The 55,537-nt window shown below is 68.0% G+C and carries 61 protein-coding genes and 1 tRNA gene (1 of these 62 cut by a window edge); 19 read left to right on the forward strand and 43 right to left on the reverse strand.

Features of this window, described 5'->3' with window-relative positions:
* Window positions 1–26: 26 nt before the first annotated feature.
* The 6 genes from N416_RS0115815 to N416_RS0115840 form a co-directional block, all read right to left on the reverse strand.
* Window positions 27–257 carry a DUF2510 domain-containing protein gene (locus tag N416_RS0115815; protein ID WP_024443075.1) on the reverse strand — a complete coding sequence of 77 codons (231 nt, stop codon included), beginning with the start codon at window positions 255–257 and terminating at the stop codon, window positions 27–29.
* Window positions 254–1,201: a YafY family protein gene (locus N416_RS0115820; protein WP_024443076.1), complete on the reverse strand. Its 948-nt coding sequence runs from the start codon at window positions 1,199–1,201 to the stop codon at window positions 254–256. Before N416_RS0115820 ends, N416_RS0115815 begins: the two co-directional genes overlap by 4 nt.
* Window positions 1,198–2,193 (reverse strand): YafY family protein, encoded by a 996-nt coding sequence (locus N416_RS0115825; protein WP_024443077.1) that lies wholly within the window; start codon window positions 2,191–2,193, stop codon window positions 1,198–1,200. Before N416_RS0115825 ends, N416_RS0115820 begins: the two co-directional genes overlap by 4 nt.
* Window positions 2,194–2,230: 37 nt before the next feature.
* Window positions 2,231–2,722: a hypothetical protein gene (locus tag N416_RS0115830; protein ID WP_024443078.1), complete on the reverse strand. Its 492-nt coding sequence runs from the start codon at window positions 2,720–2,722 to the stop codon at window positions 2,231–2,233.
* A 10-nt stretch (window positions 2,723–2,732) separates the two neighbouring features.
* Complete coding sequence (pafA, locus tag N416_RS0115835; protein ID WP_024443079.1) at window positions 2,733–4,091, reverse strand: Pup--protein ligase; 1,359 nt, start codon at window positions 4,089–4,091, stop codon at window positions 2,733–2,735.
* Window positions 4,092–4,152: 61 nt separating this feature from the next.
* Window positions 4,153–4,776 (reverse strand): ANTAR domain-containing response regulator, encoded by a 624-nt coding sequence (locus N416_RS0115840; protein ID WP_024443080.1) that lies wholly within the window; start codon window positions 4,774–4,776, stop codon window positions 4,153–4,155.
* An 80-nt stretch (window positions 4,777–4,856) separates the two neighbouring features.
* Here N416_RS0115840 and N416_RS0115845 point away from each other — a divergent pair.
* A tRNA-Leu gene (locus N416_RS0115845) sits at window positions 4,857–4,933 on the forward strand.
* A 207-nt stretch (window positions 4,934–5,140) separates the two neighbouring features.
* Window positions 5,141–5,704: a hypothetical protein gene (locus tag N416_RS22210; RefSeq protein WP_155943390.1), complete on the forward strand. Its 564-nt coding sequence runs from the start codon at window positions 5,141–5,143 to the stop codon at window positions 5,702–5,704.
* Between the two features lie 7 nt (window positions 5,705–5,711).
* Here the strand turns inward: N416_RS22210 and N416_RS0115855 are convergent, their stop codons facing one another.
* Window positions 5,712–6,038 (reverse strand): YnfA family protein, encoded by a 327-nt coding sequence (locus N416_RS0115855; RefSeq protein ID WP_024443082.1) that lies wholly within the window; start codon window positions 6,036–6,038, stop codon window positions 5,712–5,714.
* Window positions 6,039–6,115: 77 nt separating this feature from the next.
* On the opposite strand from N416_RS0115855, the gene N416_RS0115860 reads away from it, so the two are divergent.
* The 4 genes from N416_RS0115860 (at window position 6,116) to N416_RS0115875 (ending at window position 10,103) form a co-directional block, all read left to right on the forward strand.
* Window positions 6,116–7,426 (forward strand): adenylate/guanylate cyclase domain-containing protein, encoded by a 1,311-nt coding sequence (locus N416_RS0115860; protein ID WP_024443083.1) that lies wholly within the window; start codon window positions 6,116–6,118, stop codon window positions 7,424–7,426.
* Between the two features lie 121 nt (window positions 7,427–7,547).
* Window positions 7,548–8,801, forward strand: coding sequence for an alpha/beta hydrolase (locus N416_RS0115865; protein WP_081654604.1), 1,254 nt, complete (start codon window positions 7,548–7,550; stop codon window positions 8,799–8,801).
* A gap of 30 nt (window positions 8,802–8,831) precedes the next feature.
* On the forward strand, window positions 8,832–9,440 hold the full coding sequence (locus N416_RS0115870; RefSeq protein ID WP_024443085.1) for an HdeD family acid-resistance protein: 609 nt from the start codon (window positions 8,832–8,834) through the stop codon (window positions 9,438–9,440).
* A 99-nt stretch (window positions 9,441–9,539) separates the two neighbouring features.
* Window positions 9,540–10,103, forward strand: a complete 564-nt coding sequence (locus N416_RS0115875) for a DUF4190 domain-containing protein (RefSeq protein ID WP_036458242.1) — start codon at window positions 9,540–9,542, stop codon at window positions 10,101–10,103.
* A gap of 52 nt (window positions 10,104–10,155) precedes the next feature.
* Here N416_RS0115875 and N416_RS0115880 read toward each other — a convergent pair whose 3' ends face one another.
* The 9 genes from N416_RS0115880 to N416_RS0115920 form a co-directional block, all read right to left on the reverse strand.
* Window positions 10,156–11,034, reverse strand: coding sequence for an acyl-CoA thioesterase II (locus N416_RS0115880; protein WP_024443087.1), 879 nt, complete (start codon window positions 11,032–11,034; stop codon window positions 10,156–10,158).
* Entirely contained in the window at window positions 11,034–12,452 is a 1,419-nt protein-coding gene (pyk, locus tag N416_RS0115885; RefSeq protein WP_024443088.1) for a pyruvate kinase, read from the reverse strand. Before pyk ends, N416_RS0115880 begins: the two co-directional genes overlap by 1 nt.
* A gap of 91 nt (window positions 12,453–12,543) precedes the next feature.
* Window positions 12,544–12,939: an NINE protein gene (locus N416_RS0115890; protein WP_024443089.1), complete on the reverse strand. Its 396-nt coding sequence runs from the start codon at window positions 12,937–12,939 to the stop codon at window positions 12,544–12,546.
* 45 nt (window positions 12,940–12,984) lie between these two features.
* On the reverse strand, window positions 12,985–14,457 hold the full coding sequence (gene lgt, locus N416_RS0115895) for a prolipoprotein diacylglyceryl transferase (protein WP_024443090.1): 1,473 nt from the start codon (window positions 14,455–14,457) through the stop codon (window positions 12,985–12,987).
* Complete coding sequence (trpA, locus tag N416_RS0115900) at window positions 14,454–15,227, reverse strand: tryptophan synthase subunit alpha (protein ID WP_036458263.1); 774 nt, start codon at window positions 15,225–15,227, stop codon at window positions 14,454–14,456. Before trpA ends, lgt begins: the two co-directional genes overlap by 4 nt.
* Before the next feature lie 29 nt (window positions 15,228–15,256).
* Window positions 15,257–16,525: a tryptophan synthase subunit beta gene (gene trpB, locus N416_RS0115905; protein ID WP_024443092.1), complete on the reverse strand. Its 1,269-nt coding sequence runs from the start codon at window positions 16,523–16,525 to the stop codon at window positions 15,257–15,259.
* On the reverse strand, window positions 16,526–17,344 hold the full coding sequence (gene trpC / locus N416_RS0115910) for an indole-3-glycerol phosphate synthase TrpC (RefSeq protein ID WP_024443093.1): 819 nt from the start codon (window positions 17,342–17,344) through the stop codon (window positions 16,526–16,528).
* A gap of 102 nt (window positions 17,345–17,446) precedes the next feature.
* Window positions 17,447–18,106: a TIGR02234 family membrane protein gene (locus N416_RS0115915; RefSeq protein ID WP_024443094.1), complete on the reverse strand. Its 660-nt coding sequence runs from the start codon at window positions 18,104–18,106 to the stop codon at window positions 17,447–17,449.
* Window positions 18,099–19,640, reverse strand: a complete 1,542-nt coding sequence (locus tag N416_RS0115920; RefSeq protein ID WP_024443095.1) for an anthranilate synthase component I — start codon at window positions 19,638–19,640, stop codon at window positions 18,099–18,101. Before N416_RS0115920 ends, N416_RS0115915 begins: the two co-directional genes overlap by 8 nt.
* Window positions 19,641–19,794: 154 nt before the next feature.
* Between N416_RS0115920 and N416_RS0115925 the strand changes: the two genes are divergently transcribed.
* Window positions 19,795–20,259 carry a peroxiredoxin gene (locus N416_RS0115925; protein ID WP_024443096.1) on the forward strand — a complete coding sequence of 155 codons (465 nt, stop codon included), beginning with the start codon at window positions 19,795–19,797 and terminating at the stop codon, window positions 20,257–20,259.
* A 40-nt stretch (window positions 20,260–20,299) separates the two neighbouring features.
* Here N416_RS0115925 and N416_RS0115930 read toward each other — a convergent pair whose 3' ends face one another.
* The 11 genes from N416_RS0115930 to hisD all read right to left on the reverse strand — a co-directional run bounded on the left by N416_RS0115930 (window position 20,300) and on the right by hisD (window position 30,089).
* A complete protein-coding gene (locus tag N416_RS0115930) occupies window positions 20,300–21,343 on the reverse strand; it encodes a hypothetical protein (RefSeq protein WP_024443097.1) in 1,044 nt (347 codons plus the stop codon).
* Window positions 21,344–21,609: 266 nt separating this feature from the next.
* On the reverse strand, window positions 21,610–22,563 hold the full coding sequence (locus N416_RS0115935) for a hypothetical protein (protein WP_024443098.1): 954 nt from the start codon (window positions 22,561–22,563) through the stop codon (window positions 21,610–21,612).
* Window positions 22,564–22,740: 177 nt separating this feature from the next.
* A complete protein-coding gene (locus N416_RS0115940) occupies window positions 22,741–23,520 on the reverse strand; it encodes a hypothetical protein (RefSeq protein ID WP_024443099.1) in 780 nt (259 codons plus the stop codon).
* A gap of 36 nt (window positions 23,521–23,556) precedes the next feature.
* Complete coding sequence (hisI, locus tag N416_RS0115945; protein ID WP_024443100.1) at window positions 23,557–23,904, reverse strand: phosphoribosyl-AMP cyclohydrolase; 348 nt, start codon at window positions 23,902–23,904, stop codon at window positions 23,557–23,559.
* A gap of 5 nt (window positions 23,905–23,909) precedes the next feature.
* Complete coding sequence (hisF, locus tag N416_RS0115950; protein ID WP_024443101.1) at window positions 23,910–24,695, reverse strand: imidazole glycerol phosphate synthase subunit HisF; 786 nt, start codon at window positions 24,693–24,695, stop codon at window positions 23,910–23,912.
* A gap of 115 nt (window positions 24,696–24,810) precedes the next feature.
* Window positions 24,811–25,626: an inositol monophosphatase family protein gene (locus N416_RS0115955; protein WP_024443102.1), complete on the reverse strand. Its 816-nt coding sequence runs from the start codon at window positions 25,624–25,626 to the stop codon at window positions 24,811–24,813.
* A gap of 6 nt (window positions 25,627–25,632) precedes the next feature.
* Window positions 25,633–26,373: a bifunctional 1-(5-phosphoribosyl)-5-((5-phosphoribosylamino)methylideneamino)imidazole-4-carboxamide isomerase/phosphoribosylanthranilate isomerase PriA gene (gene priA, locus N416_RS0115960; protein ID WP_024443103.1), complete on the reverse strand. Its 741-nt coding sequence runs from the start codon at window positions 26,371–26,373 to the stop codon at window positions 25,633–25,635.
* 20 nt (window positions 26,374–26,393) lie between these two features.
* Window positions 26,394–27,017, reverse strand: coding sequence for an imidazole glycerol phosphate synthase subunit HisH (hisH, locus tag N416_RS0115965; RefSeq protein WP_024443104.1), 624 nt, complete (start codon window positions 27,015–27,017; stop codon window positions 26,394–26,396).
* The gene (gene hisB / locus N416_RS0115970; RefSeq protein ID WP_024443105.1) at window positions 27,014–27,622 is read right to left on the reverse strand and encodes an imidazoleglycerol-phosphate dehydratase HisB; all 609 of its coding nucleotides are present in this window, start codon (window positions 27,620–27,622) and stop codon (window positions 27,014–27,016) included. The genes hisH and hisB overlap by 4 nt, the downstream gene beginning before the upstream one ends.
* Window positions 27,619–28,767 carry a histidinol-phosphate transaminase gene (locus tag N416_RS0115975; RefSeq protein WP_024443106.1) on the reverse strand — a complete coding sequence of 383 codons (1,149 nt, stop codon included), beginning with the start codon at window positions 28,765–28,767 and terminating at the stop codon, window positions 27,619–27,621. Before N416_RS0115975 ends, hisB begins: the two co-directional genes overlap by 4 nt.
* Window positions 28,764–30,089: a histidinol dehydrogenase gene (gene hisD / locus N416_RS0115980; protein WP_196805147.1), complete on the reverse strand. Its 1,326-nt coding sequence runs from the start codon at window positions 30,087–30,089 to the stop codon at window positions 28,764–28,766. The genes N416_RS0115975 and hisD overlap by 4 nt, the downstream gene beginning before the upstream one ends.
* Window positions 30,090–30,248: 159 nt before the next feature.
* Here hisD and N416_RS0115985 point away from each other — a divergent pair, with 159 nt between their 5' ends.
* The 4 genes from N416_RS0115985 (at window position 30,249) to N416_RS0116000 (ending at window position 32,058) form a co-directional block, all read left to right on the forward strand.
* The gene (locus tag N416_RS0115985) at window positions 30,249–30,653 is read left to right on the forward strand and encodes a nitroreductase family deazaflavin-dependent oxidoreductase (RefSeq protein ID WP_024443108.1); all 405 of its coding nucleotides are present in this window, start codon (window positions 30,249–30,251) and stop codon (window positions 30,651–30,653) included.
* 24 nt (window positions 30,654–30,677) lie between these two features.
* On the forward strand, window positions 30,678–31,088 hold the full coding sequence (locus N416_RS0115990) for a nitroreductase family deazaflavin-dependent oxidoreductase (protein ID WP_024443109.1): 411 nt from the start codon (window positions 30,678–30,680) through the stop codon (window positions 31,086–31,088).
* Window positions 31,089–31,403: 315 nt separating this feature from the next.
* Window positions 31,404–31,631, forward strand: a complete 228-nt coding sequence (locus N416_RS0115995) for an AbrB/MazE/SpoVT family DNA-binding domain-containing protein (RefSeq protein ID WP_024443110.1) — start codon at window positions 31,404–31,406, stop codon at window positions 31,629–31,631.
* Complete coding sequence (locus tag N416_RS0116000; protein ID WP_024443111.1) at window positions 31,624–32,058, forward strand: type II toxin-antitoxin system VapC family toxin; 435 nt, start codon at window positions 31,624–31,626, stop codon at window positions 32,056–32,058. The genes N416_RS0115995 and N416_RS0116000 overlap by 8 nt, the downstream gene beginning before the upstream one ends.
* Before the next feature lie 115 nt (window positions 32,059–32,173).
* Here the strand turns inward: N416_RS0116000 and nadC are convergent, their stop codons facing one another.
* From nadC to nadA, 3 genes are read right to left on the reverse strand one after another with little or no spacing between them, the layout of a single operon-like run.
* Window positions 32,174–33,031 carry a carboxylating nicotinate-nucleotide diphosphorylase gene (nadC, locus tag N416_RS0116005; protein ID WP_024443112.1) on the reverse strand — a complete coding sequence of 286 codons (858 nt, stop codon included), beginning with the start codon at window positions 33,029–33,031 and terminating at the stop codon, window positions 32,174–32,176.
* Window positions 33,028–34,617: an L-aspartate oxidase gene (locus tag N416_RS0116010; protein ID WP_024443113.1), complete on the reverse strand. Its 1,590-nt coding sequence runs from the start codon at window positions 34,615–34,617 to the stop codon at window positions 33,028–33,030. Before N416_RS0116010 ends, nadC begins: the two co-directional genes overlap by 4 nt.
* On the reverse strand, window positions 34,614–35,666 hold the full coding sequence (gene nadA, locus N416_RS0116015; RefSeq protein ID WP_024443114.1) for a quinolinate synthase NadA: 1,053 nt from the start codon (window positions 35,664–35,666) through the stop codon (window positions 34,614–34,616). Before nadA ends, N416_RS0116010 begins: the two co-directional genes overlap by 4 nt.
* Window positions 35,667–35,711: 45 nt before the next feature.
* Here nadA and N416_RS0116020 point away from each other — a divergent pair, with 45 nt between their 5' ends.
* Together N416_RS0116020 and N416_RS0116025 are read left to right on the forward strand one after the other, a co-directional pair.
* Window positions 35,712–36,404 (forward strand): NUDIX domain-containing protein, encoded by a 693-nt coding sequence (locus N416_RS0116020; protein WP_024443115.1) that lies wholly within the window; start codon window positions 35,712–35,714, stop codon window positions 36,402–36,404.
* Window positions 36,405–36,446: 42 nt separating this feature from the next.
* Window positions 36,447–37,784 (forward strand): lipase family protein, encoded by a 1,338-nt coding sequence (locus tag N416_RS0116025; protein ID WP_024443116.1) that lies wholly within the window; start codon window positions 36,447–36,449, stop codon window positions 37,782–37,784.
* Here the strand turns inward: N416_RS0116025 and N416_RS0116030 are convergent.
* Genes N416_RS0116030 through bioB form a run of 3 tightly spaced genes read right to left on the reverse strand, consistent with a single transcriptional unit; the run spans window position 37,750 to window position 39,616 of the window.
* The gene (locus N416_RS0116030) at window positions 37,750–38,382 is read right to left on the reverse strand and encodes a DUF2567 domain-containing protein (RefSeq protein ID WP_024443117.1); all 633 of its coding nucleotides are present in this window, start codon (window positions 38,380–38,382) and stop codon (window positions 37,750–37,752) included. The two genes, N416_RS0116025 and N416_RS0116030, sit on opposite strands and share 35 nt — an antisense overlap.
* Window positions 38,379–38,618, reverse strand: a complete 240-nt coding sequence (locus N416_RS0116035; RefSeq protein WP_024443118.1) for a hypothetical protein — start codon at window positions 38,616–38,618, stop codon at window positions 38,379–38,381. Before N416_RS0116035 ends, N416_RS0116030 begins: the two co-directional genes overlap by 4 nt.
* A complete protein-coding gene (gene bioB, locus N416_RS0116040) occupies window positions 38,618–39,616 on the reverse strand; it encodes a biotin synthase BioB (protein ID WP_024443119.1) in 999 nt (332 codons plus the stop codon). Before bioB ends, N416_RS0116035 begins: the two co-directional genes overlap by 1 nt.
* 48 nt (window positions 39,617–39,664) lie before the next feature.
* On the opposite strand from bioB, the gene N416_RS0116045 reads away from it, so the two are divergent.
* Window positions 39,665–40,252, forward strand: a complete 588-nt coding sequence (locus N416_RS0116045; protein WP_024443120.1) for a TetR family transcriptional regulator — start codon at window positions 39,665–39,667, stop codon at window positions 40,250–40,252.
* 38 nt (window positions 40,253–40,290) lie between these two features.
* Here N416_RS0116045 and N416_RS0116050 read toward each other — a convergent pair whose 3' ends face one another.
* Genes N416_RS0116050 through N416_RS0116065 form a run of 4 tightly spaced genes read right to left on the reverse strand, consistent with a single transcriptional unit; the run spans window position 40,291 to window position 43,965 of the window.
* The gene (locus N416_RS0116050) at window positions 40,291–40,794 is read right to left on the reverse strand and encodes a 2'-5' RNA ligase family protein (protein ID WP_024443121.1); all 504 of its coding nucleotides are present in this window, start codon (window positions 40,792–40,794) and stop codon (window positions 40,291–40,293) included.
* Window positions 40,795–40,796: 2 nt separating this feature from the next.
* Window positions 40,797–41,477 (reverse strand): dethiobiotin synthase, encoded by a 681-nt coding sequence (gene bioD / locus N416_RS0116055; protein WP_024443122.1) that lies wholly within the window; start codon window positions 41,475–41,477, stop codon window positions 40,797–40,799.
* Window positions 41,474–42,631, reverse strand: a complete 1,158-nt coding sequence (locus tag N416_RS0116060) for an 8-amino-7-oxononanoate synthase (RefSeq protein ID WP_024443123.1) — start codon at window positions 42,629–42,631, stop codon at window positions 41,474–41,476. The genes bioD and N416_RS0116060 overlap by 4 nt, the downstream gene beginning before the upstream one ends.
* A gap of 41 nt (window positions 42,632–42,672) precedes the next feature.
* Complete coding sequence (locus N416_RS0116065) at window positions 42,673–43,965, reverse strand: adenosylmethionine--8-amino-7-oxononanoate transaminase (protein ID WP_152664727.1); 1,293 nt, start codon at window positions 43,963–43,965, stop codon at window positions 42,673–42,675.
* Between the two features lie 157 nt (window positions 43,966–44,122).
* On the opposite strand from N416_RS0116065, the gene ripD reads away from it, so the two are divergent.
* The 3 genes from ripD to glgX all read left to right on the forward strand — a co-directional run bounded on the left by ripD (window position 44,123) and on the right by glgX (window position 49,262).
* Entirely contained in the window at window positions 44,123–44,761 is a 639-nt protein-coding gene (gene ripD / locus N416_RS0116070) for an NlpC/P60 family peptidoglycan-binding protein RipD (protein ID WP_024443125.1), read from the forward strand.
* Between the two features lie 71 nt (window positions 44,762–44,832).
* Complete coding sequence (locus N416_RS0116075; RefSeq protein ID WP_024443126.1) at window positions 44,833–47,043, forward strand: acyltransferase family protein; 2,211 nt, start codon at window positions 44,833–44,835, stop codon at window positions 47,041–47,043.
* Window positions 47,044–47,093: 50 nt separating this feature from the next.
* Window positions 47,094–49,262, forward strand: a complete 2,169-nt coding sequence (gene glgX / locus N416_RS0116080; RefSeq protein ID WP_024443127.1) for a glycogen debranching protein GlgX — start codon at window positions 47,094–47,096, stop codon at window positions 49,260–49,262.
* Between the two features lies 1 nt (window position 49,263).
* On the opposite strand, the gene N416_RS0116085 is transcribed toward glgX, so the two are convergent.
* The 3 genes from N416_RS0116085 to N416_RS0116095 all read right to left on the reverse strand — a co-directional run bounded on the left by N416_RS0116085 (window position 49,264) and on the right by N416_RS0116095 (window position 52,483).
* Entirely contained in the window at window positions 49,264–50,613 is a 1,350-nt protein-coding gene (locus N416_RS0116085) for a threonine/serine exporter ThrE family protein (RefSeq protein ID WP_036458268.1), read from the reverse strand.
* A gap of 81 nt (window positions 50,614–50,694) precedes the next feature.
* Window positions 50,695–52,005, reverse strand: coding sequence for a threonine ammonia-lyase IlvA (gene ilvA, locus N416_RS0116090; protein ID WP_046300141.1), 1,311 nt, complete (start codon window positions 52,003–52,005; stop codon window positions 50,695–50,697).
* A 40-nt stretch (window positions 52,006–52,045) separates the two neighbouring features.
* Window positions 52,046–52,483, reverse strand: a complete 438-nt coding sequence (locus tag N416_RS0116095; RefSeq protein WP_024443130.1) for a nitroreductase family deazaflavin-dependent oxidoreductase — start codon at window positions 52,481–52,483, stop codon at window positions 52,046–52,048.
* Window positions 52,484–52,573: 90 nt separating this feature from the next.
* Here N416_RS0116095 and N416_RS0116100 point away from each other — a divergent pair, with 90 nt between their 5' ends.
* Window positions 52,574–52,783 (forward strand): hypothetical protein, encoded by a 210-nt coding sequence (locus N416_RS0116100; protein WP_024443131.1) that lies wholly within the window; start codon window positions 52,574–52,576, stop codon window positions 52,781–52,783.
* Between the two features lie 6 nt (window positions 52,784–52,789).
* Here the strand turns inward: N416_RS0116100 and N416_RS0116105 are convergent, their stop codons facing one another.
* Complete coding sequence (locus N416_RS0116105) at window positions 52,790–53,320, reverse strand: DUF488 family protein (protein WP_024443132.1); 531 nt, start codon at window positions 53,318–53,320, stop codon at window positions 52,790–52,792.
* A 138-nt stretch (window positions 53,321–53,458) separates the two neighbouring features.
* The gene (locus N416_RS0116110) at window positions 53,459–54,256 is read right to left on the reverse strand and encodes an enoyl-CoA hydratase/isomerase family protein (protein WP_036458250.1); all 798 of its coding nucleotides are present in this window, start codon (window positions 54,254–54,256) and stop codon (window positions 53,459–53,461) included.
* Window positions 54,257–54,342: 86 nt separating this feature from the next.
* On the opposite strand from N416_RS0116110, the gene N416_RS0116115 reads away from it, so the two are divergent.
* Window positions 54,343–55,176 carry a class I SAM-dependent methyltransferase gene (locus N416_RS0116115; protein WP_024443134.1) on the forward strand — a complete coding sequence of 278 codons (834 nt, stop codon included), beginning with the start codon at window positions 54,343–54,345 and terminating at the stop codon, window positions 55,174–55,176.
* 9 nt (window positions 55,177–55,185) lie between these two features.
* Here the strand turns inward: N416_RS0116115 and N416_RS21770 are convergent, their stop codons facing one another.
* Window positions 55,186–55,537 carry the final stretch of a hypothetical protein gene (locus N416_RS21770; protein WP_125079822.1) on the reverse strand. It continues 374 nt past the right edge of the window, so the window shows 352 of its 726 coding nt (coding positions 375–726); the start codon falls outside the window, past its right edge — the gene reads right to left on this strand; the stop codon is at window positions 55,186–55,188.

Here is a 55,537-nt window from a genome sequence, read left to right on the forward strand (position 1 = left end):
TCAACCCGGCGGTTCAGCCGGAGGCTCTAACCCGGTGGTGCATCCCGTGGCCGGGTGTCTTCCGTCCAGCTCTGGCCGTCGAAGTAGCGCAGCTGCGCAGCGTCAGCCGGATCGGGATACCAGTTCGGAACCACGGGCAGTTGCTCAGTGTGCGTCGCTCTGGCCTTGACCAGAAAAACGATGGCCACCACGATTCCTACCATCACGGCCAGGAAGACGAGGTCGGCCACCAGGGTTCCGGCGTTGTAGACCGTCACAGGCTGACCTCATACATCGCCAGTGCGGCGGTCGACGCGTCACGTAGCCCGGTGACGACCGATTCCGGTGCCTTGACCTGCACCTCATCGCCCATACCCAGCAGCAGCCGGATCAGCCACTCATCGGACGCGTAGGTCAGCCGGGCTTCGCGCCAGCCGTCGGCGAGCTCGCCGAGATCCTGCATCGGGTAGTACTCGAACATCCACGCCGCCGACGGCGCCACCCGCACGATGGCGACCGGCAGTGACGGGTCGGCGTCGAACAGCGAGGTGTCGGTTTCGGCCTGGCGCGCCGGCTCCGGCGGCGCCGACGGTTCGTCGAGCAAGCGGACCTCGTCAATGCGGTCGAACCGGAACAACCGCACCCCCTCGGAGTCGCGGCACCACGCCTCCAGATAACTGTGTGCGCCGATCAACACCACCCGGATCGGGTCCACGATCCGATGCGACACGCTGTCCCGCGACGCCGCGTAGTAGTCGATCGCCAACGCTCGGTGTTGCTGGACGCCGTCGCGGACCACGTCGGCGGCCGAGGCGTCGTGCGTGACCGAGACGGGCGCCGCTGGTGCTGCGGCGCCGGCGGCCTCCTCGATCTTGGCGATCGCACTGCGGGCGGCCCGCGGGTCGACGATCCCGGGCATGTCGACCAGGGTGCGCAACGCCATGAGCATGACCGTGGCCTCACGCGACGTCAGCCGCAACGGCCGATCGACACCGGCGGATTCGAACACGTCCAGGCGATCTTCATAGAACGTCACGTCGATCAGGTCGCCGGGCCCGTAACCGGGCAGGCCACACATCACCAGCTGCTGCAGGTCGCTCTGCAGCTGGCTGAGGCTCACGCCGAGTTCGGCGGCGGCCTGTTTCTTGCTGATCCCGGGGCGAGCTTTCAGATACGGCACCATGTTCAGCAGCCGGACCAGGCGTTTCGACAGCTGGGTCACACCGGCACCTCCCCCACGCGCGCGCTCAGTCGCGCCACCACATCGTCGCGCAGCGACGGCGGGTCCAAGACGATGGCGTCGGCCCCGTAGCCGGCGATCTCCCGGGCCAGCCGGTCATGGGTCCCTATATCGACGCCGATGATGTCGCCGTCGCGGCCGGCGAGGGCCTGGCGGGCGAGTACGGTGCCGGCCCGGCGCAGCGCCACGGCACGGCCATCGGCGACCCAGATGCGTGCCTGCAGCCCGCTGGGTGCATCGCCGACCGCCTCGGCGACGATCGCGCGCAGGTCGGCGTTGTCGGGCCGGGTGACGGCGCCGGTGGGCCCGATCGGCCGAACCTCCGGACCGATCCGCGACAGCCGGAAGGTGCGTATCGCGTTGCGGTCGCGATCGTGGCCGACCACATACCAGCGGCCGGTGTGGGTGACCACTCCCCACGGCTCGAGGGTGCGGGTGACATACGGCTCGACCGGTGAGGGCCGGTGCTCGAACTGCACAGCCTGCCCGTTCTGGACGGCGTCCATCAGCGCGCCCAGCGCCGGCTCGGCCCGGTGTATACCCGGGAGCGCTGCGGGTGTCGCCACCAGCACGTCGGCCTGCCTCGGGTCCACCTCGACACCGGCGGCATGCAGTTTGGCGACGGCACCTTCGGCGTTGGCGCGCAACTCCGGTGACTGCCACAGCTGAACCGCGACCGCCACTGCGGCGGCCTCGTCGCGGGTCAGGTCGATGGTCGGCAGGGCGTAGGCATCGGGGTTGATCCGGTAGCCGTCCACCGTCTCGAAGGCCGACACTTTGCCGGTCTCCAGCGGAATGCCCAGGTCACGCAGCTCGTTCTTGTCCCGCTCGAACATTCGGGAGAACGCCTCGTCGCTGGGGTTGTCGCCGTAGCCCTGCACGGTGGCTCGGATCCTCTCGGCGGTCAGGTAGCTGCGGGTAGCCAGCAACGCGATGACGAGATTGAGGAGTCGCTCGACTTTCGCGGTCGCCATGACAAGACAGGATAAGGGCTCGCGGCGTGGTGGTTGTTCAGATGTGGATCGCCGGCGTGCATGCCATGCCCGGGAAGTCCCAGGTGCTGCATTGGTAGTCCGAGAATTCGGGGTCTTCGGCGCGCGGCTGGCCGGGGAGATCGGTGCGTGCCGTCATCTTCGCGCCGTACACGCCCGGGTACAGCGGCATCAACCGGTCGTCGTTGGGAAACGCCACCGAGAAGCTGTCGCCGGTGTGCACCGCAAGGGTCTCGGCGTAGGTGAGGGTGTGCGACGGGCCGGCCAGCTCCAACGGCGCTCCGGACGCCGTCAGGTGCATCTGCAGGGTCAGCGGCGTGCCGGGAAGATCGGTCCGGCAATCGCTGACGTCGACCCGGCTGCCCATGTAGTCGGCACCATTGACCGAGTAGACGAACGGCTTGGCCACGCTGAACTGGCAGATGACGACGCCGCCGGCGTGCGCGGCCGGTGACCCGGCCAGCGCGATGCCCAGCGGGATGAGGGCGGCCAGGCCGCTGAGCCGAGTCATCACCGGTTCGCTACATGCTGGCGATCAGGCGCTTGACCCGCTCGTCGACCGACCGGAACGGGTCCTTGCACAACACGGTGCGCTGGGCCTGGTCGTTGAGCTTGAGGTGCACCCAGTCGACGGTGAAATCGCGTCCGGCTGCCTGGGCGGCACTGATGAATTCGCCCCGGAGCTTGGCGCGGGTCGTCTGCGGCGGGGTGTCGATCGCCTCGTCGACTTCCTCGTCGGTGGTGATGCGGGTGGCCAATCCCTTGCGCTGCAGTAGATCGAACACTCCGCGCCCGCGCTTGATGTCGTGATAGGCCAGGTCCAACTGGGCGATCTTGGGATCGGACAGCTCCATGTTGTAGCGATCCTGGTAGCGCTGGAACAGCTTTCGCTTGATCACCCAATCGATCTCAGTGTCCACCTTGGCGAAGTCCTGGGTTTCCACAGCGTCAAGCTGGCGGCCCCACAAATCGATGACCTGCTCGAGCTGGGGGTTGCTGGCTCGGGTCTGCACGTACTCCACGGCCCGCCCGTAGTACTCACGCTGGATGTCCAGGGCACCGGCTTGGCGTCCGCCGGCCAGCCGCACCGGCCGCCGGCCGGTGACATCGTGGCTGACTTCGCGGATCGCCCGGATCGGGTTGTCCAACGAGAAGTCCCGGAAGGGCACCCCGGCCTCGATCATCTCCAGCACCAGGGCCGCGCTGCCCACCTTGAGCAGCGTCGAGGTCTCGGACATGTTGGAGTCGCCGACGATGACGTGCAGCCGCCGGTACTTCTCGGCGTCGGCGTGCGGCTCGTCTCGGGTGTTGATGATCGGCCGCGACCGAGTGGTGGCGCTCGAGACGCCTTCCCAGATGTGCTCGGCACGCTGGGACAGGCAGAACGTGGCAGCCTTGGGGGTCTGCAGCACCTTGCCGGCGCCGCAGATCAGCTGACGAGTCACCAGGAACGGCAGCAGCACGTCGGAGATCCGGGAGAACTCCCCGGCCCGCACGATCAGGTAGTTCTCGTGGCAGCCGTAGGAGTTGCCGGCCGAATCGGTGTTGTTCTTGAACAGGTAGATGTCGCCGCCGATGCCCTCATCGGCCAGCCGCTGCTCGGCGTCGATCAGCAGGTCTTCGAGGACGCGTTCACCGGCCCGGTCGTGGGTGACCAGCTGAATGAGGTTGTCGCACTCGGCGGTGGCGTATTCGGGATGGCTGCCGACATCCAGGTACAGCCGAGCTCCGTTGCGCAGGAACACATTCGAGCTACGTCCCCAAGACACCACCCGGCGGAACAGATAGCGCGCCACCTCGTCGGGCGACAACCTCCGATGGCCGTGGAAGGTGCAGGTGACACCGAACTCCGTCTCAATGCCCATGATTCTGCGCTGCACGTCATCGAGCGTACTTGCTGAACCAACCCGACGGGGCTCAGCGAGGTTGGTGGCGTGACTATCAGGCCGGTGGGTTGACCGGGGCCTCGACGTTTTCCAGCACCACTTCGGCGACCTGGCGCATGGTGGTCCGCTTATCCATCGCCGCGCGCTGAATCCACTTGAAGGCCTCGGGTTCGGTGAAGCCGTGTGCGGTCTGCAGCACGCCCTTGGCCCGCTCGACGAGCTTGCGGGTTTCCAGCTGGTCGGAGAGGTTGCTGACCTCGCGCTCCAAGGCGGTGATCTCCTCGGCCCGACTGAGCGCCAGTTCGATGGCCGGGACCAGGTCACCGGCGGTGAACGGCTTGACCAGGTAAGCCATTGCCCCGGCGTCACGGGCGCGTTCGACCAGGTCGCGCTGGCTGAACGCGGTCAGGATGACGATCGGAGCGATCCGCTTGGCGGCGATCTCAGACGCCGCGTCGATGCCGTCGCGGCGCGGCATCTTCACATCCAGGATCACCAGGTCCGGGCGCAGCAGTTCGGCCAGCTCGACGGCCTCCTGCCCGTCGCCGGCCTCGCCCACCACCTCATAGCCCTCTTCGCGCAGCATCTCGGCGAGATCCAGCCGGATCAGCGCCTCATCCTCGGCGATCAGCACCCGCCGGGCTGGGCGTGGGCTGCTGTCGGACGTGGGCTCGGTCATCCCCCTATTCTGTCGTGGCTGCCGGCTGGGGCAACCCCGAGGGGCATCGTCTAAGGTAGGAAGCCGCGCGTCAGCGCTGGGCCCTCGTATCCCAACTGGCAGAGGAAACGGATTCAAAACCCGTGCAGTGTGAGTTCGAATCTCACCGAGGGCACCACCAACGTCACGTAAAATGCCGCTGGCCGAAGGCTTATCGGACCAGCGCAACCGCGTACCTGGAGTTGCTGTAACGCGCAATGTGCCGCGGACGGCTTCGTGCCAACCGGCGAGCCGACGAGTCTCAAGCGAATCGTCATTGTCGCCCCCCACCGACACCGCCGAACTTAGACTCGGGCACGCCGGGACTGGCAGCCGAGGAGGGCCCTTGAGGAAATCCGTGCTGGGTGTGCTGGTGGTGCTGCTGGGCGTGTCGGTCGGCTTTCTCTTGTGGATCTCGAACCACGCGCACGACGCCAAGTACGTGCAGGCCAAGACTCGCGGGCAATACGACGACGCGTCATCCGGCCATGACGGCGGCATCGGCGGCAATCTCCTGCAACGCGACCCACTGCAGGAGATTGCTCGCGAGCCCAGCTACGACGACTGCGAATCGTGCAACTTGCCCTTTGTCCCGTTTTTCGGGACGCGGGCCGGGATCAACTGCGAAATAAATTACCGGCGCGGGGAACTGCCCGATGCGGCCTACTGCATGTCGGTGAATCCGCCGCAGCACGTATCGATGGACAGCGACGGGGAGTTGTCGATGTGCAGTGACAGCGTCAACTGTTTGTCCAATCCCCCGTTCGATCAACCGATTCTTCCGTTCGGCCAGAGCGCGGCTGCCGGACCGTTCACCTGTCAATCGGAAGCCGCCGGGGTGACCTGCACCGTCGAGTCATCCGGACGTGGCTTCGTGATCTCAAGTTCGGGTATCGAAGCCGTCGGGTGACGCTGCGTCAACGCGGCGAGTACATGATCACGCCCACCCCGATCAGACAGATCAGCGCCCCCACGATGTCAGCACGGTCGGGCCGGAAGCCGTCGAACGCCATCCCCCAGGCCAGCGAGCCGGCGACGAACACCCCGCCATAGGCGGCCAGGATCCGGCCGAACTGGGCATCGGGCTGCAAGGTGGCCACGAAGCCATAGAACCCCAGGGCGATCACCCCGGCACCGGCCCACAGCAGGCCGCGGTGCTCCCGCACCCCCTGCCACACCAGCCAGGCCCCGCCGATCTCGGCGACGGCAGCCAACACGAACAGCGCGACGGAACGCACAACCATGAGCGCCGACCCTAGACTCACGCTCCCGACCTGGTGAAACCGCCAACGGCCCAGCTCAGCGGATTAGGCTGTCGCTTGTGTCCGTCAAGCGGTTCCTCGCGGTGCCGGCCGAGGCTTCCAGCCCCTACCGGCGCACACACTGCATACCGGCCCGCACCCGCCATTACACGGCGCGGGTGTCGCAGCGGCTGCGGATCCTCAAGCTGGCTGCCGGGCTGGCCGCGCTCATCAGCGCGGGCTGGGGAATGCTGGAGATCTGGGTTGATCCCGCCTACTGGTGGATCGGCGCGATCAATCTCGTCGCCGCCGCCGGGCTGGTCCTGACACCGCTGCTCTACCGCTACGGCGAGCTTCTCGCGCCCCTGACCTTCGTGGCCATTGCCTACTCGACGACCGCCGTCGTCTGCTGGATGGTGGGCACCGGCTCGGGGATCCAGTTCTATTTTCTGGCCTCGGCGTCGATCAGCGTGCTGATTCTGGGCGTGGACCGGATCAAACTGGCAGCCGTGGTGGCCGGCATCGGTGCGGGGCTGACCATCGCCCTGCAGTTCCTGGTCCCCGCCGACAACGTCCACCAACCGGAGTGGCTGCACAACCTGTCCTACGTGCTGGTGGTCGTGTCGGCCTGCTTCATGGTGGTCGCCACGGTCTGGTTCGCGCTGCGCGAGATCTCTCACGCCGAAGCGGCGATGGAGGCCGAGTACGAACGGTCCGAAGCGCTGCTGGCCAACATTTTGCCCACCGCGGTCGCCGAGCGACTGAAAAACCCGGCGGTGGACGTGATCGCCGACAGCTACCCCGACGCCTCGGTGCTGTTCGCCGACATCGCCGACTTCACCCGACGGGCCAGCCAGACCGACCCGGGCCAGCTGGTCGGGTTCCTCAACGAGCTCTACAGCGACTTGGACCGGCTCGTCGATCAGCACGGCCTGGAGAAGATCAAGACCAGCGGCGACTCCTACATGGTGGTCAGCGGCGTTCCGGACCCGAGACCCGATCACCTGCACGCGCTGGCGCGGCTGGCGCTCGACATCGCCGCGACCATCGCCGACCTGCGCGATCCGCTGGGCCGGCCGGTGTCGCTGCGGATCGGTTTGGCCACCGGCCCGGTGGTGGCCGGAGTCGTCGGCCACCGCCGGTTCTTCTACGACGTGTGGGGTGACGCGGTGAACCTGGCCTCGCGGATGGAGTCAACCGGCGCCCCGAACCGCATCCAGGTGCCGCAACCGGTCTATGAACGACTCAAAGAGGACTTCGTGTTCGAGGAGCGCGGCGACGTCGACGTCAAGGGCAAGGGCGTCATGCGCACCTGGTTTCTGGTTGACGCCCGTACCCCGGCCTCGCGCGGTCCGGCGCCCCGATCGCTGTCGGCGACCTCAGCGGGCTGATCCGGTGGTTCAGCGAGCCTCGACGCAGGAGAGGCGAAGCTGGGACCACCGCATAAACGGGTGGTTCGGCCGATTTCGGTAGGGTGCCGAATCAGGTCGTCCCACAACGCTGAGGAGCGCAATGCGAAGGCTTTTGGCCGTGCTCGGTTCGCTGGCCGGTCTGGCCAGCACCACGAACGGGTATCGCCCGCTGACCAAGCGCGGCTATCCGTCGCTGTACGCGTTCGCCTTCGGCTTGTTCGCCTCGGAGCTGCCGTTGCAGCTCATCGCCGGACATTCCGCGGCGTTGGCGGCGGTGAGTCGGCGGTTGTCGCCGCGGGCTCGGCGGACCAGCTGGCTGCTGTCGGCGCTCTCCTGGCTGGGCTTAGTGGGGCTGAACTATGCCGGCCGTACCGCCAATAGACCGTTGACCGCGGCGCTGGACGCCGAACTCGGTGCGGGACGACGCACCGAAAGCCGGGATTTGTGGAAGCGGCCGGGGTCGGACGCGGAAATCGCCAAGGCACCCGGCGTGGTGCGCATGATGCGGGTCTACCGGGACTACGCCTCCGACTCCGACATCCCCTACGGCGAGTACGGCGGCCGCAACACGCTCGATGTGTGGCGGCATCGCGACCTGCCTCGTGATGGTCGCGCGCCGGTACTGCTGCAGATTCCCGGTGGTGCCTGGATGGTGGGAAGTAAACGCGGACAAGCACATCCGCTGATGGCCCACCTGGTCGAACGCGGTTGGGTGTGTGTGTCGATCAACTACCGGCTGAGCCCCCGCTCCACTTGGCCTGACCACATCATCGACGTCAAGCGGGCCTTGGCGTGGACCAAAGCCCACATCGCCGACTACGGCGGCGACCCGGACTGGGTCGCGGTGACCGGGGGCTCCGCAGGTGGTCACCTCTGCGCTCTAACCGCTCTGACCGCAAACGATCCGCGTTTCCAACCGGGTTTCGCCGACGCCGATACCAGCGTGCGGGCGGCGGTCCCGTTCTACGGCATCTACGACTTCACCGGCGAGACTGGATTGCACCCGCTGCTGACCCCGGCATTGGGGGCCTACGTGTTCAAGCAGAGCCGGCGGCGCTTCCCCGATACCTACCGCGACGCCTCCCCGATGACGTATCTATCTGCTGATGCGCCACCGTTTTTCGTGCTGCACGGAACCAATGATTCGCTGGTGCCGGTGGAGCAGGGCCGAGCATTTGCCGAGCGGCTACGGGAAGTCAGCACGAGCCCGGTCGTCTATGCCGAGTTGCCTTTGGCCCAACACGCTTTCGACATTTTCGGCTCGCCCCGGGCCGCGCACACGGCGGTAGCCGTCGAGCAGTTCCTCGCCGAGGCTTATGCGAGGCAGACCACGCAGGTCATCTCGGGCCGCTGAGGCGGCCAATGCCCGGCCGGAACGCCACATCTGTGCCAGACTTCGACCATGGAAACATCGCTTTCGCGCCTGCTGCCGAATCTGTGGAAGTCGACACTGGTTTCTGGTGTCTTGGCCCTCGTCTTGGGCGTGCTGATCTTGGTCTGGCCGGGCCGGACCATCATCGCTGCCGCTGTGCTGCTCGGTGTGTATCTGGTGGTCACCGGAATCGCGCAGTTGATCTTCGCGTTCAGCCTGCCCGTCATGTCCGCCGGCGGACGCGTGTTGCTGTTCCTCAGCGGCACCGCGTCGGTGATTCTGGCGGTCCTGTGTTTCCGGCACTTCAACTCCGACGAAGAAGCACTGGCGGTGCTGCTGCTGGCCATCTGGATCGCGGTCGGCTTCATCTTCCGTGGGGTGGCGACTGCCGTGGCAGCCATCAGCGACCCGGCGCTGCCGGGCCGGGGTTGGCAGATCTTCACGGGCGTGGTCAGTCTGCTGGCCGGTCTGGTGACGCTGGCGTCACCATTCGCGTCACTATGGGTGCTGGCGGTGGTCGTCGGCAGCTGGCTCATCGTCATCGGCATTGTCGAGGTCGTCACCGCACTCAAGATTCGGAGCGCTTCACACAAGGTCGGTACTACGCTGCAGGCCGGGTAGCGGCGACAGGCGACCCGCGGCCTGATTGCCCCGTCGCGGGTACCCTTGAATTCTGACCTGTTTGATACCTGCGTGAAGCTCTGATCTGGAGTCTGCTCAATGCCCGAGTCCGGCATGCCCTCGCTGTCGCCTGAGTCTCAGCAATCCTGGCCGTCGCCCGGTCCCAGCTACCCTCCGCCGCCGGGCTACCCGTATCCGCCGGTGCCCGGGCAGTACCTCGGCTATCCCCCCGCGGCGGTACCGCCGGTGCTCAAGAACGGGGCGGGCATCGCGGCCCTGATCGTTGCGATCGCCGGGATCGTGACCGCGTTGTCGGTGATCGGTGGGGTGGGACTGGGCTTGGCGGCTGTCGTGCTCGGACTGATCGGCCGTGGCCGGGCCAAGCGGCGGGAGGCTGACAACGGCGGCGTCGCACTCGCCGGGATCATTTTGGGTGCGCTGGCGGTGATCGCCGGCATCGGCTGCATCTTCGTATATGTCGGCATCTGGCGGACCGCCGGCGCCGGCGACTATGTGGCGTGCATGAGCAAGGCCGGTTCGGACACCGACGCCCAGCAGCAGTGCACCGAACGATTCCGGGAGCACTTCGAGAACACCTTCGGCAGCGGCGCCGACGCGCCCATGGTGCAGGAGGAATCGGACTCCGCGCTGATGCCGGCCTAGCGGGAACTGCTAGCGCGGCGAAGCCGGGCGACGCAGGTTCGCGCCATGGGAACTAGCGCTTAGTGCTGGGGAAGTACTTCAGCACGCCTTCTTGCGTGACGGTGGCCAGCAGTTGCCCGGATCGGTCGAAGAAGTGTCCGGTGCCCAACCCCCGGGAGTCGGCTGCCACCGGTGACGACGTCGCATACAGCACCCAGTCGTCGAACCGGATCGGCCGGTGAAACCACAGCGTGTGGTTGGCGCTGGCCGCAAAGATCCGGTCGTAGCCCCAGGACAGCCCATGGGTGGTGATGATCGAGTCGAGCACCGTGGTGTCCGACGAATAGACCAACATCGCGGTGTGCAGGACCGGGTCGTCGGGGATCGTCCCGTCGGCCTTGACCCAGACCCGGTTGTGGCTCAGTCGTCCACCCTTGTCGCGCATCACCCAGGCTGGATCGTTGGTGTAGCGCCACTCGATCGGGTGCGGGGCCTTGACGAAGCCAGGGACCACTTCCTCGTAGCCGTTGAGCAGTTCGCGTAACCGCGGCAACGACTCGGGCCCGGCGACCGTGGGCGCCTCGACGCTGTGCTCCAGCCCGCTACCTCCAGAGAGGTAGGAGACCATCGACGTGGCGATCAAGGTGTCACCTTGCAGCGCGTCGACCCGGCGATTGGCGAACCGGCGTTCGTCGCGGAGTCGGTGCACCCGGAATTCTATGTCGCGGGCCGGATCACCACCGTTGATGAAGTGGACTGACAACGCACCGGGCGGCAGGTGCTCGGCGACGGTACGGCTGGCGGCCACGAATGACTGGGCCATCAATTGACCGCCGAAGGTGCGTAGCGGCGTCTTGCTCGGGTGCGATCCGACGAAGGCGTCGTCGCCGACACTTTTGAGATCCAGTACGGTCAGCAGTTCCTCGAGATCCGTGTTCGGCTCGGCCGGCACTAGATGTCGTCCTCCCCGAGTCGGTGCACGTGGATCATGTTGGTGGAGCCCTCGGTTCCCGGTGGGGCGCCCGCGACGATGACCATCAGATCACCGCGCTCGTAACGACCCAGATCGAGCAGTGCCTTGTCCACCTGGCGGATCATTCCGTCGGTGGTGTGTGCCTGCGGGACGATGAAGGTCTCGGTTCCCCAGGTCATCGCCAACTGACTGCGAATCTCGGGGCGCGCGGTGAACGCCAACAACGGCAGCGGCGTGTGCAACCGGGCCAGCCGTCGTACGGTGTCACCCGATTGGGTGAACGCCACCAATGCCTTGGCGTCCAGGCGTTCACCGATCTCGCGTGCGGCGAACGAGATCACGCCCCGCTTGGTGCGCGGAGCGTGCGTCAACGGCGGTGCCGCCGTGGAGTTCTGCTCCACCGCACAGATGATCCGGCTCATGGTGCGCACGGCAGCGAGAGCGTGCTTGCCCACGGCGGTCTCCCCCGACAGCATCACTGCGTCAGCGCCGTCGAGTACGGCGTTGGCCACGTCGGAGGCCTCCGCTCGAGTGGGCCGGAAGTTCTCGATCATCGATTCCAGCATCTGGGTGGCCACGATCACCGGACGCGCGTTCTCGCGTGCCACCTGGATGACCCGCTTCTGCACCAGCGGCACCTCTTCGAGCGCCAGTTCCACGCCCAGGTCACCGCGGGCCACCATGACGGCGTCGAAGGCCAGGACCACGGCCTCGAGATTCTCGATGGCCTCCGGCTTCTCCATCTTGGCGACCACCGGGACGCGACGGCCGACCCGGTCCATCACCTCGTGCACCAGTTCCACGTCCGACGGCGAGCGCACGAACGACAGCGCCACGATGTCGACGCCGAGCTCCAGCGCGAACTCCAGGTCCTCGATGTCCTTCTCCGACAGCGCCGGCGCGGAGACCTTCATGCCGGGCAGCGAAATGCCCTTGTGGTTGCTGACCGGACCGCCTTCGGTGACCGTGCAGACCACGTCATCGCCGTCGATGTGCTCCACCACCAGTCCGACCTTGCCGTCGTCGACCAGCACCCGGTCACCCGGAGCTGCATCAGCGGCCAGCTTCTTGTAGGTGGTCGACACCCGGTCGTGGTCGCCGGGGCAGTCTTCGACGGTGATCCGCACGGTCTCACCGTTGGCCCAATAGACGGGGCCGTCGGCGAAACGCCCCAACCGGATCTTGGGGCCCTGCAGGTCGGCCAGCACACCGACTGCCCGCCCGGTGGCATCCGAAGCAGCGCGCACCCACTCGTAGGAAGCCTGGTGGTCTTTGTGATCGCCGTGGCTGAAGTTCAGGCGGGCCACGTCCATGCCCGCGTCGACGAGTGCCCGGACCATCTCCGCGGAGTGGGTCACGGGACCAAGAGTGCAGACGATCTTTCCGCGTCTATTCACGGCACCAGCATAGTCGGACCGGCTGAGCCGACTCCCTCAGGAATGGTTGCGGCCAACGAAAATCCTTGTGACGCAGGGGTGCGGCGGTGGTTCAGCTGCCATCGCGCAGCGGTCGACCCTGCTTGTCGTCCACCCGCCCGCTCAGCATCAGGATCGCGTCGACGATGCCCCAGACGAGCGGCACGACGAGGCCCAACCCGTAGGTCGTGATGGTGGCCAACACACCGATCAACAGCTGGACCAGGCCCAGCCCGGTTTGGCCCAGATATATGCGTCCGAACCCGAGAAAGCCGAAGAACCCCAGCAACTGCAACAGTGCGGCGGTGACTTTCGACTTCGGCGAATAGGGCTGGCCCGTCCTGGGATGACGTCCGTAGGGCGCCCATGCGTCCGCGTAGCCCGGATACGGCACGGGGTAGCCCGGCGGTGGCGGGTAGGGCTGTCCCCCGCCCTGCGGCCCCGGTGGGGGCCACGAGGGAACGGTCATCTGTTCAGCATGCCAGAAATGCCGGATGCGGCGGTGGGCCCGCGGTCAGGACTGAACCGGGTCGTCTGGGTCGGTTGAGTCGTCCGAGTCGGCTGCCGGTTCGTCGGCGGCCTCGTCAACGGGTTCGTCGGGTTGTTCGGCTTCATCTGAGTTGTCGGATTCGTCGACGACGTCGCCGCCCGAGTCCTCAGCGGCCGTACCGTCGTCACTGTCCGGCCCGGAGTCAGCCGGCTCGTCTACGTCGGCCACCGCCTCCGGTTCGGGCCCGGGTTCGGGTTCGGCAGACTCCTCGGCCGCGTCCTCTGGGACTACCTTCGGTTCCTCGGAATCCTCGGTGTCGTCTTGCTCCTCGGCTTCGTCGGTGTCCGCAATGGCGGCTTCCTCGTCGGCCTCGGCGTCGGCCACGGCATCCGACTCGCCGACCATCGACTCCGGCTCATCCGCGGCCTCGGCATCGTCATCAGCGTCAGCCTCTGCCAATTCGGCTTCGCCGGTAAGCCTTTTCGGCACCCGGACCACCGAGCCGACACCGTTTGCGACGCCGGCCGCCATCAGCTCTTTGTCGGCGGACCCTGCGTGCTCTTCGTCCGACTCGACTTCGGGCTCTGCCACTGCGGCAGCGTCCCGGTCGGCGGCTTCGTCGGGTTGCCATGCTCGACGGATGGCTTCGGGGTCCTCGCGCCCCTTGGTTGCGAGCAGGATGTACACCACCGCACCGATGAAGACGAACGTCGACGTGAACGAGTTGACCCGGATTCCGGCGATGTGAGTCGCTGCATCGTCACGGAGCAGCTCGATGCCGAACCGGCCGATGCAGTAGCCGGCGACGTAGAGGGCGAACAACCGTCCGTGACCCATCCGGAACCGTCGGTCGACGTAGATGAGCACGAGGAAAACCACGAGGTTCCACAACAATTCGTACAAGAACGTGGGTTGCACGATCTTGTAGAGCTCACCGGTCGATACGCCGTCGAGTAGGTGCGGGTCGCGGACCCCGGTGGCGTCTTGGCGCCAGAAGATCTCCAGGCCCCACGGCAGCGTGGTCTCGTGGCCGTAGAGCTCCTGATTGAAGTAGTTCCCGATGCGCCCGATCGCCTGTGCCAGGACGATTCCGGGTGCGACGGCATCGCCGAACGCCGGCAGGGAGATCCCGCGGCGGCGACATCCGATCCACGCGCCGACCCCACCGAGCGCTACCGCGCCCCAGATCCCCAGGCCGCCGTCCCAGATCCGCGGCGTCGCTTCCCATCCGACGCCGCCCTCGCCGAAGTAGGTCCGCCAGTCGGTCATCAAGTGATAGAGCCGGCCACCGATCAGCCCGAACGGCACCGCCCACAGCGCGATGTCATAGATGACGCCCGGCTCGCCGCCACGGGCCCGCCACCGGCGATCACCGAGCACCAGGGCGGCGACGATGCCGATGATGATGCACAGTGCGTAGGCCCGGATCGGCACCGGTCCGAGGTGCCAGACACCGCGCGCAGGACTGGGAAAATAGGTGAGCCAGTCCAACGTCATTGCATCGAAACCTTTTGACGCACACCGGAGGCGAGCTCTTGCGTCAACGTCCTAAGCTCGGCCAGGCCATCGGCTAGCGCGCTGACCAGCGCCGAACCGACGATGACACCGTCGGTGTAGGCGCCGATCTCGGCGGCCTGTGCGCCCGAGCGCACACCCAGCCCGACACCGACCGGGATGTCGGAGACCTCACGCACCCTGGCCACCAGTTCCGGCGCCGCGTTCGACACCGTGTTGCGGGCGCCGGTGACGCCCATCGTGGAGGCGGCGTAGACGAATCCGCTGGTCGCTTTGACGGTCTCGGACAGTCGCTGCGGCGTCGAGGAAGGGGCGACCAGAAAGATCCGATCCAGCGCATGCCGCTCGGAGGCGGCCATCCAGTCATCTGCTTCGTCGACTATCAAGTCGGGGGTGATCAGACCCAGTCCGCCGGCCGACGCCAGATCGCGAGCGAACGCGTCGACGCCATAGCGCAGCACCGGGTTCCAGTAGGTCATCACCACGGCTCGTCCGCCGGCCTTGGCGATGGCCTCGACCGCGGTCAGCGTGTCGCGCACCCGCACCCCGCCCTGCAGAGCAGTCTCGGTGGCGCGTGCGATGGTCGGGCCGTCCATTCCCGGATCCGAATAAGGCACACCGACTTCGATGAGGTCACAACCGGATTCGACCAGGGTGATCAACGCGGCGATGGAGCCCGGCAGGTCCGGGTAGCCGGTCGGCAGGTAGCCGATCAGCGCAGCGCGGTCCTCGGCTCGGCACGCGGTGAACATCGGGGCCAGCCGGTCGCCGGCGTGGCCGCTCACGACGCGTCCCCTGCCTCGTCGAACAGACCGAACCACTTGGCGGCGGTTTCCACGTCCTTGTCGCCACGGCCGGACACGTTGACCACGATGACCTTGCCGGGCCCCAGCTCGGTCGCCAGCTTGAGCGCACCGGCCACCGCATGTGCTGACTCGATTGCCGGGATGATTCCTTCAGTGCGGCAAAGGATTCCGAACGCGTCCATCGCTTCGGCATCGGTGATCGGGCGATACTCGGCGCGTCCGGTTTCACGCAGCCAGGCGTGCTCGGGGCCCACCCCCGGGTAGTCCAGCCCGGCCGAGATCGAGTGCGACTCGATGGTCTGACCGTCGTCGTCCTGCAACAGGTAGGAGAACGATCCCTGGAAGGCGCCCGGGGTTCCGCCGGCGAATGTCGCGGCGTGCCGGCCGGTGTCGACGCCATCGCCGCCGGCCTCGAACCCGATCAGCCGGACCGCGGGATCGTCGAGGAACGGATGGAAGATGCCGATAGCGTTCGACCCGCCGCCCACACACGCCACCACGGCGTCAGGCAGTCGGCCCGCCATCTGCTGGATCTGAACTCGCGTCTCCAGGCCGACGATCCGCTGGAAGTCGCGCACCATGGTGGGGAACGGGTGCGGCCCGGCCGCGGTGCCGAAACAGTAGTAGGTGCGGTCAGCATTGGTGACCCAGTCCCGGAAGGCCTCGTTGATGGCGTCCTTGAGCGTCTGCGAACCGGATTCGACCGAGACCACCTCGGCGCCCAGCAGTCGCATCCGTGCCACGTTGAGCGCCTGTCGGCGAGTGTCGACGGCACCCATATAGATCACGCATTCCAGGCCGAGCAACGCGCAGGCGGTGGCCGTCGCAACGCCATGCTGACCGGCGCCGGTCTCGGCGATCACCCGGGTCTTGCCCATGTGTCGCGCCAGCAGAGCCTGGCCGAGCACGTTGTTGATCTTGTGAGAACCGGTGTGGTTCAGGTCCTCTCGCTTCAAGAAGATGCGGGCCCCGCCGGCGTGTGCGGTCAGACGCTCGGCCTCATACAGCGGTGAGGGTCGGCCGGTGTAGTGCGTCTGCAGGTCGTCGAGGGTGTTCAAAAACTCCGGGTCGTTGCGCACCTTGTCGTAGGCGGCGGTGACCTCTTCGATGACGGCCATCAGCGCTTCGGCGACGTAGCGGCCCCCATAGACGCCGAAATGCCCGCGGGCATCGGGATCATGTGCGGACGGCTCAGCCACTCCGGCGCTGGCACGCGGAAGACTCGGTTGCGTGGTGTCTGACATTTAGCGAGCCGGCTTCGGGCAGGACGGATGCTTACCCGCACTGACCAAATCGGCAACGGCCGCCCGCGGGTCGCCACTGGTGACGAGTCCCTCGCCGACCAGGACAGCGTCCGCACCGGCACCGGCGTAGGCCAGCAGGTCCGCGGTGCCCCGCACCCCGGACTCGGCGATCTTGACCACCTCGGTGGGCAGTCCGGGCGCGATCCGCGCGAAACAGTCGCGGTCGACCTCCAGCGTGGTCAGATCACGCGCATTGACACCGATCACCTTGGCGCCGGCGGTCAATGCGCGGTCGGCCTCTTCTTCGGTATGCACCTCGACCAGTGCGGTCATGCCGAGCGACTCGGTGCGGTCCAGCAGGGATTCCAATGCCTGTTGTTCCAGCGCCGCCACGATCAGCAGCAGCATGTCTGCGCCGTGGGCGCGGGCCTCGTGAATCTGGTACGGCCGCACGATGAAGTCCTTGCGCAGCACCGGAACCGACACCGCGGCACGTACCGCGTCCAGGTCGGCCAGCGAGCCGTTGAACCGGCGCTGCTCGGTCAGCACGCTGATCGCGCGGGCCCCGCCGTCGGCGTAGGAGCCGGCCAGCTCTGCCGGGTCGGCGATGGGCGCCAGTTGGCCTTTGGACGGACTGGCGCGCTTCACCTCGGCGATGACCGCGATGCCGGGCTCACGCAGCGCTGCCATCACGTCCCGTGGCGCTGGCATGGCCTCGGCCGCTGCCTTGACTTCCGCGAGCGGGACGAGGGCCTCTCGGGCGGCAAGGTCGGCGCAGACTCCCTCGATGATGGAGTCGAGAACGGATGCCGAACTCATGACTGCCGCTTCCTCTCCCGCGTCCAGTGGACTTTCGTCGAAGACCTTTATGAAGGGTAACGACCGTCGCTGCCCGCGGTGTCACCGGCCCGTCAACAACACCTAGCCGTCCGGTTCGGTTGCCCGGTTATCCGGATCCCCGGTGGGGTCACGGCCCTCGTCGAGGGCGTCCCACATCATGCGTTCCGACAACTGGCCGTCCGGGTCGGCGCGCTTGCCCGCCTCGACATCACGCGCCGCCGCCCGGCGCTCCGCAGGTGCCGAGTACTTGGTGACCCGGACTGCGCTGTGTGCGGCGACCCGCATCAACAGCACCGCCGCAGCCAGGACACCCACGGCGGCGACCAGGCTCAATACGGCGCCGGTGAGACGGCGCTCGGTGCCCAGCAGCGAAGTCAGCGGAATCTCGGCGATGTCCAGGGCCCGCAGGGTGATGTCGCGGGCCGCCCACATGCTGGTGGCCAGATAACCGCACGCCAGACTCACCGCAGCCAGCACCACCGCCAGCACCCGCAGCTGCCACCCGCGCACCGCCATCGCCGCGACGGCGGCGGCCAGGCACAGCAGCGCCAGAGGCAGCAGCGCTGTCGACCAGGACGCGCCGGTGAGGGTGATCTGCTTGGGCTGCCCGAGTCCGTCGAACGAGCGGATCAGGACCCACGGCAGCCGTGCGGCGCCCCAGAGAACTCCGGCGGCCGCCACCAGCAGCAGTTGTGCCCCGCGCAGCGCGCGAGTGTCGTTGCGTTCGCGACCGTCAGCCATCGGTCCCGGGCGCTGCCAGGGTCTCGGCGGCGGCGATGGCGGCCAGCACGGCCCGAGCCTTGTTGGATGCCTCGGTGTATTCGTAGGGCCCGTTGGAGTCGGCGACCACTCCGCCGCCCGCCTGGACGTAGGCGGTGCCGCTCCGCATCAACGCCGTGCGGATCGCGATCGCGAAGTCGGCGTTGCCGGCGAAGTCCAGATAGCCGACGACGCCGCCGTAGAGGCCGCGCCGGGTCTTCTCGACCTCCTCGATCAGCTCCATCGCGCGCACCTTGGGTGCCCCGGACAAGGTGCCCGCCGGGAAGCACGCGGTCACGGCGTCCAGCGCGGTCCGGTCGACGGCGAGCTCTCCGGTGACGGTGGACACCAGGTGCATGACGTGGCTGTAGCGCTCGATGTGGCTGTAGTCGGAGACCCGCACGGTTCCCGGAACACACACCCGGCCCAGGTCGTTGCGGCCCAGATCGACCAGCATCAGGTGCTCGGCGAGCTCCTTCTCGTCGTTCAACAGGTCCTTGGCCAGCAGCTGGTCTTCATCCTCGGTCGCCCCCCGCCACCGGGTTCCGGCGATCGGGTGGGTGGTCGCGCGGCCGTCCTGGACGGTCACCAGCGCTTCCGGGCTGGAACCCACGATCGAGAAGGCCAGTCCCCCGTCGTCGTCGGGCACCTGCAGCAGGTACATGTACGGGCTCGGATTGGACACCCGCAGCATCCGGTAGACATCGAGGGGGTCCGCCGGCGTGGTCATCTCGAAACGCTGCGAGGGAACCACCTGGAACGCCTCGCCGGCCTCGATCTCGCCGACCAGCCGCTCAACGATCGCCCCGTACTCCTCGGCGGTGCGCTGACCGCGGTAGACCGGGTCGGGCCGGTCGAAGGTGGCGACGCTGGATTCCAGCGGCTGGCTCAGCGCCGCGGCCATCACGCCGAGGCGGGCGAGCGCGTCGTCGTAGGCCTCATCGACGCGCTCGTCGGTGCCGTTCCAGTTGACCGCGTTGGCGATCAGGGTGATGGTGCCCTCGTGGTGGTCGACGGCGGCCATGTCGGTGGCCAGCAGCAGCAGCATGTCGGGCAGCTGCAAGTCGTCGACGGCCAGTTCGGGCAGCCGCTCCAGGCGACGCACCAGGTCGTAGGTGAAGAAACCCACCAGGCCGCTTGACAACGGCGGCAGCCCGGGGATGGCGGCCGTCTCCAGCAGCGTCAGTGTCTGACGCAGGGCCTGCAACGGATCCCCGCCGGTGGGTGCGTCCTGCGGTGCAGCACCCAGCCACACCGCTGCGCCGTCGCGCACCGTCAACGCCGAGGTGGTGCCGGCGCCGATGAACGACCACCGCGACCACGACCGGCCGTTCTCGGCCGACTCCAGCAGGAAAGTGCCGGGGCGGTTGGCGGCCAGCTTGCGGTATGCCGACAGCGGTGTCTCGGCGTCGGCCAGCACCTTGCGGGTCACCGGGACCACGCGGTGCTCAGCCGCCAGCGCCCGGAAGTCCGCCCGGGATGTGACGCCGGCCTTAGCAGTGCTCGTGGTTTGCACGCGCCCATCTTCCCAGACATCGGCGGGTCGCCAGAACCAGCACTGGCGATCGCTGGGGGCACCTTCGGCTCGCCGGGGACGGGCCGGCGCAACCGCATCGCCCGCTCACCACTACCGTCGCCGCCGCACCCGCACCCGGAGTAGCGTGACCGCCATGAAAACCGGTGACACCGTGGCCGACTTCGAGCTCCCCGACCAGACCGGGGCGCCGTGCAAACTCAGCGACCTGCTGGCCGGTGGGCCGGTGGTGCTGTTCTTCTATCCGGCCGCCATGACGCCGGGGTGCACCAAGGAAGCCTGCCACTTCCGCGACCTGGCCGGCGAGTTCGCCGCGGTCGGGGCCACCCGGGTGGGGATCAGCGCCGACGAGGTGGCCAAGCAGGCCAAATTCGCCGACCAGCAGGGCTTCGACTACCCGCTGCTGTCCGACACCGAAGGCACGGTGGCACAACAGTTCGGCGTCAAGCGCGGCTTGCTGGGCAAGCTCATCCCGGTCAAGCGCACCACGTTCGTCATCGACACAGACCGCACGGTGCTGGATGTGATCGCCAGCGAATTCTCGATGGACACCCACGCCGACAAGGCGCTGGAGGTGCTGCGGGCGCGCTCGTCGGCCTAGCGGGCGGTAGCACCGGGCACCAACGAGTCGGCTGACTGCCCTAGTCGGCGTCCTGCTCTGCTTCGGGCGCGTCCGCGATCTCAGCGGCGGGCGCTTCGGGCAGATCGGGCACGTGGCGGTTCTCTCCGACGGTGGTGTCGATCCAGTTTCTGATCTCGCTGAGGTGGGTGACGATTCCGGCCCGCTCGCGCTTCAGCAGTTCCACTTCGGCCTGTGTGCGGTCGGTGAGCACCTTGGCTTCACGCTTGGTGCCGGCGATCAAGGAGGACGCCTCCAGCCGGGCCTCTTTGTCGAGCTTGGCGATATTGGCCTCGGCCTGTTCCCACGCCGCCTTCATCTTCTGGTCCAGGCGGTGTTGGGCCTCTCGGCGGTTGCGCTCGTCCTCTTCCCAGGCCAGTTTGATCTGCTCGTCCAGGGATTCCTGGGCGGCCCGGCGGTTGCGTTCGTCCTCTTCGGCCAGGCGCTGGTACAACTCGCGGCGGCTGCGTTCGGCCTCTTCGATCTCCCGGGCGATACGGCTGCGCTCCTCGTGCGCGATCTGCAGGATCTGCTCGGCTTCCTGGGTCGCGGCCTCGAGGATCTTGGTCCGGCGGGCGTTGGTGGACGCCTGGAACTCCGAGAGCGCCTCACTGGCGGCGGCCCGATCGTGTTTGGCGGCTTCCAACTGCTCGCGCAGTTCCGCGGTCAGCGCCTCGGCGTCCTGGCGGGCCAGTTCCTTGGTGCGTCGCGCCTCCTCGGAGGCGATGCGCATCATCCGCGCAATGCGGTCGGACATGCCCTCGACGGAGTCCACCGGACCGGTAACCTGCTCGAACTGCGATCGCAGTTGGGCCAGTTCGGCGGTGAGACGTTGTCGTTCCGAATCTGCCTCGGCGGTCATCCGGACCACGTCGCTCTGCAGCCGGGTGACCTCAGCGACGAGCTGTTCGCGATCGATCAGCGTCTGCGACTTCGTTGCTTCCAGGGATTTGCTGCGGTCCTGCAGAATATCGATCTCGTGGTGCAGACGTGCGATGTAGTCGGAGACCTCGTTGCGATCGAAACCGCGCATCTGCGTTTCGAATTCGGGAATCTCTAGTGCCACCGGCGTACTCCTAAGCACCTGACAGGTTCGGTCTGCGGGTCGATGGGCAACCAGCGTTCAACCGAGTTGGCTTGTGCGGGAGGCCAAATGGGCATGCTGGCTCCAGTCCCCACGCGACGGAGCGTATCAGACCCACAAGTGCGTGTCACCGGCCTTGCAGTGGGGAAAAGCCCCTTAAGCGCGGACGATCTTCGCGAAATCAGGACTCATTTGCCGTCCTGAGGGATTGGCGGTTGACTCCAGTTCCGGCGACCGTGTGGGGTCCCCTAACGGGTATTGATCCAGTTCTTGATCAGCTTCAGGTCGCCGACGAGTTCGGTGCGCTCCTGCTTCAGCTGATCCACTTCCGCTTGAGCGCGTTCACTGATCACCTTGACTTCGTGCTGCGCGGTGGCGACCAGTGTTGCAGCCTCCCACTGCGCCTCCGTTTCGAGCTTGGCGATAGCGGCCTCGGTCTGTTCCCAGCCCGCCCGCAAATTCTGGTCCAGCCGACGCTGCGCCTCAGCGCGGTGACGCTCGTCTTCCTCCCAGGCCAGCTTCAATTGCTCGTCGAGCGTTTCGTGCGCTGCCAGGCGGTGGCGTTCTTCCTCCTCGGCCAGGCGCTGGTACACCGCACGGCGGGTGCGCTCGGCTTCTTCAGTCTCCTCGGCGATGCGGTCGCGCTCCTCATGCGCCAGCCGCAGAATCTCCTGGGCCTGTGCCGTCGCGATCTCCAGGATCTTCGTCCGGCGCATGTTGGCCGAGGCCTGCAATTCGGCCAGTTCCGCGGCGGCGGCCGCCCGGTCGGCTCTGGCGGCGATCAACTGCTTGCGCAGGTCCCCGCTCAGCGATTCCGCCTCCTGGTGGGCCAGTTCCTTGGTGCGCCGGGCTTCCTCTGAGGCGATACGCATCATCCGGGCGATGCGATCCGACATCCCCTCGACGGTGTCGACCGGTGCCGTGATCTGTTCGAACTGGCTGTGCAGCTGCGTCATTTCCGCAATGAGTTCCCGACGCTTTGCCTCGGCCTCGGCAGTCCGCTGCGCGAGGTCATTCTGCAGCCGCGCGATCTCGGCGGAAAGCCGTTCGCAGTCGGATCGAGCGTGCCCCCTGGCCGAGTCCAGGGATTTAGTGCGGTCGCGCAGAATTTCAACTCTATGGTGAAGCCGACCAAGGTAATCAGCGACCTCATTGCGATCGAACCCGCGAAGCTGAGTTTCGAATTCAGGAATATCCAGCATCCGCGACTGACCCCTTCTCCCGACAAGACCTGGTCGTCTGCCGGGCGCTACCCGGCTTCTGGCCGAACGTAATTGCTAATGAAAGCAAGTCGGCTATTGCACGATAGCTGCCGCGCGGGGAATCGTAGCAGACAGGCGCGGAGGTGTCACCGATGATTCAAATGGCAGCGCAGTGGTTCAGTGCGGGCGATTTTCGCGAAACCAAGTTTCTCGGCCGGACAAAGCAGATTCGCGATCAGCCTGAAGAGAAGCATTCACGTGAGTTTCTGCGTTAACTTGATTCGCGCGATTAACTTGACCCGTTGTGCGCTCTATCTGGCCGACGATTTTCGCGCGCGCGTCGATGAGTTCGGCCAAGCGCCGTTGGGCGTCGGCGACGTGGCTGGTGATCGCCTGATTCATCTCGGTCAAGATCGCCGAGGCGTGGCTCTCGGCTTCCTTCATGATCTCGGCGGCACTGAGAACGGCCTGTCGCCGCAGGTGAGCGGCTTGCGCGCGTAGCTGCTTGTGCTGGGTTTCCAACTCGGCCCGCAGCTCAGCCGCCTCCCGGCGCTGCGCCTCGGCGTCTGCGAGAATCGCCGCGGCTTCGTTCTCGGCCGCGGCGCGCAGTTCGTCCGCGAAGTGCTGCGCCTCCGCGCGGATGTCGTCTGCTTCTGCAACCGCTCCGTTGAGGATGCCGGACAGCCGATCACTTAGATCGACAATGTCGCCCGGAATCGCCGAGGCCAACTCATTGAACTTCGCCGACGCGGACTCCAGGTGCGCCTGCGATTCACTGAGCTGGTTTGTCAGCGCGACTATCCGCGATCCGTCGCGCGGCATGTGTGCCTCGATGTCGCTAACGGTGCCCTGCGCATAGTGCGAGTCGATCTGGAGCGACAGCCGCTCCAACTCCAAACCCCTGGGACGCGGCTCGTGCTCCAACTGGTACCAGTCATCAGGCTCGTCGGAGTTCACAATCGGCCAGCATACCGCTACGCAGCTATGCGCGAATCAATCTGCGGGACCGAGTAACACGTCCGCGTCAAAACAGCTGTGATCACCGGTATGGCAGGCACCACCGGTTTGATCGACGGTCAGCAGCAACGTGTCACCGTCGCAGTCCAGTCGCACCGCATGCACGTACTGGGTGTGGCCTGACGTCGCGCCCTTGATCCACTGCTCATTGCGGGAACGCGAAAAATACGTCGCCTCACGGGTCGCCAGGGTGCGGGCCAACGCCTCGTCGTCCATCCAGGCGACCATCAGGACGTCGCCGCTGCCGCGCTCTTGCACCACTGCTGCGATCAGCCCGTCGGGGTTGCGCTTGAGTCGCGCCGCGATCGCCGGATCCAGGGACATCGGACTCATCGCACCGTGATCCCCTCTGCCGCCATTGCGGCCTTGACCTGGCCGATGGTGAGTTCCCGGAAATGAAAGACGCTGGCGGCCAGGACCGCATCGGCACCAGCACCCACCGCCGGGGCGAAATGCTCTGCCGCACCGGCTCCCCCGCTGGCGATCACCGGTACGTTCACCGCGGCCCGAACCGCGCGCAGCATCGACAGATCGAATCCGGCTTTGGTTCCGTCGGCATCCATCGAGTTCAGCAGGATCTCCCCCACGCCGAGCTCCACACCGCGAATCGCCCACTCGACCGCGTCGATACCGGTGCCCTGCCGGCCACCGTGGGTGGTGACCTCCCATCCGGAAGCGGTGGGCGGCGAACCGGCCGGGACGGTACGGGCGTCGACCGACAACACGATGCACTGGGAACCGAACTGGCGGGACAGCTCCGCCAACAGTTCCGGGCGCGCGATCGCGGCGGTGTTCACCGATACCTTGTCCGCGCCGGCGCGCAGCAACACGTCCACGTCGGCGACCGTGCGTACTCCGCCGCCGACGGTCAGTGGGATGAACACCTGATCGGCGGTGCGTGCGACGACCTCGAGCATGGTCGCCCGGCCCGACGACGACGCCGTCACATCGAGGAAGGTCAGCTCGTCGGCTCCCTCGGCGTCATAGGCCGCGGCCAGCTCGACCGGGTCGCCGGCATCGCGCAGGTTGGCGAAATTGACGCCCTTGACGACGCGGCCGCCGTCGACGTCCAGACACGGAATGACCCGTACCGCTACATCACTGTGCCTATGCATCGGTCCCAGCTTCGCCTCTCCTGCGTCGAGCCTCGCTGAACCGCTGTGCTTATGCATCGGTCCCAGCTTCGCCTCTCCTGCGTCGAGCCTCGCTGAACCGCTGGGCTTATCCATCTCAGTAGTCCCCCGGTGCGCCGACTCGCCTGAGGATCTCGAGGATCTGATCGTGTACCCCGGGCGCGGCGACCAGTGCCGAATCCGAGCGGGCCGTCCACGCTGCGCCGGCCAGGTCGGTGACGATGCCGCCGGCCGCCCGCACCATGGCCACACCGGCAGCGTGGTCCCAGATGTGGTCGCCGAAACTGATCGCCCCGCCGAGGGTCCCGTCGGCGACATAGGCCAAGTCGATTCCGGTGGCGCCGTGCATCCGGGTCCGCGAGGTCACCCGGGTCAGGCCTTCGAGCACCGCAAGTCGGTAGCGGCCGGGGAACCGGCCGCGCCACTCGACGTTGAAGGTGCCGATGCCGACCAACGAGTCGGCCAAGTCAACGGTTTTCAGTGGCGGCTGCGCCACCCCGTTGCGAATCAGCGGGCCACCGGCGACCGCGGTGTAGCGCTGGTCGGCGAAGGGCAGCCAGGTCAGCCCCGCGACCGGCTCACCGTCGCGCAGCAGCCCCAGCAGGACCGCCGACATCGGCGATCCGGCGGCGTAGTTGAACGTCCCGTCGATGGGATCGAGCACCCACACCAGCGGCGAATCGATCGGGGGCCCACCGAACTCCTCGCCGTGCACCCCGATTCCGGTATCGGCCACCAGCGCTTCGGTGATCTGCCGTTCCAAGGCCAGGTCGACCTCGGTGGCGAAGTCGTTGGCGCCCTTGCGGACCGCAGAGTCGGCCCGGTGGCCGGCGAGGAAAGGCTCGGCGGCGACATCGAGGATCCGCGACGCCGCTGCGACCAGCGCGCCCAGATCCGCGGTGTCCAGCGCCATGTCGGCCTACTCCTGCACCGTGGACAGCGCCTCGGGCAGAGTGAAGCGACCCGCGTAGAGCGCCTTGCCGACGATGGCGCCCTCGACGCCGCGGCCGACCAGCGTGGCGATCGCCCGGAGGTCATCCAGGCTCGACACTCCCCCGGAGGCGATCACCGGGGCGTCGGTGCGGTCAGTGACCGCGCCGAGCAGCTCCAGGTTCGGGCCGCCCAGCGTGCCGTCCTTGGTCACATCGGTGACCACGTAGCGCGAACAACCTTCGCGGTCAAGACGTTCCAGCACCGGCCACAGGTCACCGCCGTCGGTCTCCCAACCGCGGCCCCGCAGCCGGTGGATGCCGTCGGGGTGATCGGGGTCGATCTGCACGTCCAACCCGACCGCGACCTTCTCGCCGTGCTCAGCGATCGCTCGCGCGCACCACTGCGGGTTCTCCAGGGCCGCTGTGCCCAAATTCACCCGGGCGCAGCCGGTGGCCAGCGCCGCCGCCAGCGTGTCGTCGTCGCGGATGCCGCCGGACAATTCGACCTTCACATCAAGGCGCCCAACGACATCGGCAAGCAGCTCACGGTTCGATCCGCGCCCGAAAGCGGCATCCAGATCGACTAGGTGGATCCATTCCGCGCCGTCGCGCTGCCAGCCCAGCGCGGCGTCCAGCGCCGAACCGTACTCGGTCTCACTGCCGGCCTTGCCCTGCACCAGACGAACCGCACGGCCATCGACCACGTCGACGGCCGGCAGCAGAACCAGCGCCTTGTTCACAGCAGTACTCACAGTGCCTCCACCCAGTTGCTCAACAGTGTCGCCCCGGCATCCCCACTCTTTTCGGGGTGAAACTGGGTGGCGGCCAATGGCCCATCCTCGACAGCCGCCACGAACGGTACCTGATGAGTCGCCCAGGTCACCAAAGCCTCTGGACGCCCCTCCCACCGTTGCGCGGCGTAGGAGTGCACGAAGTAGAACCGGGTGTCGGCGTCCAGACCGGCGAACAGGGTGCTGCCGGCCGCGGAGTCCACGACGTTCCAGCCCATGTGTGGGATCACCGGGGCATCGAGCCGGGTGACCGCGCCCGGCCACTGGCCGCAGCCGGCGGTATCCACCCCGAACTCGACTCCGTGTGCGAACAGGATCTGCATCCCGACGCACACGCCGAGTACCGGCCGGCCGGCCTGCACTCGTTCGGCGATGATCTTGTCGCCGTTGACCTTGCGAAGCCCGGTCATGCACGCCGCGTACGCCCCGACGCCCGGCACCAGCAGGCCGTCGGCGTCGGTGGCGGCGTCGGCGTCGGCGGTCACCTCGACCTGGGCGCCGACCCGTTGCAGGGCCCGCTGGGCGGAGCGCAGATTCCCCGAACCGTAGTCCAGGATCACCACCCTGGGAGAGCTACTCACAGGGCGCCCTTGGTGGACGGCACGCCGGTCACGCGAGGGTCGGGCTCCACGGCCTGGCGCAGCGCACGCGCGACCGCCTTGTACTGGGCCTCGGTGATGTGGTGCGGATCGCGCCCGTAGAGCACCCGCACGTGCAGCGCGATGCGTGCGTTCGACGCCAGCGTCTCAAACACGTGCCGGTTGATCACGGTGTGGTAGGGCGCCTGCGTTCCAGCAATCGTGGTGTGCGCCAGGTGATCCGGTTCCCCGGTGTGCACGCAGTACGGTCGGCCCGACACGTCGACAGCGGCGTGGGCCAGCGTTTCGTCCATCGGGATGAACGCGCCGCCGAATCGGCGAATGCCCTTCTTGTCGCCCAGCGCCTCGCCCAGCGCCTGTCCGAGCACGATCGCGGTGTCCTCGACGGTGTGGTGGGCCTCGATCTCGACGTCGCCGCGGGCGCGCACCGTCAGATCGAAGCTGGCGTGACTGCCCAGTGCGGTCAGCATGTGATCGAAGAACGGCACGCCGGTCTCGATGTCAACGATGCCGGTGCCGTCCAGGTCGAGTTCGACCGTGATGTCGGATTCGCGGGTGGCGCGTTGCACCCGGGCGCGGCGGGTCATGATGCTCCTAATGACGGTTGGGCGAGTTCGGTGGCCGCAAGCTGTTTGCTGGCGGCGAGCAGTGCGTCGTTCTCCTCCGGAAGCCCGGTGGTAGCCCGCAGGTAGCCGGGGATACCGACATCGCGGATGAGGATGCCGGCATCCAGGTAACGCTGCCAGGTCGCGGGCGCGTCGGCGAACTGGCCGAACAGCACGAAGTTGGCGTCGCTGGGAATGACCCGAAACCCCATGGCGGACAACTCGGCTGAGACGCGGTCGCGTTCGGCGATCAACTGCGCGACGCTACCCAGGGTGTCGTCGGCGTGACGGAGTGCGGCGCGGGCGGCTGCCTGGGTGACCACCGACAGATGATACGGAAGGCGAACCAGCAACATCGCATCGATCACCGCCGGAGCCGCGACCAGGTAGCCCAGCCGGCCACCTGCGAACGCGAACGCCTTACTCATCGTGCGGCTGACGATCAGCTTCGCCGGGTAGTCATCGATCAGCGCGATCGCGCTGGGCTGCGACGAGAACTCGCCGTAGGCCTCGTCGACGATCACGATCCCGGGCGAGGCTTCGAGCAGGTCCTGTAGATCCTCGAGCGGAATGCTCTGTCCGGAAGGGTTGTTGGGCGACGCGACGAACACCACGTCGGGGTGGTGCTCGGCGATAGCGGCGCGGGCCACATCGACGTCCAGCCCGAAGTCGGTGGTCCGGTTGGCGGCCAGCCACCGCGTCTGGGTCCCGTCGGAGATGATCGGGTGCATCGAGTACGACGGCACGAAGCCGATCGCGCTGCGGCCCGGTCCGCCGAACGCCTGCAGCAACTGCTGCAGGATCTCGTTGGAGCCGTTGGCTGCCCACACATTGTCCGGCCCCACCTCGACGCTGGTCTGGGTGGTCAGATAGGCGGCCAGGTCGGTGCGCAGCGCCACCGCATCGCGATCGGGATAGCGGTGCAGCTCCACAGCCGCCTCCCGCACCGAGCGCGCCACGTCGTCGATGAGCGCCGCGCTCGGCGGGTGCGGGTTCTCGTTGGTGTTGAGCCGCACCGGAACCTCCAGTTGCGGCGCACCATAGGGCGACTTGCCGCGCAGGTCGTCGCGCAGCGGCAGATCCGCCAGGCTGATCTGCGCGCCCGGACGGGACGGTGTAGCGCTCACTGCTCGAACCTCCGTCGAACCGCCTCGCCGTGTGCGGGGAGATCTTCGGCCGTGGCCAGCGCGATCACGTGCCCACTGACATCTTTGAGCGCAGCTTCGGTGTAGTCGACGACGTGGATGCCGCGCAGGAACGTCTGTACCGACAGTCCACTGGAGTGCCGCGCACTGCCCGCGGTGGGCAGCACGTGGTTGGAACCGGCGCAGTAGTCACCGAGGCTGACCGGTGCGTACGGGCCGACGAAAATCGCACCGGCGGAACGGATTCGGGTCGCCACTGCCGCGGCATCGGCGGTCTGGATCTCAAGGTGCTCGGCAGCGTAGGCGTTCACCACCCGGATTCCGGCGTCCAAATCGTCGACCAGAACGATCGCCGACTGCGGTCCAGACAGTGCCGTGGTCACCCGCTCGCGGTGCACGGTGGTCTGCAGCTGGGCAGTCACCTCGCGGTCAGTGGCGTCGGCCAACTCGGGGCTGGTGGTGACCAGCACGCTGGCGGCCATCTCATCGTGCTCGGCCTGACTGATCAGGTCCGCGGCCAGGTGCGCCGGGTGCGCGGTGTTGTCCGCGAGTATCGCGATCTCGGTGGGTCCGGCCTCCGCATCGATGCCCACCTGCGAGCGACACAGCCGCTTGGCCGCGGTGACGTAGATGTTGCCGGGGCCGGTGACCATGTCGACCGGCGCCAACTCGCCCCCATCGGTGTCGGTACCGCCATAGGCCAGCAACGCCACCGCCTGCGCACCGCCGACCGCCCACACCTCGGTCACGCCGAGCAACCGGGCGGCGGCCAGGATCGTGGGATGCGGCAGACCGGCAAAGGCGGCCTGGGGTGGGCTGGCGATCACCAGCGACTCGACACCGGCGATCTGGGCCGGGACGACGTTCATCACCACGCTGGACGGGTAGACCGCGTTGCCGCCGGGTACGTACAGGCCCACCCGCTCGACCGGAAGCCAGCGCTCGGTGACGGTGGCGCCCGGGGCCAGCGTGGTGGTGGTGTCGGTGCGCCGCTGATCGGAGTGCACCGCCCGGGCGCGGCTGATCGCGACTTCCAGGGCGGCGCGTACGGCGGGGTCCAATTCGGCCAGCGCACGCTCCAATGCCGCCGCCGGCACCCGGATCGTGTCCGGTCGCACCCGGTCGAATGATTCGCCGAACTCCAATGCTGCGGCGGCGCCACGTTCGGCGATCGCCTCGACGATCGGGCGCACCCGCGGCAGCACCGCCTCCACATCCACACCGCCCCGCGGCAGGGTGGCGCGCAGCTGGGCCTTCGATAGGTCCGACTGTTCGGTGCCGCGCAGGTCGATGCGTGCCATCAGGCCGGTGTTCACGCCGTCCATTGTCCCAGAGGGGCTCAAGTGATTATCGCCAAGCTCGGCCGACCCCGAAAGCCGTCCTGCGCGCCGCTTCAACGCCGGTCCGGTCGAACCCGGCTAGGGTGGGAAATCGAGCTGTGAACTTCGAGAACGGAGCACGGTATGCCCACCAGGGACCACCCCAAGAGCGTTCCCGGGGTCCCCTACATCTTTCCGGACTGGCTGGACTACCTGCAGCGCACCATCGAAAGCCCCGTTGTCAAACGATTCCACCTCCCTACCTTCGCGGTGATCGACCATCGGGGCCGAAAGTCCGGCAACCCGTACCGCACCGTCGTACGCGCCTTCTGCAAGGGCCCGCGGCTGGCTATCATGCTCGGCCACGGCAAAGCCGACTGGGTCAGGAACGTGCTGGCCGCCGGGGAGGCCGACGTACACCTGTTCCGGCGCGACGTTCGCGTCACCAACCCGCGGATCGTGCCGGTCGGCGGCGACACCAGCGGCCTGCCGTGGATCACCCGGTTGGGGTCCCGGCGGGTCGGGATACTGGTCGCAGACATCACCTGAAACACCACGAGGAACGGAGTCCGTATGGCTGGCGACAAGAGTGCCGGGGATGAGCCCAAGCTGCCGGTGGTGTTCCCGCCGTGGCTGGACCGGCTGCAGATCAAATACATGAACCCGGTGGTCAAGCCGCTGTCCCGGTTCCTTCCCGGCACGTCGGTAATCAAGCACCGCGGCCGTAAGTCCGGCAATCCCTACGAGACGGTGGTGACGACCTACCGCAAGGGTGACCTGCTGGCTGTGGCGTTGGGCCACGGCATGGCCGACTGGGTTAAGAACGTGGTGGCCGCCGGGGAGGCCGACGTGCGGTTGTTCCGCAGTGAACTGCACCTGACCAACCCGCGGATCCTGCCAGCCGGTACGGCCGATGGGTCCCTGCCGTGGGCCGTGCGGCTGCAGAACCGCAAAGTCGCGGTGCTGGTCACTGACATCAGCTGATGTCAGCGGGCGGCAGGTCAGCGACGACAGGGCGGTAGCCGAGAGTCCAGGTCTCGCTGATCGAGGAGATCGCGGTGCCGGGCTTCCGGCGTCATCGCCAGGAGCGACATGTCGGCTTGCACTGTCGGATCCAGGTAGGCGGGCGGGCGACGCCAGTAGGCACCCCCGAACCCGTCAGTGCAGTCATGCGGTACGGGGACCCGTCGTCATTCACAGCGCCCATGCGTGGATCCGGCCGCCCGGTCCTGTCTTACCGGGTCACGTCGATGCCTCGCGCCTGATTCTTACCGCGCCGAGTAAGAGTAGGATCGTAAGATGCGAATCACCAGCAAGGGCCAGGTGACTATTCCTCAGCACATCCGGGAACGGTACGGGTTATTGCCCGATACCGAGGTCGACTTCATCGATGACGACGGGACGGTGACGCTCGCACCGCGACGATCCGGCCGACCCGATCGAGGCGACAACGCGGTTGCCGTTCTCCGCGGAACCGGCCATCGCAGGATGTCGACCGATGAGTTGCTGCGCCTGACCCGTGACTGAGCCCTGCCGCCCCGCCGGCTACCTGGTCGACTCGAACGTGCTGCTCGACGTCGCCACCGAGGATCCGCGGTGGTTCGGGTGGTCGTCCGAGGCGTTGAGCACCGCGGCGCGGACCGTGCCGTTGCTGATCAATCCCCTGGTTTACGCGGAGGTCTCCGCCAACTACGACACGGTCGAGGAACTCGACGAGGCTCTGCCCGAGGCCCTGTTTCGCAGGGCTCCGCTGCCCTATCCGGCCGGATTCGTCGCAGCGCGCGCGTTTCTGGCCTACCGCTCGCGGGGCGGCGCACGGAGATCACCGCTACCAGATTTCTACATCGGCGCGCACGCGGCGGTGGACCGACTCGGCCTGGTAACTCGGGATGCTCGTCGGTATCGCAGCTATTTCCCGACCGTGGAGTTGATTGCCCCGGACTCCGGCGCCTGATCGTCACACCGGGATCGCGAGTGTGCGGTTTCATCCGCAGCGGGCGGCGCGTCGCGGATGAAACCGCACAACCGAGCAGACGGGGATGGCGGTAGCGGCAGCGGGGCCACCTGACTTACATGTCCAGGCCGATGTCGAGCACTCGCACCGAATGGGTGAGGGCTCCCACGGCCAGGTAGTCGACTCCGGTGGCGGCGTAGGCTCCCGCGCTGTCGAGGGTCAGCCCGCCCGAGGACTCCAGCAGTACGCCGGGGGCGCGCGAGTCGCGTCGCTGCACGGCCATCTGGGTCTGCCAGACCTCGAAGTTGTCCAGGAGCACCAGCTCGGGCCCCTCGGCGAGCACCTCGTCGAACTGCTCGAGTGAATCGACCTCGACCTCGCAGGGCACGTCGGGCGCTGCCGCCCGCACCGCCCGCAGCGCCGCGGCCACCGAACCCGCCGCGGCCACATGGTTGTCCTTGATCAGCGCGGCATCGCCCAGGCCCATCCGGTGATTTACCCCGCCGCCGACGCGTACCGCGTACTTCTGCAGCAGCCGCAGGCCGGGCAGCGTCTTGCGGGTGTCGCGGATGCGCGCTGACGTGCCGTCTACGGCGTCGACCCAAGCCGCGGTGGCCGTTGCGATCCCGGACAGGTGGCACACCAGGTTGAGCATGGTGCGTTCGGCGGTCAGCAGGCCACGAGTGTCGGCCTTGAGGCTCAGTACCGGTGCGCCGGCCGGCAGTCGGCTGCCGTCGGTCACCTTGTCCAACACCTGGTAGCCGTCGGCTCCGAGGACCTCGTCGAGCACCAGGAGGGCCAGGTCGACCCCGGCGATCACCCCGGGCGCCCGCGTGACCATGGCCGCTTCGGCCGTCACACCGGCGGGAACCGTTGCGGCGGTGGTGACATCGGGCCCGTAACGCAGGTCCTCATCGAGCGCGCGGCCGATGACCTGGCGCGCCTCGTCGAGTTCGGTCTCGGACAACGTCACGATGCGACCCCCGCGGGTGTCTCGAGCGCGACAAACCCGTCGCGCAGCCGGATGGTGGAACTACGGGCCTGACCAGGATCGGGGTCCGGGCAGTCGGACCGGTGGTGGCAGCCCCGGCTTTCGGCGCGCGCCGACGCCGCCGCTGTGACGACGCGGGCGGCCAAGGTCAGTGCGGCGTCCTCGACACCGGCCCGGTCGGTGACCTGGCGGGCACCGGCGCCGCCCAGCAGCTCGTGCAGTCGGGTGAGGCCATGCACGTCACGGACCCCCGAGGCGTCGCGCGACATCGCGTCCTGCAGCGTCTGCCGGTCCAGTGCCGTGTGCCGGGCGGGCTCGCCCACCACCGCGTCGCAGCCACCCACTGATACCGAGTGAGCTGCGGCCGCAGCGCCCGCGCGGTCACCGACCACCAGACCTTCCAGCAGGCTGTTGGACGCCAGCCGGTTGGCGCCGTGCATGCCGGTTCGGGCCACCTCGCCCGCGGCGAACAGACCGGGCAACTCGGTGCGGCCGGCGATGTCGGTGACCACCCCACCACAGCTGTAATGCGCGCCGGGAACCACCGGAATCGGTTGACGCACCGGGTCGATCCCGGCGTCGCGGCAGGCCGCGGTGACGGTCGGGAAGCGTTGCGCGAAGCCGTCGATCCCGCGCGCATCGAGATACGCGCACTCGTCGCCGGTTTCGCGCAGCCGCGCGTCGATAGCTCCCGCCACCACGTCGCGCGGGGCCAGATCCCCCATCGGGTGCACCCCATCGGTGATCGAGGCGCCGCGGGCGTCGATCAGCCTGGCGCCTTCACCGCGCACCGCCTCGGTGATCAGCGGCCGGCGCCCGCCGGTGCCGCGGCCGTTGGCGACTCCCGAGAACAGCATGGTCGGGTGGAACTGGATGAATTCCAGGTCGCTGACCGCCACACCGGCCCAGAGCGCCAGGGCCAGCCCGTCGCCGGTCGCCCCACCGGGATTGGTGGTCGCCCGGTACAGATGCCCCAGACCGCCGGTGGCCAGCACCACCGACGGGGTGTGAATCACGCCGATACCGTCGGCGTTGGCCACCAGCACGCCGGTGACGCGGTCGGCGTCGCGCAGGATCTCACACACCACCTGACCGCAGCGAACATCAAGTGCGGCGGCGGCCTGGTCAAGCGCACGCTGCACCTCGGCGCCGGTGGCGTCGCCGCCGGCATGAATGATGCGGCGCCGGGAGTGCCCGCCTTCGCGGGTGAGCGCCCAGTGGCCGTCGCGGCCCTGGTCGAACACCGCACCCGAGCCGGCCAGGTTACAGACCGCACGATAACCGTCGGCCACGATCGAGGTCACCGCCTCGCGGTCGCACAATCCGCCGCCGGCGGCCAGGGTGTCGGCGACGTGGTCGGCCACCGAGTCGTCATTGCCGGGCAGGACCACTGCGATCCCGCCCTGGGCGTAGTGCGTCGCCGTGGCGGCTGAGCCCGCGGCGGACTTGCTGAGTACCACCACCTCACGCCCGGCGCGGTACGCGGCTCGCGCCGCCGCCAGCCCGCCGACACCGGTGCCGATGACCACGACATCGGCCCGCTGCTGCCAGCTGGGACCAGGGGTCACTTGCTGACCGGGACGGAGTGTCCGATAGAGATCATCCGCTGCACGCTGCGGGCTGCCAGACGCGCCGTCTCGGGGTCGACATGGATCTCGTCGGCGCCCTCGGTCAGGCTGCGCAGCAGGGCCGCCGGGGTGATCATCTTCATGTACTTGCAGGCCGCCTTGCGGTTGACGGCCTCGAAGTCGACCTGCGGCGCCGCCTTGCGCAGCTGGTGGATCATGCCGACCTCGGTGGCAACCAGCACCTTGCGGGCCCCGGTGCGCGCGGCCTCCTCGAGCATCCCGCCGGTGGACAGGATCTTGACCTGCTCCTCGGGGAAATGGCCCTCGCCGACCAGGTACAGCGACGACGTCGCGCAGCCGCACTCGGGGTGCACGAACAGTGCGGCGTCGGGGTTGGCCCGGGCCTTCTCCGCGAGCTCGTCGCCGTTGATGGCTGCGTGCACGTGGCATTCGCCGGCCCAGATATGGAGGTTGTCGCGGCCGGTGACCCGCTTGACGTGCTGGCCCAGGAACTGGTCGGGAAGGAACAGCACCTCGCGGTCCGGATCGATCGCGTTGACCACATCGACGGCATTCGAAGAGGTGCAGCAGTAGTCGGTCAGTGCCTTGACCGCCGCGGTGGTGTTCACGTAGGACACCACGACCGCGTCCGGGTATTCGTCGCGCCAGGCCTGCAGTTCCTCGGCGGTGATCGAGTCGGCCAGCGAACAGCCCGCCCGGGTGTCGGGCAGCAGCACCGTCTTGTCCGGGGACAGGATCTTGGCCGTCTCGGCCATGAAGTGCACACCGCAGAACACGATGGTGTCCTCGTCGGCGGTGGCCGCGATCCGGGCCAGCGCCAGGGAGTCCCCGACGTGGTCGGCGATGTCTTGGATCGCCGGCAGTTGGTAGTTATGGGCGAGGATCGTCGCGTTGCGTTCCTTCTTGAGCCGGAGAACCTCGGCCACCCACTCCTCGTCGGGTTCGATACCGCTGTAGCCGGCCGGCGAGTTCACGATGCGGTCGGCCAGGCTGCTTGCCCGCACACCGCTGTCGGTGAGGGTGGTCATGAGTGACTCCTTCTCAAAACAGGTTTTCGACTTATAATCGAAAACGTGGTCCATACTAGCACCGCGCACGAAGTGCTCACCGTCGTCTTCCAGGTTGGCGGCCTTGATCAGCGCCGCCCCAGACTCAATGTGCTGCTGTGGGAACGCGCGCGCGAACCGCAGTCGGGGCGCTGGTCACTGCCCGGTGGCCTGCTGCGCAATGACGAGGATGTCACGGCGTCGGCCCGACGCCAGCTGGCTGAAAAGGTCGACCTACGTGAGATCGCCCACCTTGAGCAGCTGGCTGTGTTTTCCGACCCGCGCCGGGTGCCCGGCGTGCGCACCATCGCCTCGACCTTTCTGGGCTTGGTGCCCTCCCCCGCGGACCCGGAGCTGCCGAGCGACACCCACTGGCATCCGGTCGACGCCTTGCCGGCCATGGCGTTCGACCACGGACCGATGGTGGCGCACGCACACAGTCGTCTGGTCGCCAAGATGTCCTATACCAACATCGGATTCGGCTTGGCGCCAACGGAATTCATCTTGTCCACGCTGCGCGACATCTACAGCGTGGTGTTGGGCTACCAGGTCGATGCCACCAATCTGCAGCGGGTGCTGGTGCGCCGCGGGGTGATCACCCGCACCGGTACCACCGCCCGATCGGGGCGTAGCGGGGGCCGTCCGGCGGCCCGATACCGGTTCACCGACTCCGAACTTCGCGTCACCGACGAATTCGCCGCATTGCGCCCGCCCGGGTGAGTCGACTGGAATCTTAACGCCCTCTTAAGCAAGAATGCCGGGATGGATGTCGACAGTCTGGCCCGCGAAACATCTGTCGAGTGGATCGGGCAGGCCCCGCACCAGCCGCTGCAGGCCGGCGAACGCCCCCTGCCGGTGGACGAAGATCCGTTCTATGCGCCGCCGGCAGGCTTCCAGCACGCCGTGGCCGGCACGGTCCTGCGCTCCCGCGACGTCGAGCTGGCCTTTTTGGGCCTGATCCCGCAGCAACTGCAGGCCACCCAACTGCTCTACCGCACCGTCGACCGCAATAACATCCCGCAGGTGTCGGTGACCACCGTGGTGGTGCCCTCCGACCGGGACCGGACCCGGCCATGCCCGATCGTGTCGTACCAGTGCGCGATCGACGCGGTGGACGGCCGCTGCTTCCCGTCCTTCGCGCTGCGCCGCCGCGCCCGGGCGCACGGGTCTTTCACCCAACTCGAATTCGTGCTGATCGCAGCCATCCTGTCGCAGGGCTGGGCGGTCTCGATCCCCGACCACGAGGGCCGCTTCGGCCACTGGGGGGCGCCGTATGAACCCGGCTACTACGTGCTCGACGGGCTGCGCGCCGCGCTGGGCCACGACCAGCTGGGACTGTCCGCCGACGCCCAGGTGGGCCTCTGGGGCTACTCCGGCGGCGGTCTGTCCACGGCGTGGGCGGCTCAGGTCTGCGGCGACTACGCCCCCGACCTCAATATCGTCGGCGTCGCACTGGGCTCACCGGTGGGCGACCTCGGCAACACCCTGCAGCGTCTCAACGGCTCATTCTGGTCCGGCCTGCCGGCCATCATGATCTCCGCGCTGGCCCGGGTGTATCCCGACCTCGACAAGGTCATCGAGGAGCACGCCACCGTCGAAGGCCGCGCACTGCTGCACTCCCTGGAGCTGGTCACCACCGCGACCGCGGTGCTGCGCCTGCACCATCGCGCCCTGGACACCTTCATCGACCGGCCGCTGGAACAGCTGATCGAACACCCCGTCGTCCAGCATGTGTTCGACGACACCCGACTGGGCGGCGCGGTCCCGGCTGTCCCGGTGCTGATGCTGCAGGCCATCCACGACCAGGTGATCTCCGTCGACGACATCGACGCGCTCGCCGAGACCTACGCGGCCGGCGGCGTGCCGATCACCTACCACCGCGATCTGCTCAGCGAGCACGTGACACTGCATCCACTGTCGGCACCGATGGTGCTGGACTGGTTGCGCGACCGGTTCGCCAACCGGCCGCTGCCGCAGGCGCCGGTGAGCAGTGCCTGGCCGGCGCTGCTGAACCCCAAGACCTATCTCGGGCTGTTGCGCCTGGGTGTGGTCGCGGGCCGGGTCATCACCGGCGGGGCGGTGCGACGCCTTCCGCTGTGACCGCCCGCTGCGGTCGCCGCACGGATTCCGGCGGATAGCCGCCCAAGTCGTCGCGGGTGCTCCACGTGGCGCACATGCCGTAGACCAATGCCGCAGTGGCGGCAGGCAGCAGCAGGGAGGCCGCGATCTGCAGCGGCGTGTGCCCGAAGAACACCGGCGGCCCCTCGGCGACGTAGTGCACCCGGTGGTCGGGGCTCACCGGCGCGGCATCCACGTCGATGCTGCCGTAGCGGCGCTGCACCAAGACGGTGCCGGTCAGGACCGCCAGCGCTGCCCCGGCAGCCAGGCCTCCCACCAGGCCGGCGATCATGCCCGGTCCCCGATGGGCCCGCCACTGCCAGGCCAGGGTGGCCGCCACCACTGCCACTACGCCCAACAGCCCGAGCAGCAGGAACGGCGCGATGAAGAAGTTCTCGGCCTCGTTGCCCAGGTAGGCCTGCACCCGCTCGCCGCCGCGGGTCAGTGCCACCACCCCGTTGATGGGCGGGGCGACCCACGCCCACAATGCGCCGATCGGCAGGCCGATGACGGCCAGTCCGGCGGCGATGGTCAGGTATGCCCGTTTCCGCGTGATCCGCGGCGCTCCGGGGGTCGTCACCGCTGGGTGTCCAGGTCGGCCGAATCCACCAGACCGTGCCGCGAACACTTGGCCCACCAGCCATCAGGGCGGACCTGCACCATCATCCGGCGCCCACAGGAGGCACAGAACCGCGGCGGCTCCAGGCCCAACTGGGCCGCGGTCGGCAACGAAGCCCCGGCGGGATCGTCGCTCTGCACGCCGGTGTAGACGTTGTAGACACCGGCTGCCACCGGAACGGGCAGGTCGCGAACCATCACAGGGTGGCGTTGAGTGCCTTGATCGGCATCTGCAGGTCGTCGAGCAGTTCCAGGTCGGTCTCGGCAGGCCGGCCCAGGGTGGTCAGGTAGTTGCCGACGATGATGGCGTTGATACCGCCCAGGATGCCCTGCTTGGCGCCCAGGTCGCCCAGCGTGATCTCCCGGCCGCCCGCGAAGCGCAGCATGGTGCGCGGCAGCGCCAGCCGGAACGCCGCGACGGCCCGCAGCGCGTCGGCGGCCGGCAGCACCTCCAGGTCGCCGAACGGAGTGCCCGGGCGTGGGTTGAGGAAGTTCAGCGGCACTTCGTCGGGGTTGAGCTCAGCCAGATCGGCGGCGAACTCCGCGCGTTGCTCCAGCGTCTCGCCCATGCCGAGGATGCCGCCGGAACAGACCTCCATGCCGGCCTCGGCCACCATGCGCAGGGTCTCCCACCGCTCTTCCCAGGTGTGGGTGGTGACGACGTTGGGGAAATGCGATCGGGCGGTCTCCAGGTTGTGGTTGTAGCGGTGCACGCCCATGGCGGCCAGCTTGTCCACCTGCTCCTGGGTCAGCATGCCCAGCGAACAGGCGATCTGGATGTCGACCTCGTTGCGGATGGCTTCGATGCCCGCGGCGACCTGGGCGAGCAGCCGCTCGTCGGGCCCGCGTACCGCGGCGACGATGCAGAACTCGGTGGCGCCGGTCTTGGCGGTCTGTTTGGCCGCCTCGACCAGGCTGGGAATGTCCAGCCACGCGCTACGCACCGGTGAGGAGAACAGTCCCGACTGCGAGCAGAAGTGGCAATCCTCGGGGCAGCCACCGGTTTTCAGGCTGATGATGCCCTCGACCTCGATCTCCGGACCACACCAGCGCATCCGCACCTCGTGGGCCAACGCCAGCAGCTCATCGAGGCGATCGTCGGGTAGCTGCAGCACTTCGAGAACCTGATCCCGACGCAACGCCTCGCCGCGCTCCAGTACCTGCTCCCGCGCCAGCGCCAGGATGTCGTCGGTCACACGTGCTCCCCTCAAAAACTTGAACGGTGTTCAGGTTAGGCTAGGGGGGTGCAGCTGCACAAACCTGACGTGGTCGCGGCGGCGACCACCATCCTGGACGACTACGGCATCGCCGATCTGTCGATGCGCCGGCTGGCGCGCGAGCTCAATGTCAGCCCCAGCGCGCTGTACTGGCATTTCGCCAACAAGCAGCAGTTGCTGGGTGCGGTCGCCGACCGCGTGCTGGCGCCCGCGTGTGCCGATCCCGGGCCGGGCAGCTGGCAGTGGCGGATCCAGACCGTGGGCCAACGCCTGCGCGATGCGCTGCTGTCCCACACCGACGGTGCCGAGCTGGTGTCGGCCAGCATGGCGGCCGGCCAGTCGCAGGCGGCCACCGACATCCTGACGCTGTTGGCGGAGTCGGCGACAGCCGCAGGCGTACACCCGGATCAGGCCGGGCAGGTCGCCCGCACCGTTGTCTACTACGTGCTGGGGTTCACCGCCGACGAACAGTCCCGCCTGCAGTGGGACGCTGCCGGGGCCGCCGAGATCACGCCCGAGGCCGACCCGAGCGGCGCATTCGCGTTCGGGATGGGACTGCTGATCGACGGCCTGACGATGCGGGCCGGTGTAACCGTCGGTAGCCCTTCGCGGTGACCCTTCGCGCCCGGCCTCGCCGCGCCTGCGATCACCGCTTAGATCAGATACTCGTTGCGCGCGTTGCCATCCCATCGGCGCAGCCCGACAAATCGCCCGCTGATGTCAGCTCGGCCGGCGATGCGCTGAGCCCGGCCCAACTGGTCCGGCCCGACCCGGCGGGCCAGCGTGGTGTGCGCCGTCCACCGGCCCGGCGTCACGTTGGCCAACGGTCCGGGCATCAGGAGGGGTGCGCATAACCGGTACACCTGCTCGTGCAGTTCCAGCAGGGCCACCGTCGGCACCACCAGCCGTGCCAGCACCCCGTGTGAGCGGCCGAAGATCAGCGTCGCGCCAAGCGTGCAGTCCATCGGCAGTCGGTCGGCAACGGTGGCCAGCGCGGCGTCGGCCTGCGGATCGATGCGCTGGGCGACCACCAGGGTGACGTGCGGTCGCGCGGCCGGGGCCTGGCTGGGCACGCCGGCGGCGGCCAGATCGGTCCAGATCCGCCGGACCGCGGTCTCGGTGCCGGCGTCGAAGACCAGCTCGATCGAGTGCACCATCGCTACCCCGCCAGGGTGCGCACCCAGTCGGTGTCGAACGCTGCGGCACTCATGGCCGCGAACTCCGCGACGCCCAGCGCGGCGGCACCGGCCGGCAGCACCGCGCGTACCGCAGCTTGCCGGGCCAGCGCCCCGCGGTTGCTGGTGGCGGCCGGTCCGGGCTGCGCCGGCCAGCTGCCGATCACCAATCCGGCGCACGACAACCCCTGTCCGGCCAGTGATTCCAGGGTCAGTGCGGTGTGGTTGAGGGTGCCCAGTTCGGCGCCGACCACCACCAGCACGGTGGCGCCGAGGTCGACGGCCAGATCGCGCAGCGTGACGCCGTCGGCTGCCAGCTCGACGAGCAGGCCACCGGCGCCCTCCACCAGGGTCAGTCGTTCCGGGCGGTCGGCGGCCCGGATCAGCGCCGACAGCTCGGCGCGGGTCGGCAGTGTCATCCCGGCCTGCTCGGCCGCGGCCGCCGGGGCCAGCGGCGCCGGGTAGCGGGCAGCGGCGAACAGTTCGCTCACCCCCGAGAGCCGGCCGACCTCGGCCAGGTCGTCGTCGCCGTCAGCGGTGCCGGTCTGAACCGGTTTGCACACCGCCACGTCCAGCCCGGCCTGCCGGGCAGCGCCGGCCAGCGCGGCGGTCGCGATCGTCTTGCCCACGCCGGTGCCGGTACCGGTGATGACCAAGACGGTCATGACGACAAAGCGGGATGGTCGCGCAGCACGGCGCGCAGCACCCGTCGCGCCAACTCCAGATCGTCGGCGGTCAGCGAAGCCCGCGCGGTCAGCCGCAACCGGGACGTGCCCGCGGGCACGGTGGGCGGCCGGAAGCAACCGACCCGGACTCCGGCGTCCAGACAGGTGGTCGCGGCGGCCACCGCCGTCTCCGCGTCCCCGAGAATGACCGAGACCACCGCGGATTGCGGCTGGTCGCGCAGCTCGCAGATCTCCGCCAACACGCCCGCGTGCCGAAGCACGTCGGCGGCGCGAGACGGCTCGGCGACCAGCACGTCCAGCGCGGCCGACGCGGCGCCCAGCGCTGCCGGGGCCAGACCGGTGTCGAAGATGAACGTGCGGGCGGCGTCGATGAGGTGATCGCGAACCTCTACGGGCCCCAGCACCGCACCGCCCTGACTGCCCAGGGCCTTGGACAACGTCGTCGTGATCACCACATCGGGCGCGCCGGCCAACCCGACCTCGTGCACCAGCCCGCGGCCACCGGAGCCGCGCACCCCCAGTGCGTGCGCCTCGTCGACGATCAACAGGGCGCCGTACCTGCGGCACACCTCGTGCAGCCGGCGCAGCGGGGCCAGCGCGCCGTCAGTGCTGAACACCGACTCGGTGAGCACAACGGCGCGTTCCTCGGTCCGGCCGGCCAGTGCCGCGGCGACGGCGTCCACGTCCCGGTGCTCGGTGACGACGACCCTCGCCCTCGAGAGCCGGCAGGCGTCCACCAGAGATGCGTGACAGTAGGCGTCCGACACCACCAGTGCCCCCGGCCCGGACAGGCTGACCACCGCGCCGAGATTGGCGGTGTAACCGGAGGAGAACACCAAACCCGCTGGCGCACCGACGAAGTCGGCAAGATCCTGTTCGAACTGCTGATGCAGTTCGGTATTGCCGGTCACCAGACGCGATCCCCCGGCGCCGCCGCCCCAGGTCTGCAGCGCCTCGACACCGCCGGCGATGACGGCCGGGTGGGTCGCCAGGCCGAGGTAGTCGTTGGACGCCAGGTCCAGTTCGGTGGCGACCACAGGCCGCACCCGCAGTGAACGTCGCAGACCGGCCTGTCGACGCCGCTGCTCCACCTCGGCCAGCCAGGCCAGTGGCGACACATCGGTGCGGGTCACGCGGCTCTCCCTGTGCGGTCTCGAGACGACTTGAACACTGTTCAGGCTAAGGCATGCACCGCGTCGACCATCGCGCCGCCGATCCGGGCGATCTCCTCGGGGCTACAGATGTAGGGCGGCATCGCGTAGACCAGGTTGCGGAAGGGGCGCAGCCACACGCCGTGCGCCAGTGCCGCTCGAGTCGCAACGGCCATGTCCACCGGTTCCCGGCATTCGATGACTCCGATCGCGCCGCAGACCCGGACGTCAGCGACCCCGGGCAGGTCACGTGCGGGTTGTAGGGCAGCGGTCAGCCCGGCGCCGATCCCGGCGACCGATGCACGCCAGTCCTGGCGCAGCAACAGTTCGGTGCTGGCGACCGAGACCGCGCAGGCCAGCGGGTTCGCCATGAAGGTCGGCCCGTGCATCAGTGCGCCGGCCTCCCCGCCGCTGATCGTGTGGGCGATCTCGGTGCTGCACAACGTGGCGGCCAGGCTGAGGTAACCGCCGGTCATGGCCTTGCCGACACACATGATGTCGGGGGTCACGCCCGCGTGATCGGCGGCGAAGAGCTCACCGGTGCGGCCGAAGCCGGTGGCGATCTCGTCGAAGATCAGCAGTACGCCGTGGCGGGTGCAGGCGTCGCGCAGGTCCACCAGGTAGCGCGGGTCGTGGAAGCGCATACCGCCGGCGCCCTGTACCACCGGCTCCACGATCACGGCAGCCACCTCGTCGCGGTGCTGCTCCAGCTGGGCCTCGAACGCGGCGCTGTAGGCCGGGTCGTAGTCGCGGGGCACCTGCGGGGCGAACAGCTGGGCCACCAAGACATCGCGCCACAGCGAGTGCATGCCGCCGTCGGGGTCGCAGACGCTCATCGGAGTGAAGGTGTCGCCGTGGTAGCCGCCGCGCCAGGTCATCAGCCGGTGTTTGGCGCCGCGGCCGCGAGCGCGCCAGTACTGCAGCGCCATCTTGACCGCGACCTCCACCGACACCGACCCCGAGTCGGAGAAGAACACCGTGTCCAGCCCGGCCGGGGTGATGTCCACCAGCAGCTCGGCTAGCCGAGCGGCGGGTTCGTGGGTGAGCCCGCCGAACATGACGTGGCTCATGGTGCCTACCTGCGCGGTGAGCGCGGCGTCCAGTTCGGGGTGGCCGTGGCCGTGGATCGCAGTCCACCACGAGCTCATCGCGTCGAGTACGTCGAGAGGTGCCTCGTCGACGACCAGAGTCAGGTAGGCGCCCCGGGCGGCCAGCGCCACCGTCGGCGCCAGAGATTCGGCGCCGATTGTGCTGTACGGGTGCCACAGGTGTGCGGCGTCGATGGCGCTGATCTGGTCGGGAGTCAACGCGGACATGCCTGACGACAGTAGTGGCCGCCGGCATAACCGTTGGGTCACAGGTTGCGCAATTTCTCTTCCGCGGCGGCTGATGGGGCGTAAACGCCGGTAGTCTCTGTGACAGAAGTGACGAGTGATACTGCCGTGAATATCGGCCGAGAAGGGGGTTGCTCCTATGAAACGCGTCTGCGCTACCGCGATCGCATTGGCGGCGGCCCTGGCTCCGGCGCTGAATGCCGCGCCCGCCTACGCCGACCCGCTGTCTCAGACCGGTCAGAACCAGCTCGTCGAGCGGGTGATCCAGCGAGCGCTCTCGCAGCGCGGCGTGCCCTTCGTCTACGGCGGCGGTGACGTCAACGGGCCCACCAACAGCGCGCGGGCCCGCGCTGCCACCACCCGCAGCTCATTGACCGACATCACCGGCCGCGCCGGCGTCCCGAGCACCCCCAGCAATCCGCTGCTGCCGGGAAGCGTCACCCCGGGTCTGCCGGGCACGTCGCTGGCACCCACCGAGGACATTCCGGACACCACCACCGTCGGTTTCGACGCATCCGGCCTGATCCAGTACGCGTTCGCCGGCGCCGGCATCAGAATGCCGCGCACCTCCGGCGAGCAGTGCAGCGTCGGCCAGAAGGTCCCGCCCGCCCAGGCCCGCCCCGGTGATCTGCTGTGCTACGGCCCGGGCGGGACGCAGAGCGTTGCCCTCTACCTGGGCAACAACCAGATGATCGAGGGCACCAGCCCCGCGGTCGCGGTCTCGCCGGCGCGCACCTCCAACATGGTCCCCTACCTGACCCGAGTGATCGGCTCCTGACCGACTCGGCCGACGTCACAACGCGCAGAATGCGGTTTCTCCAGGCAGGTTAGGTAGATTGTCGGGCGATCATGATTGCCCTGTCCCCGCCTCGACCGGCAGTAACACCTGTTGCAGAGCCCGCATCCGGCTCGGTTCCGACCCGCGGGTCGGCCACCGTGATGGGCACCCGCAAGGAGGGCTTTTACCGCCACGATCTGGACGGTCTGCGGGGCGTCGCGATCGCGTTGGTGGCGGTGTTCCATGTCTGGTTCGGGCGAGTCTCCGGCGGGGTCGACGTCTTCCTGGCGCTCTCGGGCTTCTTCTTCGGCGGCAAGCTGCTGCGGGTCGCGCTGAACCCGGCCTCGTCACTGTCACCGCTTCCCGACCTGAGCCGGCTGGTCCGCCGCCTGCTGCCCGCACTGGTGGTGGTGCTGGCCGCCTGCGCGCTGCTGACGATCTTGATCCAGCCGCAGACCCGCTGGGAGACGTTCGCCGACCAGAGCCTGGCCAGCCTCGGCTACTACCAGAACTGGGAGCTGGCCCGCAGCGCCGCCGACTACCTGCAGGCCGGTGAGGCCGTCAGCCCCCTGCAGCACATCTGGTCGATGTCGGTACAGGGCCAGTTCTACCTGAGCTTCCTGCTGCTGGTCTTCGGCCTCGCCTTCCTGCTCCGGCGCATACTCGGCAAGCACCTTCGGGTCGCGTTCGTCGTGCTGCTCACGGCGCTGACGGTGGCCTCTTTCTGGTATGCGATCGTCGCGCACCAGGCCAATCAGTCACTGGCCTACTACAACAGCTTCGCCCGCGCCTGGGAGCTGTTGATCGGCGCGCTGGTCGGCGCGCTGGTCCCCTACATCCGCTGGCCGATGTGGCTGCGGACCGCCGTCGGCACGGTGGCGCTGGCGGCCATCCTGAGCTGCGGGGCCCTCATCGAGGGCGTGCGGGAGTTCCCCGGACCGTGGGCGCTGGTGCCGGTCGGAGCCACGGTGGCGTTCATCCTGGCCGGGGCCAACCGGCAAGCCCTCCCGAGCACCAGTGCGAAACTGCCGTGGCCCAACCGGTGGCTGGCGGCGGCGCCGCTGGTCACCCTCGGCTCGATGGCCTACTCGTTGTACCTGTGGCACTGGCCGTTGCTGATCTTCTGGCTGTCCTACAGCGGGCACCGGCACGCAAGCCTGCTGGACGGCGCGGTGATCCTGGCGGTCTCCGGCGTACTGGCCTACCTGACCACCCGATTCGTCGAAGATCCGCTGCGCTCCCGCAAGCCGGCCGGCCAGCCCGCCGCGCCGGTGCTGCGCCCGCGGTGGCGCAAGCCCACGGCCGGCTGGTGGCGACGTCCGACGTCGGTGTTGGGCTCGACCGTGGTGTTGCTGGGGGTGGCGCTGACGGCGACGTCATTCTCCTGGCGCGAACATGTCACCGTGCAACGCGCCAGCGGGACCGAGCTGGTCAAGCTGAGCAAGGACGACTACCCCGGCGCCCGCGCGCTGCTCAAGCACAAGCGGGTCCCCAAACTCCGGATGCGGCCGACCATCCTGGAGGCCAAGAAGGACCTGCCGGTGTCCACCCGGGAAGGCTGCATCAGCAACTTCACCAACCCGGACCTGATCAACTGCACCTACGGCGACCACGAGGCGACCCGGACTGTCGCGCTGGCCGGCGGGTCGCACGCTGAACACTGGCTGCCTGCGCTGGACATCCTCGGCCAGCGGCACCACTTCAAGGTGGTGACCTACCTCAAGATGGGCTGCCCGCTGTCCACCGAGAAGGTCCCGCTGATCATGGGCAACAACGCCCCCTACCCGCAGTGCTACCAGTGGGTGGGCAAGACGATGGAAAAACTGATCGCCGACCGCCCGGACTTCGTGTTCACCACCGCCACCCGGCCGTGGAACATCAAACCGGGCGACGTGATGCCGGGAACCTACATCGGGATCTGGAAGCAGCTGTCGGACAACAACATCCCCATCCTGGGGGTCCGCGACACCCCGTGGCTGGTGCGTGACGGCGACCCGTTCCAGCCCGCGGACTGCCTGGCCTCCGGCGGCGACGCGGAGTCCTGCGGCATCAAACGCTCTGAAGTGCTTGTCGAGCGCAACCCCACCCTGGACTTCGTCAAGAAATTCCCGCTGCTCAAGCCGTTAGACCTGTCCGACGCGGTCTGCGACAAAGAGATCTGCCGCGCGGTCGAGGGGAATGTGCTGATCTATCACGACTCTCACCACCTGTCGGCAACCTACATGCGCACCATGACCGGAGAACTCGGACGTCAGATGGGCGCCGCCACCGGCTGGTGGTGAACCCGGCCATGCTCGGCGGCGAATGCCGGAAAAGCGGATAAGGTCAAGCGGTGTCGTCGGCTGAGTCGGGCCCAGAGCCCACACCGGAGCCGTCCGCGCCCACGGTCTGGCCCGGAAACAGTTATCCGCTGGGCGCGGTATACGACGGGGCCGGCACCAACTTCGCGGTGTTCTCCGAAGTGGCCGAGCGTGTGGAACTCTGCCTGATCGACGACAGCGACCACACCGAGACCCGGATCGGTCTCGATGAGGTGGACGGCTACGTCTGGCATGCCTACCTGCCCGGCGTCGGGCCCGGCCAGCACTACGGCTTCCGGGTGCACGGACCGTTCAACCCCGCCGCGGGCCAGCGCTGCGATCCCAGCAAGCTGCTGCTGGACCCGTACGGCAAGGCCTTTCACGGCGCCTTCGAGTTCGGTCCAGAACTGTTCTCCTACGACCTGGCCGATCCCGACAACGGCGCTGCGCCCGCCGCGCTCGACTCGCTGGGTCACACCATGACCAGCGTGGTGATCAACCCCTACTTCGACTGGGCGGCCGACCGGTCACCGCGCACGCCGTACCACCAGACGCTCATCTACGAGGCGCATGTCAAGGGTATGACCGCGACCCATCCGGGCATTCCGGCCGAGCTGCGCGGCACCTATGCCGGGCTGGCGCATCCGGTGATCATCGACCACCTCAAGTCGCTGAACGCCACGGCCATCGAGCTGATGCCGGTCCACCAGTTCCTGCACGATCAGCGGCTGCTGCAGCTGGGGCTGCGAAACTACTGGGGGTACAACACCTTCGGCTTCTTCGCGCCGCACAACGAGTACGCGGCCAACCGCCAGGCCGGCGGTGCGGTGGCAGAGTTCAAAGCCATGGTGCGCGCGTTCCACCAGGCCGGCATCGAGGTGATCCTCGATGTGGTCTACAACCACACCGCCGAAGGCAACCACCTCGGCCCGACGCTGAACTTCCGCGGAATCGACAACGCCGCTTACTACCGGCTCGACGAGGACGACCTGCGGCACTACACCGACTACACCGGCACCGGCAACAGCCTCAACGCCCGTCACCCCCACACCCTGCAGCTGATCATGGACTCGTTGCGCTACTGGGTGACTGAGATGCACGTCGACGGTTTCCGCTTCGACCTGGCCTCCACGCTGGCCCGGGAGTTGCATGACGTCGATCGGCTGTCGGCCTTCTTCGACCTGGTGCAACAGGACCCGGTGGTCAGCCAGGTGAAGCTGATCGCCGAGCCCTGGGACGTCGGCGAGGGCGGCTACCAGGTGGGCAACTTCCCCGGGCTGTGGACGGAATGGAACGGCAAGTACCGCGACACGGTGCGTGACTACTGGCGCGGCGAGCCGGAAACCCTCGGTGAGTTCGCCTCTCGCCTGACCGGCTCCTCGGACCTCTACGAGGCGACCGGGCGGCGTCCCAGCGCGAGTATCAACTTCGTCACCTGCCACGACGGTTTCACGTTGGCGGATCTGGTGTCTTACAACGAGAAACACAACGAAGCCAACGGCGAGGACAACCGGGACGGCGAGAGTTACAACCGGTCGTGGAACTGCGGTGTGGAGGGCCCGACCGACGACCCCGCGATCCTGGCGTTGCGGGCCCACCAGGCCCGCAACATCATGGCCACCCTGCTGATCAGCCAGGGCACCCCGATGATCTTGCACGGCGACGAGATGGGCCGCTCCCAGCGCGGCAACAACAATGTCTACTGCCAGGACTCCGAGCTGTCCTGGATGGACTGGACCTTGGCCGAACGCAACGCCGACCAACTCGCGTTCACCCGGGCCATGACCGCGTTGCGCACCGCGCACCCGGTGTTCCGGCGGCGCCGGTTCTTCGAGGGCAGACCGCTCTGCGGCGGCGACGAGGTGCATGACATCGCCTGGTTGACCCCGGCCGGCCAAGAGATGACCCAGCAGGATTGGGGCAGCGAATTCGGCAGGTGCGTCATGGTTTTCCTCAACGGCGAGGCACTGCCGGAGCCGGATCTGCGCGGGCAGCGGATCATCGACGACTCCTTTCTGCTGTGCTTCAACGCCGGTGAGACACCGGTCGAATTCGTGACCCCCAATACCGACTACGCGCAGGTCTGGACCGTGGTGATCGACACCGCGGACCCGGCAGGCAGAACTGAGTTGGTGGTCGACGCCGGCCAGGCCGTGACGGTGACGGGACGTTCGCTGACCATCTTGTGCAAGAGCCGGTGAGCTAGGCCGCCCGGCGCCCGAAATAGCGGATACCGGCCAACTGTGGGATGCGGTAGGGGCTGCGGATGCGACGCGTCGCCGCTGCGCGCCCGCGCAGGTGATAGCGGCTGAGTTCGCGTCGCACCGAGGGCGCCAGCAGCGGCCCCAACACCGCACCGGCGCCGAGCGCCAGCGCCAGCCCGGCCGCCATCCCGAGTGAGGCTCCGGCGTTGGGTTGCCCGTTGACCAATTGTACGAAGCCCCGGAACAGGGTCAGCCCGGGAACCAGCGGGATGATGCCCGCCATGATGATGACCAACGGCGTGACCCGAAGCCGGGGCGCCAGCAGGGTGCCGACCAGCCCGGTCGCCGCGGCGGCCGCGAACGAGCTCACGATCGCGTTGGTCTGCAGCAGTTGCAGCCCGAAGAACAGCAGCGTGGCGGTCGCCCCGGCAAGGCCGGCCGCCAGTGCCGCCTTGAGCTGCGCATAGCCCGCAATCGCAGCGGCGGCCGCGCCGGTGGCGCCCGCCAGTAGATAGACCGGCACGCTCAGTGCTGCCACCGGCATCTCTGGGCTCACCCGGACTTGCGCTCCGAAAACCCCGCCGATCTGCACCGCGATCGAGACGCCGACCAGGATTCCGACCGACAAGAGCAGGATGTCCATCCCCCTCGAGACAGCCGTGAGTTGGTAGCCGGTGATGGCATCCTGCACCGAACCTACGGTGGCCAGCCCGGATAACAGCACCACGATGTTGGCGGCCACCACCGGTGATACCGGGGTGCCGGCCGGCAGCCAGCCGACGGCGTGCAGGCCGATGGCGACCCCGGTGGCCACGGCGGCGGCGACGACCTGCTGGAAGAGCAGTGGCAGTTGCCAGCCGTTGAGCACGCGGCCGATCCGGTCGATCAGGGCGGTGGTGACCGCAGATATCAGCGCGACCAGCGGCCCGGCACCGATCAGTACGGCGAAGCCGCCGGCCATCACCGCCCAACCGGCGGTGGCCACCCAGCGGGGATAGGGGTGATCGGCCCGGGTCACGATGTCCAGCTGCTGTTGCACCCACTCGGGATCCGGCGTCGTGTTCACCACTTGCTCGGCCAGATCGGTGGCCAGCTGCAGCCGCGTGTAGTCCAGTGAGCGCGACTGCACCAGATACATCGCGGTGACCGGGGCGCCCGGCACCCCGCGGGGCACTGAGACCCGGATCGAGTTGGCCATGATGTCCACCTGGGTCTGCGGCAGTCCGTAGGCGGTGGCGATGGCCAACATGCTTGAGGCGACGTCGGCGGTTCCGGCCTGTGATCCCAGCAGCAGCTGCCCGAATCGCAGGGCGATATCGAGCACCCGGCGGACGTCGGTTTCATCCATGCGCATTGTCTCCGATGACACCATCACGGTCGGCTACCCGTTCGGTGCCCGGAGCTCACCTGCTGCGCTGAATCCGCGCTGCTACAGCAGGTAGCGGTAGGCGGGCGAGCCGGGTTCCAGTGGCTCGACGTGGATCTCCGAGGTACGCATGCGGTCCAGCAGGCCCTCGAGGTCGGCAGCCGAGCCCAGTTGCACACCGACCAGGGCCTCGCCGGTCTCGCGGTTATTGCGCTTGACGTACTCGAACAGCGTGACGTCGTCGCCGGGCCCGAGAACCTCGTCGAGGAAGCGCCGCAAAGCGCCCGGTTCCTGCGGGAAGTCGACCAGGAAGTAGTGCTTGAGGCCCAGGTGCACCAGCGAGCGCTCCAGGATCTCGCCGTAGCGGGACACGTCGTTGTTGCCGCCGGAGATGAGGCACACCACCGTGGACCCCGGGGCCAGCATGCCGGAGTCGACCTCCAGCAGCGCGGCCACCGACAGGGCGCCCGCCGGCTCGGCGATGATCCCCTCGTTCTGGTACAGGTCGAGCATCGCGGTGCACACCGCACCTTCGTCGACGGTGGTCACCGACACCATGTCGCCGGCCCCGGACAGCACCGCAAACGGCAGAGCCCCGGCGCGCCGGACAGCGGCACCGTCGACGAACTGGTCGACGTGGTCGAGGCTCACCAGCTCCCCTGCCGCCAACGCGGCCATCATCGATGCGGCCCCGGCCGGCTCGACGCCCAGCACGGCACTCCTGGTGGTCCGCTCGGCCAGATAGGTGGTGATGCCCGAGATGCAGCCGCCACCGCCGACCGGCACCACTACCAGGTCCGGCTCGGTGTCGAGCTGGTCGAGCAGTTCCACCGCGATGGTGCCCTGGCCCGCCATAGTCCGCAGGTCGTCGTAGGGCGGCACCAGCGTCGCACCGGTGCGGGCGACATCGGCCAATGCCGCCTCCGCGGCCAGGTCGTAGGTCGCGCCGCCGACGATCAGCTCGATGAACTCGCCGCCGTGGTAGCGGATGCGGTCGCGCTTCTGCTTCGGTGTCTTGGCCGGCACATAGACCCGGCCGTGGACCCCGAGCGATCGGCAGGCGTAGGCGAATCCCTGCGCGTGATTACCGGCCGACGAGCACACCACACCTGCCGCGAGCTCGGCGTCGCTGAGCTGGACCAGCAGGTTGTAAGCGCCCCGCAGCTTGTAGGAGCGCACCGACTGCAGGTCTTCCCGCTTGAGATAGACGTTGGCGCCGGTCTGCGCGGAGAGCCGGTCGCTGTACTGCAGCGGGGTGGGCGCCACCACGCCGGCGATTCGCTTGGCCGCCGCGTCAATGTCGGCCGCGGTCAACGGGCCCTTCGACGGGCCCTGTGCGGGGCCGGGATGGGAGCCACTTCGGTTCTGGCGCAGTTCGGCGGACACCGCAATATGGTGTCACCCAGCAGGGGGTTCAGCCCACCGGGGTCAGGACGAACACCGGGATCTGACGATCGGTCTTCTCCTGATACTCGGCGTAATAGGGGAACGCGTCGACCGCGCGTTCCCACCACTGCGCCTTTTCCTCGCCGAATACCTCGCGGGCGTCGTAGTCGCCGCTGACGGGTCCGTCTTGCAGCTCGACACGCGGGTTCGCCGCGACGTTGTAGTACCAGACCGGGTTCTGCGGGGCGCCGCCCAGCGACGCGACAATCGCGTACTGACCGTTGTGTTCCACCCGCATCAGCGGGACCTTGCGCAGCTTGCCGGTTTTGGCGCCGACCGTGGTCAACAGCACGACCGGTTTGCCCTTCATCTCGATGCCCTCGGTGCCACCGGACTCCATGTACTTCTCGGCGTTCTCGCGTGACCAATCCAACGGGCTGGGTGCATATTCTCCGCTCAGAGGCATGCAGCCAGCGTAATACCGTGTCACGACATAACAATCCGGCGAGCAGATTTCGGCTGGCCTAACAATTGATTATCGCGTACCGTTAAATCCATGACCACCGCCCAGCGCTTCGGGCAGCACGTGCCCATCGCCGGTGTGCCGTGGCCGGCCTACAAGTTGGTCGCGCTGGCCATCGGCTTGGTCACCCTGCTGATCGTCGGTGCCGTGACCTCCAGCGCCGCGGCCGCGGTTCTGACCGCTGCGGGCGCCTGCAGCGCGGTGTGGGTCGTCTTGGGTTCGCGACACCCCTCGCGGCGCTGACCGCGGCTATTCGGGTTCGGCAGCCGGGCCGTCATAGATCAGCACCGCGCCGGCTACGCGTGCTTCGGCGGTCGGCCGGTGGTCGCGCAGCTTGCCGTCGTGCATCAGGTGCCGTACCTCGGTTCCGCGGACCAGGGTGAGGTAGTCGGCGATCAGCCTGCGATGACATCTCCACCAGACGGTCTCGGCGCACATCACCGCAACCTGTTGATCCGCCGCTTCGGCCAGCAACTCATCGATTCCGGCCCGGAAGTCCTCGCTGCGCATGTAGCCCGCGTAGGACCGAAACGAGTCATTGCGCAACCCGACGTCGGGGCTCTCCCCCTTGGTCGGCCGCCAGCCGCCCAGTCGTGGCTCCCACCGATAGCCGATACCGGCTGCCGGCAGCCAACGCTGCATCTCCTCGCGCGCGGAGTCCGGGTTGCGCCGGCTTCCCGGGGCGCTGCGTACGTCGATGAGGCCTTGCACACCGGCACCTGTCAGCAGCGCGGTGATCTCGGCCCGGTCCGCGGTGCCGTGGCCGAAGGTGAAAACCATTGGCGGCGTCGCGTTCTCCTGTCTGAAAGACGCCGAGGAGATCGAAAGCCTCTACGCCAGCGTCTGCGTATCGCCGACGGTGCATAAGGTGGCCGCCAGCGATGTCTGCGTCATCTGTTCCTCCTGCTCACGGTCGCCTCAGCGGCGACTGACTCGTTCCAGATATGCCATCGCCGATGCCTGCGACTCGGGATCGTGCACCGCGGTGACCAGTGCGTCGGCGTCGTTCCAGCTGCGTGTGGTCCCCACCATGCCGTCGGTCACCGCGTTGACCTGACGTTTGGTGCCGCCCAGCGTGAGCGCGGATTTGTTGACCAGCTGGTCTACCAGTTCGTCGACCGCCGCGCCGAGGTCTGCCTCGGGTACCACCCGGTTGAGCAAACCGATCGCCTTGGCCTCGGCGGCGTCGAACGGGCGGCAGGTCAAGACGAGTTCCTTGGTGAGCGCCGGCCCGATCTCGCGGACCAGTCGCGGGATACCGCCCCAGGCCAGCGGAATTCCCAGGTCGACTTCCGGAATCGAGAATCGGGTGTCCTCGGCGGACACCCGCAGATCGCACGCCGCGGCCAGCACGACGCCGCCGCCCACACAGTGGCCGTGCAGCCGCGCCACCGTCACCGCCCGCATGGCTTCGATGGCATCGGCCATCCGCCGCCCGGCGTCGGCGGCGTCCCGCAGGGCTGCGGTTCCGCCGCCGGCGGCGACGAACGCGCCCAGGTCGGCGCCGGCGGAGAACGCCCGGCCGCTGCCGGCCACCACCACGACTTTCACCGCGGGGCGGGCGTCGAACCAGCGGGCCGCCGCCACCAACTCGTTCAGCGTCGCCGTGCTCAGCGGGTTGAGCTTGTCCGGACGACTCAGCGTGATGGAACCGAGCGCACCGTCGGCTGCGACCGCGATGGTCGTTGCCGGCAGAGTTTCCGTGGCGCCTTCCATGGCGTCGACGTTAGTGGCGCCGCCGCGGCCTAGGCGCGGGATTGCCGTTACGGGCCGCTACCGCCGACATCGCTTACGGTGAGCCCATGTCGATTGCCGTCACCGAGTTCAGCCTGGTCGAGCAGACCGCCTTCCTCACCGCGTACGCCCGTGCACTGGACTGTCGCGCTCCCGTACCGATCCTTGGTGACGAGTTCTCCGAGCGCGTGGTCGGCCAGATCGATTACGACTTCCCGGCATTCCGCATTCCGGCGAGCGTGGTGCGCCAAACTGCCCTCCGCGCCAAGATGCTCGACGAGCGCGTCCGCGGGTACGCGGCTGCGCACCCCGATGCGGTGGTGGTCGACCTCGGCGCCGGGCTCAACGAGCCGTTGGCCCGGGTGAAACCGCCGGCGGGCGTCGACTGGTACAGCATCGATCTGCCGCGCGTGATCGCGCTGCGCGAGAAGGTGGTGCCGGCTCAGCCCGGCGAGCACCTCATCGCCGCCGATCTGACCGGGACGGACTGGACGGACAGTGTCCCGACCGGTCGACCCACCATGGTGATCGCCGACGGACTGTTCGCTTTTCTCACCGAGGCACAGGTCATTGCGCTGATCGCGCACGCCATCGACCATCTCGGGACCGGCGAGTTGGCGTTCAACGACTACGGCCGGGTCGGGCCGTTCAGCTGGCTGGGCATGAAGCTGGCGCCGCGGGGAATGTTCACCGTGCTGCGCCACGTCTGGGCCAATCCCGGCTTCACCGACCCGCGCACCCCGCAGCGGTGGGACCCTCGGCTGCGCCTGGTCGAACAGGCCTGCTTGGCGCACGCAGCCGAGGTCGATTCGTTTCCGGGCCCGGCTCGCAGAATCACCCGGCTTGCCGGCCGCTTCAAATCGGTGGCCGGCAAGGCCCGGGTGCTGCGCTACAAGTTCTGAGCCGAGGGGTTAGAAGCCGGCCCAGGCGTCACCGAGGTACTGCGACGGGTCGAAGTCGAGACTGGCGAACGGGTCGTTCGGAACAAGGTAGTCCGGCACCTCGGGGATCCACGAGTGGAACAGGCTGTTCCACAAGAACAGCGGGTCGTCGTCGCCGATCGTGACGTAGGCCGCCGATGCGAAGTTGATCGGGTCGGTCACCACGGTGTAACCGAGGTCGCCGGCCGACATGACCCAGTAGTTCAGGTCGTGCGGTCCCACGCCGTTGATCGTCAGGTTGGTGAAGTCACCGATGTTGACCTCGTAGATCGAGGAGCCGGACAGGTATCCGAAGTTGCCCAGGCTGCTCAGGTCGAAGTCG

The organism is Mycobacterium sp. UM_WGJ (assembly GCF_000455125.1).
In the GTDB taxonomy this organism is placed as follows: Bacteria; Actinomycetota; Actinomycetes; order Mycobacteriales; family Mycobacteriaceae; genus Mycobacterium.

Excerpts from the sequence above, each read along its gene's own strand:
- N416_RS0115825 (WP_024443077.1), bottom strand. The coding sequence starts at position 2,193 with ATGGCGACCGCGAAAGTCGAGCGACTCCTCAATCTCGTCATCGCGTTG.
- N416_RS0115830 (WP_024443078.1), bottom strand. The coding sequence starts at position 2,722 with ATGACTCGGCTCAGCGGCCTGGCCGCCCTCATCCCGCTGGGCATCGCG.
- N416_RS0115840 (WP_024443080.1), bottom strand. The coding sequence starts at position 4,776 with ATGACCGAGCCCACGTCCGACAGCAGCCCACGCCCAGCCCGGCGGGTG.
- N416_RS0115855 (WP_024443082.1), bottom strand. The coding sequence starts at position 6,038 with ATGGTTGTGCGTTCCGTCGCGCTGTTCGTGTTGGCTGCCGTCGCCGAG.
- N416_RS0115865 (WP_081654604.1), top strand. The coding sequence starts at position 7,548 with ATGCGAAGGCTTTTGGCCGTGCTCGGTTCGCTGGCCGGTCTGGCCAGC.
- N416_RS0115875 (WP_036458242.1), top strand. The coding sequence starts at position 9,540 with ATGCCCGAGTCCGGCATGCCCTCGCTGTCGCCTGAGTCTCAGCAATCC.
- N416_RS0115890 (WP_024443089.1), bottom strand. The coding sequence starts at position 12,939 with ATGACCGTTCCCTCGTGGCCCCCACCGGGGCCGCAGGGCGGGGGACAG.
- lgt (WP_024443090.1), bottom strand. The coding sequence starts at position 14,457 with ATGACGTTGGACTGGCTCACCTATTTTCCCAGTCCTGCGCGCGGTGTC.
- trpA (WP_036458263.1), bottom strand. The coding sequence starts at position 15,227 with ATGTTCACCGCGTGCCGAGCCGAGGACCGCGCTGCGCTGATCGGCTAC.
- trpB (WP_024443092.1), bottom strand. The coding sequence starts at position 16,525 with ATGTCAGACACCACGCAACCGAGTCTTCCGCGTGCCAGCGCCGGAGTG.
- trpC (WP_024443093.1), bottom strand. The coding sequence starts at position 17,344 with ATGAGTTCGGCATCCGTTCTCGACTCCATCATCGAGGGAGTCTGCGCC.
- N416_RS0115915 (WP_024443094.1), bottom strand. The coding sequence starts at position 18,106 with ATGGCTGACGGTCGCGAACGCAACGACACTCGCGCGCTGCGCGGGGCA.
- N416_RS0115925 (WP_024443096.1), top strand. The coding sequence starts at position 19,795 with ATGAAAACCGGTGACACCGTGGCCGACTTCGAGCTCCCCGACCAGACC.
- N416_RS0115935 (WP_024443098.1), bottom strand. The coding sequence starts at position 22,563 with ATGCTGGATATTCCTGAATTCGAAACTCAGCTTCGCGGGTTCGATCGC.
- hisI (WP_024443100.1), bottom strand. The coding sequence starts at position 23,904 with ATGTCCCTGGATCCGGCGATCGCGGCGCGACTCAAGCGCAACCCCGAC.
- hisF (WP_024443101.1), bottom strand. The coding sequence starts at position 24,695 with ATGCATAGGCACAGTGATGTAGCGGTACGGGTCATTCCGTGTCTGGAC.
- N416_RS0115955 (WP_024443102.1), bottom strand. The coding sequence starts at position 25,626 with ATGGCGCTGGACACCGCGGATCTGGGCGCGCTGGTCGCAGCGGCGTCG.
- hisB (WP_024443105.1), bottom strand. The coding sequence starts at position 27,622 with ATGACCCGCCGCGCCCGGGTGCAACGCGCCACCCGCGAATCCGACATC.
- N416_RS0115985 (WP_024443108.1), top strand. The coding sequence starts at position 30,249 with ATGCCCACCAGGGACCACCCCAAGAGCGTTCCCGGGGTCCCCTACATC.
- N416_RS0115990 (WP_024443109.1), top strand. The coding sequence starts at position 30,678 with ATGGCTGGCGACAAGAGTGCCGGGGATGAGCCCAAGCTGCCGGTGGTG.
- N416_RS0115995 (WP_024443110.1), top strand. The coding sequence starts at position 31,404 with ATGCGAATCACCAGCAAGGGCCAGGTGACTATTCCTCAGCACATCCGG.
- nadA (WP_024443114.1), bottom strand. The coding sequence starts at position 35,666 with ATGACCACCCTCACCGACAGCGGTGTGCGGGCAAGCAGCCTGGCCGAC.
- N416_RS0116025 (WP_024443116.1), top strand. The coding sequence starts at position 36,447 with ATGGATGTCGACAGTCTGGCCCGCGAAACATCTGTCGAGTGGATCGGG.
- N416_RS0116035 (WP_024443118.1), bottom strand. The coding sequence starts at position 38,618 with ATGGTTCGCGACCTGCCCGTTCCGGTGGCAGCCGGTGTCTACAACGTC.
- N416_RS0116050 (WP_024443121.1), bottom strand. The coding sequence starts at position 40,794 with ATGGTGCACTCGATCGAGCTGGTCTTCGACGCCGGCACCGAGACCGCG.
- bioD (WP_024443122.1), bottom strand. The coding sequence starts at position 41,477 with ATGACCGTCTTGGTCATCACCGGTACCGGCACCGGCGTGGGCAAGACG.
- N416_RS0116065 (WP_152664727.1), bottom strand. The coding sequence starts at position 43,965 with ATGTCCGCGTTGACTCCCGACCAGATCAGCGCCATCGACGCCGCACAC.
- ripD (WP_024443125.1), top strand. The coding sequence starts at position 44,123 with ATGAAACGCGTCTGCGCTACCGCGATCGCATTGGCGGCGGCCCTGGCT.
- N416_RS0116075 (WP_024443126.1), top strand. The coding sequence starts at position 44,833 with ATGATTGCCCTGTCCCCGCCTCGACCGGCAGTAACACCTGTTGCAGAG.
- N416_RS0116085 (WP_036458268.1), bottom strand. The coding sequence starts at position 50,613 with ATGGATGAAACCGACGTCCGCCGGGTGCTCGATATCGCCCTGCGATTC.
- N416_RS0116095 (WP_024443130.1), bottom strand. The coding sequence starts at position 52,483 with ATGCCTCTGAGCGGAGAATATGCACCCAGCCCGTTGGATTGGTCACGC.
- N416_RS0116100 (WP_024443131.1), top strand. The coding sequence starts at position 52,574 with ATGACCACCGCCCAGCGCTTCGGGCAGCACGTGCCCATCGCCGGTGTG.
- N416_RS0116105 (WP_024443132.1), bottom strand. The coding sequence starts at position 53,320 with ATGGTTTTCACCTTCGGCCACGGCACCGCGGACCGGGCCGAGATCACC.
- N416_RS0116110 (WP_036458250.1), bottom strand. The coding sequence starts at position 54,256 with ATGGAAGGCGCCACGGAAACTCTGCCGGCAACGACCATCGCGGTCGCA.
- N416_RS0116115 (WP_024443134.1), top strand. The coding sequence starts at position 54,343 with ATGTCGATTGCCGTCACCGAGTTCAGCCTGGTCGAGCAGACCGCCTTC.